Here is a 57,671-nt window from a genome sequence, read left to right as displayed (position 1 = left end):
GCGTCAACGTGCCGGGCATCAGCATGACCGGTCCGCGCCCTGGCGGTTTCGGCACGCTGGCACCGAAGGTGAACTCCATCTGCGCGCCCGGCGACATGATCTGCGACGCACCACGCCAGGCCCTCAATCCGGCCAACGCGCTCGGCAGCCTGGCGGCGCTGATCCGCTCGGCCGGCAACCCGGTGCACGCGCTGTACGCCTCGAATCCGGTGGACAGCGACGGCACAACGGCCACCCAGTGGACGGTCGACTGGGCCGCCGCGCTCATCGAGAACGCACCACATCCGCCACATTCCTGACGGAGTTGTCACAGTCACAGCGGGGGCATGATTGCCATGGTTCATGCCTCGCTGTGACATCCGCACGCCGGATCGCTCGCACGCTGTAAAGTGCGCTGGGAATTGCGCCCGAGTACACACCAGCCAGGAGCGAAGAGTTCATGACCGAAGCTGCCGCACCCGTCGGTGAGTTGACCGCGCTGGGTACGCCGCTGCGTCCGTTCCGCTTCGGAGCGGCCGGAGAGGGCAACAAGCAGGAGGGTGGCGCGCGCAAGTTCGTTCAGACGGCGCAGGAAGCCGAAGAGATGGGTTACGACACCTTCTTCGTTCCTGATCACCTGGGCGATCAGATCGGCCCGATCGCCGCGCTGGGCGCACTCACGCAGGCCACCAGCAAGATCCGCCTCGGCACCTCGGTGCTGGCCAATGGGTTGCGCCATCCGGTCGTGGTCGCCAAGGAGCTGGCCACCCTCGATGTCCTGTCCAAGGGGCGCCTCGAGGTCGGCGTCGGCGCGGGCTGGATCAAGGAAGAGTTCGACAACGCGGGCATCCCGTTCGAGCGTCCCGGCATCCGGCTGGAGAAGCTCGACGAGTCGCTGACCATCCTGGACACGCTGCTGCGCGGCCAGGAGTGCAATTTCGAGGGCAAGCACTACCAGGTGCGTGGCATCAAGGGCACCCCGCGCCCGCGCCAGGGCCCGCGCCCGCCGCTGTGCACCGGTGGCGGCGGTCCGAAGATGCTGGCGCTGGCGGCCAAGCACGCCGATATCGTCTCGGTCGTCCCGCAGACCACCAAGAACGGCAAGGGCCTGCTCTCGGGCATTACGCTCGAGAAGACGATCGAGAAGGTCAACATCGTCAAGGCCGCTGCCGGTGACCGCTTCGCCGACATCGAGCTGAACTGGGCGATCACCGCTATCGTCATCACCGACGACCGGGAGAAGACCGCCGAGATGGCGCTGCGCGCGATCGAACGCGGCCTGCATCCCGACCTCGAAGTCGACGTCGAACTGACCGTCGAGGAGATCCTGAGCTCGCCTTACATCGCGATCGGCACGTTCGAGGAGATCGCCGAACAGGTCAAGCGTGTGCGGCAACTCACTTCGATGTCGTATGTGGGCATCTTCCCCACCCAGATGGACGCTTTCGCGCCTGTCATTCCGCTGCTGCGGGAGGACTGAGCGGGGGTTCTCTGTAACATGACTCTGGTTTGAGAACATCTAGCCGATAGCGGTCACCGCGCAGACCGCTCGAAAATCCGCAGGGTTGTCGACTACGCACGTTCGTGCGAGTGCGATGGCCGGTGGCGATATAGCGAGTCGAGGCCGCAGAGCTTGTCATCGCGTCCTCGCAAGGAGAAGAAGGAATGGAAGAGACTTTCGACGACTACCTGGACGAGACCGGGAACATCATCATTCCCGAGGGTCGGACCCTGGTCGATCACGTCGAGAAGCACACCCGTAACGATGCGAATACGCTCGCGTACCGCTACATCGACTATTCGCGGGAACGTGACGGCGAGGTGCACGAGCTGACCTGGCAGGAGTTCGGAGTTCGGCTGCGCGCGGTGGCCGCTCGCCTGCAACAGGTGACCAACCCGGGCGACCGGGTCGCGATCCTCGCGCCGCAGGGCCTGGACTACGTGATCTCCTTCTTCGCGGCGATCTACGCTGGCACCATCTCGGTGCCGCTGTTCGATCCCGACGAGCCGGGCCACACCGACCGCTTGCACGCCGTCCTCGGCGACTGCGAGCCGTCGGCGATCCTCACCGCGACCTCCTCGGCCGCCGGTGTGCGCCAGTTCTTCCGCTCGCTGCCCGCCGCGCAGCGCCCGCGCATCATCGCCGTCGACGCCATCCCGGACACGCTCGGTGACTCCTGGGTGCGCCCCGACACCGCGGTCGGTGACATCGCCTACCTGCAGTACACCTCGGGTTCCACCCGGGTGCCCGCCGGTGTGGAGATCACGCACCGCGCGGTCGCCACCAACCTGCTGCAGATGATCAAGTCGCTGAACATGAACGAGAACTCGCGTGGTGTCACCTGGCTCCCGCTGTTCCACGACATGGGCCTGCTCACGGTGATCCTGCCCGCGGTCGGCGGCAAGTTCATCACCATCATGTCGCCGAGTGCGTTCGTGCGGCGTCCCTCGCGCTGGATCAACGAGCTGGCCGCGGTCTCCGACGGTGCGGGCACGTTCGCGGCCGCGCCGAACTTCGCGTTCGAGCACGCCGCCGCGCGTGGTGTGCCCAAGGCGGGCGAGTCGCTCGACCTGTCGAATGTGATCGGCCTGATCAACGGGTCCGAGCCGGTGACGGTCTCCTCGATGAAGAAGTTCAACGAGGCATTCGCGCCGTTCGGGCTGCCCAAGACCGCGATCAAGCCGTGCTACGGCATGGCGGAGGCGACGCTGTTCGTCTCGGCTACCCGCGCCGAGGACGAGGCCAAGTACGTCTACGTCGATCGCAACGAACTCAACGCGGGCCGCATGGTGCGCGTCGACCAGTCCGACGAGACCGCCATCGCGCAGGTGTCGTGTGGTTACGTCGGGTTGTCGCAGTGGGCCGCGATCGTGGATCCGGAATCGGCGGACACCGCGCAGGGCCGCGAACTGCCCGACGGCCAGGTCGGCGAGATCTGGCTGCACGGCAACAACATGGGCATCGGTTACTGGGGTCGCCCCGACGAGTCGACCAAGGCGTTCCGTAACAAGGTCACCGAGCCGGTCGCCGGCGGCCACACCGACGGCACCGATCCCGATGCCGACTGGATGCGCACCGGCGACTTCGGTGTGTACTTCGAGGGCGAGCTCTACATCACCGGTCGCGTCAAGGACCTGGTGATCGTCGACGGACGCAACCACTACCCGCAGGACCTGGAGTACTCCGCACAGGAGGCCTCCAAGGCGCTGCGTCCCGGTTTCGTCGCGGCCTTCGCGGTGCCCGCCAATCAGCTGCCCGCCGAGGTCTTCGCCGCCGACAGCCATTCCGGCCTGAAGTTCGACGTCGACGACGCGTCCGAGCAGCTGGTGGTCGTGGCCGAACGTGGCCCCGGCGCCGGTAAGGCCGACCCCGGCCCGATCGCCGACGCGGTGCGTGCCGCGGTGTCGATGCGCCACGGCGTGACCGCTCGTGACATCCTGCTGGTGCCCGCCGGTTCCATCCCGCGAACCTCCAGCGGCAAGATCGCCCGGCGCGCCTGCAAGGCCGCCTACCTCGAGGGAACGCTGCGCGGTGGTTACACCCAGCAGGCTTTCCCCGATGCACCGGAAGAGTAATTGGCTCGACACGGACACGACGCCCGGCATGCGCCTGCATGGCGGGCGTGGAGTTCCACGGCGCGCCCTGCACACAGACAGGTAGCTTGAGGACTGATGGTTCATAACGATGGCTCCCAGAACAGTGATCGTCCCGGGACGACCGCTTCCGGTGACAACGATGGCGCCCAGAATGACGACCGTGCGATGACTCCTTCCGGTGACAACGCGACCCCGCCGACCGGCGGTGAGCTTTCGGTAGCCGAGCTGCGCGAATGGCTGCGCCGCTGGGTCGCCGACGCGACCGGACAGTCTGTCGACGCGATCACCGTCGACCGGCCGATGGAGGAGTTCGGCCTCGCCTCGCGCGACGCCCTCGCCCTCGGTGGTGACATCGAGGACCACACCGGAGTCTCGCTGGCCCCGACGGTGATCTACCAGCATCCGACGATCGCGTCGCTGGCCGAGATCATCGTCAACGGTGAGCCGGAGCCCGAGCCCGAGGACTCCTCGGACTACACCGCCGCGTTCGCGCCGTCCGAGGCGCACGACATCGCGGTAGTCGGTCTGTCCACGCGTCTGCCGGGTGCGGGTACCACGCCCGAGTCGACCTGGGAGTTCATCATCGGACGCGGTGACGCGATCCGTGAGCTGCCCGAAGGTCGCTGGTCGGAGTTCCTGACCGATCCGTCCGTCGCCAAGACCATCGACCAGGCCAACACCCTCGGCGGCTACCTCGACCAAGACGTGGTCAAGGGTTTCGACGCCGAGTTCTTCGCGATGTCGCCGATCGAGGTCGAGCAGGTCGACCCGCAGCAGCGGTTGATGATGGAACTCACCTGGGAGGCGCTCGAGCACGCGCGCATCCCGGCCAGTGACCTCAAGGGTGAGCAGGTCGGCGTGTTCGTCGGCTCGTCCACCAACGATTTCCAGATGATCGCCTCGCTCGGTCTCGGCGACACCGATCCCGACGCGCCTGCCTCGTCCCGGGGATACGCGCTGCTCGGCGGCTCGACTGGTGTCATCGCCAATCGCGTCTCCTACTTCTACGACTTCCGTGGCCCCTCGGTCACCGTCGACACCGCCTGCTCGTCGACCATCGTCGCCGTGCACCAGGCCGTGCGCGCGCTGCGTTCCGGCGAGGCCGAGGTGGCGATCGCCGGTGGCGTGAACATGATCCTGGCTCCGGTCATCACCCTCGGTTTCGACCAGAACGGCGCTGTCGCCAAGGACGGGCACATCAAGGCGTTCTCTTCGGATGCCGATGGCATGGTTCGTTCCGAAGGCGCCGGCATGGTCGTGCTCAAGCGCCTGGCCGACGCCGAGCGCGACGGCGACAACATCATGGGCGTCATCAAGGGCTCCGCGGTGAACTCCGACGGCCGCTCCAATGGCCTGTTCGCACCCAACCCCGAGGCACAGGCCGACGTCCTGCGCGCCGCCTACCGTGACGCGGGCATCGTCCCTTCCACGGTCGACTACATCGAGGCGCACGGCACCGGCACCCCCATCGGCGACCCGATCGAGGCCGAAGCGCTCGGTCGCGTCGTCGGCCGTGGCCGCGATGCCGACAAGCCCGCCCTGCTCGGTTCGGCCAAGTCCAACTTCGGTCACCTCGAATCCGGCGCGGGCGCCGCGAGTCTCGCCAAGGTGCTGATGTCGTTCCAGCACAACGTGATTCCGCCGAGCATCAACTACGCGGGCCCGAGCCCGTACATCCCGTTCGAGCAGGCCAACCTCAAGGTCGTCGACGAGGCGACCGAGTACCCGCGCTACAGCGGCGTCGCTACCGTCGGCATCTCCGGCTTCGGTTTCGGTGGCACCAACGCGCACATGGTGCTGCAGGAGTACGTGCCGACGGCTCCGGTTGTCGAGGACGTGACCGCCGAGCAGGTCGCCGCCGAGGAGATCGAGGGCGAGGAGACCACCGATGTGGTCGCCGAGGCCATCGCGATCACCGAGGCCGCCGTTGAGCCGGTGGAGCCCGTGCTCGAGTGGGACGGCGAGCGCGCTGAACCGCTCCCGGTGATCCTGGCCGTATCCGCCTACCTGCCCTCGCGCCGCAAGCGCGCGGCCGCCGACCTGGCCGAATGGCTGGCGGGTGCGGGCAAGGACGTGCCGCTGGTCGATGTGGCTCGCTCGCTGGCCAAGCGCAGCCACCAGCGTTCGCGCGGTGTGGTGCTGGCCAAGACCCACGACGAGGCCGTCGCCGGTCTGCGCGCCATCGCCGAAGGCAAGCCCGGCGCCGGTGTGTTCACCGCCGATTCCCCGGCCGCCGCCGCGCCGGTGTGGGTGATGTGTGGCTTCGGCGCGCAGCACCGCAAGATGTCCAAGCAGCTCTACAACGAGAACTCGATCTTCCGCGCGACCGTCGACGAGGTCGACGCGCTGGTGCAGGACGAGGCGGGCTACTCGATCCGCGAGATGTTCCTCGACGACGAGCAGGACTACGACGTCGGCACCTGCCAGGTCGGAATCTTCACCACCCAGCTGGGCCTGGCCGCGGTGCTGCGCGCGCACGGCGCGGAACCCGCTGCGGTGGTTGGTCATTCGATGGGTGAGGTCGCGGGTGCGTATATCGCGGGCGGCCTGAGCATCGAGGACGCGGTGCGCGTGATCTGCGCCCGCTCGCGCCTGATGGGCGAGGGCGAGCAGATGCTGAGCGACGACGACGTGCGCAATATGGCACTGGTCGAGCTCAGCGCCCACGATGTCGCCGAACTGCTGCCGCGCTTCCCCGATGTGGAGGTCGGGGTGTACGCCGCACCGACCAACACGGTCATCGGCGGGCCGCGTGAGCAGGTCGAGCAGATCGTCGCCGAGGTGGAAGCTTCGGGTAAGTTCGCCCGCATCCTCCAGACCCGGGGCGCCGGCCATACCTCACAGATGGACCCGCTGCTCGGCGAGTTGGCCGCCGAACTGGCGGGTATCGAGCCGACCGCGCTGCGGACCGGTCTGTACTCCACGGTGCACGAGGGCCTGTTCTTCAAGGCAGGCTCCGAGCCGGTTCACAACGAGCCCTACTGGGTGAAGAACATGCGTGGCTCGGTGTACTTCACCAACGCGATCAAGGCCGCCATCGACTCCGGGCACACCACGTTCCTGGAGCTGGCACCCAATTCCGTTGCGCTGATGCAGGTGCTGGGCACCACGTTCGCGGCGGGCGTGCACGACGCGCAGCTCATCCCGACTTTGAAGCGTAAGGAAGACGAGTCCGCCGGTGTGATCGGCGCGCTCGCCCAGCTCTACGTGCACGGCCACGCCGTGAACCTGAGTTCGCTGCTGCCCGAAGGTGATTACGCCGACGTGCCGCGAACCGCGTTCGTGCGCAAGGAGTACTGGCCCAAGGTGTCGATGTCCTCGGGCGGCGGGAATACCCGTGTGCCCGGCGCGCACGTGGCCATGCCGGACGGCCGTCACGCCTGGGAGATTCAGGCCTCCTCGGTCAGTGACCTGGCCGTGCTGGTGAAAGCCGCTGCCGCACAGGTCCTTTCCGATGTCGCGGTCGCTGTTTCACATCCGCACGCCGCACTGCCCACCGCGGGCACGCTGACCACCACGTTGACGCCGCACCTCGGTGGTGCGTCGGTCCAGGTGCACGCCAAGTCCGGCGCCGCGTTCACCCTGCTGTTCGACGCGGTCGTCACCTCCGGTGCCGCTCTCCCCGAACCCGTTGTCGCCGTGGCGGTTCCGGTCGCCGAAGCCGCGCCGACCGCCGCCGAGATCGCCATCGCCACCGGCGACCGCTGGAGCCCCGACAGCGGCGAGACCATCGAGCAGCGGCTGTGTGTCATCGTCGCCGAATCCATGGGCTACGCCGTCGAGGACCTCCCGATGGAGATCCCGCTGATGGAACTCGGCCTCGACTCGCTGATGGCGATGCGCATCAAGAACCGCGTCGAATACGAATTCGACATCCCGCAGCTGCAGATCTCGGCCGTGCGCGACGCCAGCCTCAACGAGGTGTCGAAGGTGCTGCGCTACGCGATCGAGCATCGCGACGAGGTCGCGGCGATGGCGGAGAAGCAGGCTGCCGCCAAGGCCGCCGGTGAAGATGTCGAGCTGGGTGTCGACGCCAACTTCGTCGAGGCTGCTCGGGCCGCGATCGCCGCGGGTGAGGATCCGTTGGCGGTGGCGAAGCAGGCCGAGGCCGAGCTGTCGTCGGAAGCTGCTGCTGCCGAACCGGTTTCGGATGCCGCGCCGACTGATGCCAGTGCCCCGACCGCTTCTGAAGCGGGTGCTGTCGCCGAGGCCGCGACTGTCGCCGAGGTGGCTGCGTCTGCCAACGACGCTGCCGCCGAAGCAGTTTCGGAGCAGGCTGACATCGACTACTTCGCCGATGCGAGCGCCGATGAGGACAACGTTCCGCCACGTGACGCGGCAGAGCGCCTGACCTACGCCACCTGGGCTGTCGTCACTGGTGCTTCGCCGGGTGGCATCTTCAACACCCTGCCGATTCTCGAGGAGGAAGTCGCCGAGAAGATGGCGGCCCGCCTCACCGAGCGGGTGGGTGCCGAGGTCACCATCGACGACGTGCTCGACTGCGAGACCATCGAGCTGCTCGCCGATATCGTCCGCAACCTGCAGGACAGTGGCGCCGACGTGGAGGGCTTCATCCGTCCGCTGCGTGCCCGTCCCGAGGGCTCCGACACCGTCCCGCTGTTCGTCTTCCATCCGGCCGGTGGCAACACCCTGGTCTACGAGCCGCTGATGAAGCGACTGCCTGCCGACACTCCGGTCTACGGCTTCGAGCGGGTCGAGGGTTCCATCGAGGACCGTGCGCGCGAGTACCTGCCAGAGCTGCGCAAGATCCAGGGCGATGGTCCGTACGTGCTGTACGGCTGGTCGCTGGGTGCTGTGCTGGCTATGCAGGTAGGCCAGTTGCTGCGCGAGGAAGGCGCCGACGTGCGCTATGTCGGTCTCATCGACCTCGCGATGACGGTCGAGGGCGAGGACAACAGCCCCGAGGAGCGTGTGCGTCGCCTGGAGCGGTATCAGGCGTTCGCCAAGAAGACCTACAACGTGCCCACCACGCTCGACCGAGAGCAGCTCGAGGAACTGGCAGCGGTGTCCGACACTGAACAGTTCTCGATGATCAGCGACCTGATCAAGCTCTCGGGCGCGAAGATCCCTGGCGGTGTGCTCGAACATCAGCGCACCTCGTGGCTCGAGAACCGCGCACTGCTGCAGGTGGAGCCCCGCCAGTACGACGGCGATGTGGTGCTCTACCTGGCCGACCGCTACCACGACGGCGCTATCGAGCTCGAGCCTCGCTTCGCCGATCGCAGGCCAAACGGTGGCTGGGACGAGTACGTTCCGAACCTGGAGGTCGTCCACATTCCGGGCGACCACCTACAGATTGTCGACGAACCGCGGATCGGCCAGATCGGTGCCGACCTCGCCGCCAAGCTGGCCGCGATTTCCGCAAAGGGAGAATAAGTAAGTGAGCACGACCGCCGAAAAGCTTGCCGATCTACACGAGCGGCTCGAGCTCGCCAAAGAACCCGCCGGTGAGAAGGGCATCGCCAGGCGGGCGCACAAGGGCATTCCAAGCGCGCGCGACCGGATCAACATGCTGATGGATCCGGGCACCTTCGTCGAGATCGGCGCGCTCGTGCGCACCGCTGGCGACCCCAACGCGCTCTACGGCGATGGTGTCGTGGCTGGGCACGGGTTGGTCGATGGTCGGCCGGTCGCGGTGTTCTCGCACGACCAGACCGTGTACGGCGGTTCGGTCGGCGAGGCGTTCGGCCGCAAGCTGTGTCGGCTGATGCAGTACGCGTCCAAGGTCGGCATCCCGCTGGTCGGCATCAATGATTCCGGTGGCGCGCGCGTGCAGGACGCGATCAGTTCGCTCGCTTGGACCGCGTGGCTGGCTACCAATGTCGAGCCGCTCTCGGGCATGGTGCCGCTCGTCTCGGTGCTGTTCGGTAACTGCGCTGGTGGCGCGGTGTATCAGCCCATCTGCACCGACGTCGTCGTGGCGACCGAGGACACCAAGATGTTCGTCACCGGTCCTAAGATCATCAAACAAGTCACCGGCGAGGATGTCAGCCTCGAGGAGCTGGGCGGCGCCCGCACCCAGGCCGAGAACGGCAACATCCACCATGTCGCCAAGGACGAGGCCGCGGCCTTCCAGTGGGTGCGCGAGTACCTGAGCTATATGCCGTCGAGCTGCCAGGAACTGCCGCCGGTGGTGAACCCCGGTCTCGAGCCGGAGATCACCGACTCCGACCGCGAGCTGAACACGTTCATGCCCGACTCCGACAACGCGGGCTACGACATGTACGACATCCTGCTGCGCATCTTCGACGACGGTGAGTTCAAGGAGATCAGCGCCGAATCCGGCCAGAACATCATCACCGGTTACGCCCGCATCGACGGCCGCACCGTCGGCGTCGTCGCCAACCAGCCGATGTCGGCGGCAGGCGCCCTCGACGCCCGCGCCTCCGACAAGGCCTCGCACTTCGTGCGCCTGTGCGACGCGTTCGAGATCCCGCTGATCTTCGTCGTCGACACCCCCGGCTTCCTGCCCGGCGTCGAGCAGGAGAAAGTCGGCGTCATCAAACGCGGCGGCCGCTTCCTGTTCTCCTACGTCGAGGCCTCGGTCCCCAAGATCACCCTGGTGGTCCGCAAGTCCTACGGCGGCGGCTACGCGGTGATGGGCTCCAAGCAACTCGGCGCCGACATCAACCTCGCCTGGCCCACCGCCCGCATCGCCGTCATGGGCGCGGAAGGCGCGGTCAGCCTCCTCGGCGCCGCCCAGATCGCCGCCGCCCCCGAAGACCAGCGCGCCGCCATCCGCCAAAACCTGATCGATTTCTACAACGCCAACGTCGCCACCCCCTGGGTAGCAGCCGAACGCGGCTTCATCGACGCCATCATCGAACCGGCCACCACCCGCCTCGAACTCCGCCGAGCCCTGAAGTTGCTCCAGGACAAGAAGATCCAGCGCAACCCCCGCAAGCACCACGTGTTGCCGCTTTAACCAGAACCCCGAACGGGCCGCCACGGAAACTTCCGAGGCGGCCCGTTTGCGTATCTGGGGCTCAGCAGGCCCAAACCTGATCGCCGCTGGGTATCGTTGTTGCCATGACCGCAGCGCCTGAGCCGCTCATGACGACCGGGGAGTTCGAAGAACTTGCTCGCGTCGCCGGTCGTGTTTCGGAGGGTGTTCGTCTGGAGTACGTCGACGGGAAGCTGGGGGCGAAGGCAGTGCCGGACGGGGACCATGATTGCGTGCTCGAGTGGCTGATGCGCGTCCTGCTCGTGTTTCGGCCCGAGCTGTGGCTATTCCCCGAACGCGGACTGAAGATCGACTCCTACCGCACCGGCCGAGCGCGCCCTGACGGCACGCTGGCGCCCACCGGAGTTTTCGCGGGCCAGTCGGAGTGGGCCGACCCGGCCCCGGTTCTGATGGTCGTCGAGGTGACCTCCCACGACCAAGACACCGACCGTCGCGACCGCTGCGAAAAGCCCCGCGCCTACGCCCGAACGGGCATCCCGGTCTACCTCTTGATCGACCGAGAGAAAGGCTGCGTCGTGGTCCGCAGCAACCCCGTCGACGGCGACTACGAACGAATCCTGATCCAGCCGTTCGGTACCGAAGTCTCGATACCGGACCCGGTAGGCATCAGCATCGACACCGAGCCACTGAAGGCCTGGGTTTCCTGAGTCAGATCCCGTTGAGGTCGATCGCCACAGGGAAAGGCGCCGACACGTCAACCGTTCCTGTGAACATGTCGCCGGTCCGATACGACCTGGTCGCTGGGTCGAGCCGGTTGTGCCGCGACGGGCAGTTTTCGTCAGAGCGTTTGGGTGACCCACTACCGCCGGTAGTTCGGGTTCGCGTTGTACCCGGCGCCCGCCTGCGGTTGATTCTGAACGTGCGGCGCATAAGCGGGTGCGCCGTATCCGGGAGCTCCCTGCGGCCACTGGCCCTGGGCTTGCGGCGACCCATACGGAGCGGGTGCGGCCTGCTGCCACTGGCCCTGAGTCTGTGGCAGCCCATTAGGGGCGGGCTGTGATCCACCGACCGGCGGGAACCCTTGCGGCGTGGTAGCGGCGCGGCGAGCCCGGCGTGACCGGAGATTGCTGCGCAGCCAGAACGCGGAGCCGACGCTCATCAGCGCGCCGCCGCCGATCAGCATCCACCCGGTGCGCTTGTTCTGGGCTTCCTGCTCGGCGGCGTCGCGCTCCACCGATGAACCCTTGCTGGTCGTCACGCAGGTCTGGCCCGCCGACATGGCCTTGCCGTCGCAGTCGGCACCGCTGTTGAGTGTGGCGATTCCGCCGAAAACGAGGAAGCCACCGAACACTACGCCCAGCACCGAGTAAACGAGATCTTTCACGTATTCCCCCAAGAACTTTGATGAGTCGAGACACCGTACCGCGTGCCCCGTGGTGGGCAAATTGACGGACCCAGACCGATCTGGTCGGGACGGTTCGGGTTTACCTACCTGATCGGAGCACCCAAGGGTGCCGGTGTCGTAACCATCCCTGCCCGCTTCCCCGCACCGAACCCCGATTTGCGTCCTCGGCCAACACAATTGGCCCCACGCCTGTTTCGGCGTGTGGCGATGCTGGACCTGGGCGAAGGTGTGCACTCCCGAACCGACCAGGTGCGTACGTGCGAGGCGTACGACGAAGGTGCTCGCAGGAGGCTGGGTGTCAGGGTTGTTTGTCCCTCGGTCGGGCTCTCCGATAACGACCGACAGGAGCGGCCAGGGGCCCAGGGCACGACACAGGTAGCTCGTCGTCAGGGCGGACTTCACCCCTGGAACGACGAAAGCCCGGCGCAGGGTGCGCCGAGCCGTTGCATGTAGGATTTCACCCTACGGTGCGAACAGCTGTTGTCTGTTTCGTACCTAGGCCGTTCGGTGAGTTGGTAGCTCGCCGGGCGGCCGTTCTTGTTCGTGTGACGCTACACACTGCGGGCCCGCCGAGCAACTGGCGAGTTTTCGCTCCTGCCAGGCACTTCCGTGAAATCACCCATCGCCGCGACCTCTTCGCAGACCCGCAGTGTCAACTTGCTGCAATCCCCGAAGCTCGACGGAGGTTTGCCTGCCTCGGCTGGGATGCAGGCAGACTCCGCTGAGCTGCCCCGCCGGTTACCATCAAGCCCATGAGCATCCCTGGGGGGACGGCCAGTCGTTGACTGTTGTCCCGGACAAAGTTCGTGAAGTCGGCAACTACGTCTACGGCCTGGCGGATACGCTGCGCCAAGCGCTCGACTCGGCTGCCCGCGAGGTCGACGCCTGCGCGGGATCGAGTTGGACCGGCGATTACGCCAACACCTTCGCATCCGGCTGGTCCGAAACCCGAACCGGCGGCAATGCGATCATGACAGCGCTGGTCGAGATGGCCGAAAAGCTCGGCGTCACCGCTGATACCTACACCAACGCGACGAAGCCAACTCCGCCGCGCTCGGTTCGTTCAGCCTCGACCTACCGGGGCTATGAGATGGCATCCGAATTCACCGTCAATCTCGAGCACCTCGAGCAGATCGTCACCAAGCTCGTCGGGTTGTCGGGATTCATCGGCGACCATCTCGACGAAATCGATGACAAAGTGGCCGGCCTGATCGGAACCGGTTGGGAGAGCGTCGCCGCCGATGCGTACCAAGTTGCCCATCAGCAGTGGGCGGTCGGGGCCCGTGAATTCGTGGAAGGTATCCGCGACATGAGCGACGCGGCTAAGGCGGCGCATGGGCGGTACACCAACGCCATCGACGTCAATTACCGTATGCTGCAAGGCGGTTAGTGTGTACGTCGATTGGGTTTCCTACTATGACGCTGCCAAGAAATGCCACGACTTAGCCGACGATCTGCGCGCGGCTGACAAGCCCCTGCACACAGCGGTCAAAGACGTGGGCGCCGGGATGGCGGGAGACGCGCCGGGATGCGTCGAATGGGCGAAAGCCTACGACGGTGTCGCTCAGCGCGCGCTCCAAGCATGCACGAACCTTTCGGATGCTCTTACCAACTTCGGTAATGTCCTCTATGCGTCCGGGTACAACTACGGAACCAGTAATAACAGTGACCCAGCACCGCCGCGGCCAACCGTCGCAGCGATGTCAGAATATAAGGTTACGATTCCGTCGGCGACTACCGGAACGTCCGGAATCGGGGTACGTAAAGACGGTGACGGCCAGTTCTTCGACGACCTACTAAGCGATATCACCAGCGAGTTCAAGAAGCTGCCAAATGCAAACGTCAATGCGCTCGCGAAGGTATCGGAGGCTTGGTCGACATTCGCGTCGAGTGCAGCTCTGTCCGGGGCGAAAGCGCGAATCGCAACCATTTCGTCGATGTTCGACGATATGGATCAGATCAAGAACCGAGAACTGATTCAGCAGCACCTCAACACCATCGGCACCTCGGCCGACGCCATAGTATTGGCTGCTCAGAAGATCGCCGCTCCCGTCGGTGAATTCAACACCGGTATCCACAATGCCAGTCGGCAAATCGATATAGAAATGACCGATCTCAAGATCGAAGCCGGATTCACCATCGGTCTTGCCGCCGTCGGATCCATCTTCTCCCTGGGCGGCTCGGCTGTGGCAGGAGTAGCTAGGGTCGGTGTGCTCGTAGTCAGCGCCATGACGAAAATCCGCAAGGTCCTCAATTCTGCGGACCTTCTGAAGATTCTCGGTTTCGCGGCAGCGTTCGGTGGGGCTGTCGCTGCTATTACTGCCTTCGACGAAGTGCCTGACACCCAAAAGGTGGCCTTAGCGCTCGCTGAGATCATCGCGATGAAGGTGCTAGTCGACGATTCCCAGCGCTACCAGAATCTTCCCGTCGCACCAGCGATTCCCCTGGGAGGGCTTACCGACCTAGCCGAGGAGTACATTCGCGACAAACATGTCGAAGGCGGTGCGACGGCTGCGGCAGACCCGGACAAGAGTACATTTGATAAGGACGTAGACTTGGATGACCTTATCGACCTGGGGGAGGATGAGACGGCGAGGGGGCCAAACAAATATGGCAACTATGAACGGGATATCGATGCCGGCGAAAACGTAGGACAGTCGGGTGGAAATCCGACAAGTCGCTACAAGATAATTACTGACAGGTGGGGAACTGTGACAAACATGTTCCCGATTCCGTAGAAGGTGAGTTATGGGTATCTCGATTATCGTTCAGAATCAGATGCATGACCGGGTTGAAATCTATTTCGAGCGGGTGGCGCCCAAGTTGTCGGAGATGGCCCTGGCCGCACCCTCGGGCACTATGCTCGGTGAGATACACGCGTACGCAGATACAATGTTCAACACTTTCCAGTTGAATTTGTTTCTAGATGAACTGTTGGATATGTCATCCGAGGATGAGCTTGAACAAGAGGTCTTCGACACATTGCGTATGGCTGCGGAGAAGGCGATCAGGTGTAATGGATATCTGTGGTTCAGTGGTGACTGATCGACGAAGATCGTCTGACGGCCCGGGCCGCCACCGGATATGACGGTGGCGGCCCGGTGCACTGCGTCGAAAGATTAAGCGACGGTGGCGGATTCGATGATGACGTCGTCGACGGGGACGTCCTGGTGGGGGCCCGCGCTGCCGGTGGTGACGGCGGCGATCTTGTCGACTACCTCGAAGCCGTCGGTGACCTTGCCGAAGACGGCGTAGCCCCAGCCCTGGCCCTGGGGGGCGGAGTGGTTGAGGAAGGCGTTGTCGGAGATGTTGATGAAGAACTGAGCGGTGGCCGAGTGGGGGTCGTTGGTGCGGGCCATCGCGACGGTGTACTTGTCGTTCTTCAGGCCGTTGGTGGCCTCGTTCTGGATCGGCGCCTGAGTCGGCTTCTGCTTCAGGCCGGGCTCGAAGCCGCCGCCCTGCACCATGAAACCGGGGATGACGCGGTGGAACACGGTGCCGGCGTAGTGGCCCGAGTTCACGTAGTTCACGAAGTTGGCGACCGTGTTCGGCGCGGCCTGGTCGTCCAACTCGAGCACGATAGGTCCGTAGTTGGTTTCGATATTCACCTTGGTCATGGAGTCGAGTCTAGGGAGGGCGGGGGCTCAGAAGAGAGCGGGGGTCCGGGCGGGCGCGTCACCTCGTCTTCCCGGTGCGATGCCAGGCTGGATATTCGCGAAAGGCGCACCCTGAATGGATAACCATGCGGATTAATTTCCAAGGGTATTCGGAATAGAATGAACGGCATCGAAGACTATTTCGGACGCACCCCTGACACGACGAAATCCGCGCGCTTCGAACAAGCGCGCGGCCTCGCCGACGGAGTATGCCCCAGAATGTGTGGACCCGCGTGCGTATTGCTACGCACGCGGGTCTTTATTGCATATATTTCACCGAATTCGTAGTGACTTCGTCGCGTTACCCGTCACCCGAATATCTGTCGATGGAATCAGGGGCCGACCGTGATCGGCACCGACGGGGTGCTGGTGTTGGCCACCGAGTAGGTGGCCGTGACAGAGCCCGTGGTGGAGCTGGTCGGGCACCCGAACCCGCCGGTCACCTTGACCGGGGCTGATGCGTTGGTTACCGAGACCTTCGAGGGTGCCCCATTGGTCCACGTGCCCGCGATCGAGGCGGGCGCGGTGGGCGCGACTACGGCAGTGCACGAGGCGAGGCCGCTGGTCTTGATCACCATGCCACCGGTGGGAATCGCCAGGCTACCGGTGATGGTGGGGCCGTTCTGCCCGGTGAGCGCCCAACTGCCGCTGGTGGTGATGGTGGCGCTGACACCCCACATGCTGGTGGTGCAGCCGGAGAAGGTCGGCGCCGCGATCGGCACCGACACCGGCCCGCTCGGATTGGTGTTTCCGGGTGCGGCGGGTACCGATCCGGTCGCGGTGGAGCTGGTACAGGTGACGGTCACGCTGCCCGCCACGAATTTGACCGTGCCCGAATTGGTCGCCGTTACATTCGCACCGGCGGGTGCGACGGTGGTGGATCCGGCGGCCTGCGCCGGTCCAATTCCGAAAGCGACTGCGGCCGCCGCACAACTCAAGGAAGCCATCGTTGCGCGCGCAAACAGCTTTTTATCGAACATTGCGTACTCCTAGGGTGAAACCGACAGACATTCGAAGTGAAGCTGTCGTGTTCAAGAATACAACCGCAATTGTTCGTCGTTGCGATTCTTTCGGCCTGAATATTTCGCAGGAGAAACCTTCGTGATTCCGTCCCGAGCCTGCGTTCTCGCCCTTAAAATACGTGACCGTTACGCCATTTAACAGGTATTACTGGACTTTTTATACAAGTGTATTTTGCACACTGGTATCGTCGAGAAACTCCTGTGCTGATCCGAGATGACTGCCGAGCGCGCCGTTCGCGCCGGATTGATAGCTGATCGGCATGACGCTAAAACGGCACGTTTCCGCCTCACCCGCCGACTGCCGTCAAGACGAGCTGACTCCACACCCCTGATGAAACGCTCGAACTTCGCACCGTCGGCCGGTGCGCGGCCGCTGGTGTGGCGAGCGCCCCCTCACAACCAGGGGCGGACAGATACGATGTCGAACCGTGCCAGACGCCGCAACAGCTGTTCTCACCAAGCCTCCTGCCGAACCGGTGGTCACCGCGAGGGACTTCCGGATCGCGCGATGGATCGCGATGGTCGCCGGGATTCTCGGTGCCCTGTTCGCGGTGGCCACGCCGTTTCTTCCGGTCACGCAGACCACCGCCCAACTGAACTGGCCGCAGAACGGCACGCTCGCGAACGTGGCTGCACCGCTGATGTCGCAGGTGCCGATCGACCTGAATGTGTCGATCCCGTGTAGTGCCGTGTCGTCGCTGCCCGAGCAGGGCGGCATGCTGCTGGCGACCGCGCCCCCGCAGGGCGATCGCGCGGCCTTGGAGGCGCTGTTCGTGCGCGTCTCCGATACCGCGGTCGATGTGGTGGATCGCAATGCGGTGGTCGCCTCGGCGGACCGGTCGGCGATGGACGGGTGTTCGGCGATCGTCATCAGTTCCGACCAGAACCGCACCACCGCGGCGTTCGCGGGGCTGACCAAGCAGGTCGAGCGGCCGATCGCCGGACAGCCTGGTGCGGTGGAAACCGTGCAGGTGCCGGTGCAGGGGCAGCTCCCCGGTGACCTGCGGCCGCAGATCGTGGGCGTGTTCACCGATCTCGAAGGCGCGGTGCCGCCGGGCCTTTCGCTGACCTCGACGATCGACACCCGATTCTCGTCGAGCCCGTCGCTGATCAAGCTGGTCGCGATCATCGCGGCCGTGCTGTGCACGCTGCTGGCGCTCGCCGCGCTCGGCCGCCTCGACGGCAGTGACGGGCGCGGCCACCGCCGCTTCCTGCCGCGCAACTGGCTCAAGCCCACCTGGGCCGACGGCGCGGTGATCGGCACGCTGCTGGTCTGGCATTTCGTCGGCGCCAACACCTCCGACGACGGCTACATCCTGTCGATGGTGCGCGTGGCCCCCGACGCGGGTTATATGGCCAACTACTTCCGCTGGTACGGCGTCCCCGAGGCGCCATTCGGCTGGTATTACTACGTCATCCAGGTGTTCGCCGAGATCTCCACGGCCAGCCCGTGGGTGCGCGTGCCTGCGCTGATCTGCGCGATCCTGTGCTGGATGGTGATCAGCCGTGAGGTGGTGCCTCGCCTCGGCAACGCGGTGAAGCGCTCGCAGGTGGCGCTGTGGACCGGTGGCCTGGTGTTCCTGGCGTTCTGGCTGCCGTTCGACAACGGCCTGCGCTCGGAGCCGATCGTCGCCCTCGGCGCGCTGCTCACCTGGGTTTCCATCGAACGCGCCATCGCCACCGGCCGCCTGCTGCCCGCGGGCATCGCGGTGCTGATCGCGGCCTTCACCCTCGCCGCCGCGCCCACCGGCTTGATGTGTGTGGCCGCGCTGCTGGCCGGTATCCGGCCGCTGGTGCGGATCATCGTGCGCCGTCATCGCGAGTTCGGCACGGTCGCGCTGCTCGCGCCGATCGCTTCGGCGGGCATGCTCGTGCTCACGGTCGTCTACGGCGACCAGACCTTCGCGGGTATTCAGGAAGCCAACCGGGTCCGTCAGGCCACCGGCCCGAACCTGGCCTGGTACGAGGACTACCTGCGCTACTACTACATGTTCGTCGAGACCGTCGACGGCTCGCTGGCTCGCCGTTTCGCCTTCCTGGTGATGCTGCTGTGCCTGTTCACGACGCTGCTGGTACTGCTGCGCCGCCGTCAGGTGCCGGGGATCGCATCGGGTCCGACCTGGCGGCTGATGGGGATCGTCTTCGGCACGATCTTCTTCATGATGTTCAACCCCACCAAGTGGACCCACCACTTCGGTGCCTACGCGGGCATCGCGGGTGGGCTCGCGGCGGTGACCGCGGTGGCCGTGTCGCAGAGCGCGCTGCGTTCACGCAAGAACCGGGCGATCTTCCTGGCCGGATTGATGTTCGTGCTGGCGTTGTCGTTCTCCGGCATCAACGGCTACTGGTACGTGTCCAGCTACGGCGTGCCGTGGTTCGACAAGACCATCTCGGTGAGCGGCATCAACTCCAACACCGTGATGCTGATCCTGTTCGGCGTGGCGTTGGCCCTGGTCGGCTGGTACGCGCTGCGCGAAGATTACGTGAAGCCGGTGCCGTCGGTGAAGACCAAGCGCGGCAACAGGATTCGCAAGTTCGCCGCCATCCCGCTGACCATCGTGGTCGGTCTGATGGTGCTGTTCGAAGTGCTCTCGCTGGTCAAAGGCGCGACGCAGCAGTACCCCGGCTACTCGCTCGGCCGCTCCAACATCGACGCGCTGAGCGACAACTCGTGTGGCCTGGCCAACGACGTGCTGGTCGAATCCGACCCGAACGGTGGCAGGCTCGACCCGATCGTCGACCCGGCCCGCCCGTTCACCGACCCCAACGACCCACTGGCCGGCTCCGGCTCGGTCGGGTTCACCCCCAACGGCGTGCCGGGCGATCTGTCGGCCGACGCGGTCGAGGTGAAGCCGGGCACCGGTAACACCAGCAACCAGTCGGTCGGCGCGGCCTTCGCCGAAGGCGAGAGCGCGGGCACCGGCGGTGGTGAGGGCGCACTCGGCGTCAACGGTTCGACCGTGGCGCTGCCGTTCGGTCTCGACCCGGCCCAGACCCCGATTCTCGGCTCCTACCAGGAGGGCATGCAGCAGCCCGCCCACCTGGAATCGGCCTGGTACGGCCTGCCCGCCCGCTCCGACGACTCGCCACTGGTCGTGATCAGCGCGGCCGGACGCATCGCCTCCAAGGACGACTCCGGCTCCGACAAGTACGGTCAGGCGCTGTTCGTCGAATACGGCACCCGCAACCCCGACGGCAGCGTCACCACGCTCGGCGCCTACCAGCCGCGCGATATCGGCCCCGCGCCGTCGTGGCGCAACCTGCGCGTGCCGCTGGCCGACCTCCCGGCCGAGGTGAACGCCGTGCGCGTGCTGGCGAACGACCCGATCCTGATCGGCGATCAGTGGCTGGCGTTCACCCCGCCGCGGGTGCCCAAGCTGCAGAGCTTGGACACGTTCATCGGCCGTGACCAGCCGGTGCTGCTGGACTGGGCCGTCGGCCTGCAGTTCCCGTGCCAGCGTCCGTTCGCGCACAAGAACGGCGTGGCCGAGGTGCCGAACTACCGGATCCTGCCGGACCGTCCGCTGGCGATCTCGTCGACCGATACCTGGCAGGCGCAGGAGTTCGGTGGTCCGCTCGGCATGACCCAGATGCTGGCGAGCCGGGTCACCATCCCGACCTACCTGAAGGACGACTGGGCCCGCGACTGGGGCTCGCTGGAGCGCTACGACCAGTACGCGCAGGCCACCCCCGCCAAGCTCGAGACCGGCACCGCGCCGCGTAACGGGCTGTGGACCCCGGGCCCGCTGCGGGTGTTCTGACCTCGGCCGGACAGTAAAAGGCGCGGATCACATTGTGTGGTCCGCGCCTTTTCGGTCGGATGGGGGACAGGAGTCAGACGTTGAGCATGCGACGGTTCAGGTCGCGACGTAATACCTCTTGTGAAGGCAGTCTTTCCAGTACCCGCATTACGGCCGGTCGTAGTTCTTGTTTCTCGTCGTTGCTGAGCAACTCGACGAGATCTCGTAGATCCATGTCATCGAAGGCTCCTGTCATACCCACCAGCGTACGTGCTCAAACGTGCAGGCACAGGACCTTTACGCTGACATTTACAGTTGCTTCACCTTATCGAAACCCTAACGGGCACTGAGCGTTTCGTATGCGACATGCGCCAGTGCCTGGTCACTGCCCTTGCGCTGCCAGTGTCTGTAACGCACGTCACTGTGCCCGAATTGCCGGTTCCTTCGCTCGACCTGACTGCTCGATCACCGTCACCTCGATCTCGGCGGGCGGAGCGGGCTGATACGGCGTGAACCGCTCCAGCGAGCCCCAGTCACGGCCGAGATCATGGTCGAGATAGGTGGGCACAGTCTCGGCCTTCAGTAGCAGATTTGTCCACCCGAGCGGGCCACCGCCGATATCGTCCTGCCAGGCGTTGGACGCGTCCGAACCGACCCGGTCGGGCAGAATCCGCCACTGCGGGGCCTCCGCGACGCCGTCGTGATGCTCGAACGGGCGCTGGCAGGGGAACGCCAGGCCGACGTGCCAGTCGAGCAGCACCGGAGCGGTCCGGCCGACCACCGAGTCCAGGGTGGCCAGTTTCGGCAGGCGCGGCGGGGTAACCGCGAGCCACTGCTTGCCGGTGATGTCGTTGTCGGCGGCGACCAGGCGCACCGCGTTCACGCCGACGGGCAACTGATCGATCGGCACGCGCAGGTTGCGCCACGACGGGGCGGGCCCGATATCCATCGGCGCGACCGAGCCGGTCGTCTCGACGGAACCGTCGGCGGCGCGGGTGCCGTATTCCAGGCGCAGATCCTGGCCGTAGTGCACGACGCCGTCGGTGTCGACGTAGCGGATCCGCCCGGCCGCGGTGACAACGAGAGCCTGGTAGGCGGGATCGTCGCGCACGCTGTCGTTGAGGTCGACGCGATACCACTGTGAGGTCAGCTTCGCCTGCTGCTGGACCCCGTCCTGGAAGGAGCCGAGGACCGGGGTGCGGGCGGGGTCGAGGCCGAAGGGGAGGGCGACGGTGCTGCCGTTGATGCCGGGTTCGGCGCTGGTGCCACCGCCGGTGCCCGCACCGGTGGTCTTGGTGGTCTTGTTGGCGGAATCGGTGTCGACGGAGTTGGCGCCGCCGACCACGGTTTCGTCGGCATCGGCGGTGAGGTCGTCGGCTACACCGTCCGGGGTGAAGCCGGTGGATTCGGCGTTCAGGCCGTCGGCAGGGTCGCCGGTGTAGGGGGTGAGCAGCGAATCGGCCGTATTCGATTCCACCAGTACGTCATTGGCGAGGCCGCAGGTATTGCCTTGCAGCGAATTGATATTCGACTTCGCGATGGAGTAGGCGGGGTACTGGGTGATGGCGCCCTTGGCCATCGACGCCACCTCGAACAGGACGAGTAGTGCCGCCGCGATGGTCAGTGGCATGGTCGCGAAGCGGTCGAAACGCCCTGTGTCGGAGGGGGTTCGGTAGTGGGCGCGCAGGTGGAAATACAGCGCGACGAGCAGGGCGAGGATGCTGAGGCCGAGGAACAGGGTCGAAACGCCCTTGCCCGCCACCATCGGCGCCTTGTCCCAGAACGGCACACCGTAGCTGGACACGTACCACCAGCCATTGGAGCCGGTGAAGGTCATCGCGAGCAGGAACAGAACGGCCGCCGCGAACAGCGAGCGATTGCGTGGAGCGCGAATTCCGTTGGTACCAACGGCCACCGCGGCCAAGGCCGCCAGCGAACCCGCCAGGCCCGCGTAGACACCGAAGTGGTGGGTCCACTTGGTCGGCGTCCACATCATCAGCAGGAGCGCGGCGAAGACGATGCCGAGGATGCGCACCGAGGGACCGCGTGAGGTGCCGGGGATACGGCCCTTGCGCAGGACTTGCAGGATGCAGACGAGCAGGCACAGCAGCATCACCAGGACGCCGAATCGGCGGGCCAGCGAGCCGTCGGGGGAGAGCATGAACAGCGAGTCCCAGCGGGTGCGTTCGTCGAACCAGGCGACGTTCGGGCCGACGAGCGTGCGGACTCGGGTGGCTTCCATGACGGTGGCCAGCGTCTGATCGGCGAACACGATGATGAGCACCAGCGTGCCCGCCGCGACACCGGGGGCAAGCAGTGCCGCGTACCGGAAGATCTTGGTGCCCAGCGAAAGTCGATCCGCCGTGCCTTCCGTCTTGTTCGTGTCGCCCGTCTTCGCGGCGCTGGTCGCATCGCTCGACGGTTGGTCATCCGCGGCGTCGAACTCGCTGTCGGCGGCGATTCGGCGCGGGCGCAGACCCTGTGCTCGTTTGATGATGACCTGCATGACCGGCCGGGTGCCCGCGATCAGCGCGGCGATACAGATCAGGCCGGTCGGGCCTGCCGCCAGCGAGAACGCGGCGACCAGGATCGCCAAGGCGGCGGGCAGCAGTCGTGCGGTGGCGATGGCGCGTTCGATGAGGCACCAGGTGAGCAGCGCGCCGGCCGCGATCAGCGGTTCGGGGCGAAGGCCGTTGTCGTAGGGGAGCCAGAAGGCCAGGAACACCAGGCCGGCCGTCCACAGCGCCACCTTGTCGCGGCGCACGCGAGCACCCAAGCGGGGCAGCACTTCCCGGCTGATCACCGCCCAGCAGACCAGTCCGGCAGCGAGCGCGGGCAGCCGCATCCACGGGCTGGCGTCGGAGATCTTCGTCATCCAGGCGAGCAGTTCGTAGGACCAGCCGAACGGTGCCTCCGGCACGCCGAACCAGCGGTAGTAATTGGCCATGTAGCCCGACGGGCCCGACGCGCGCGCCATATTGAGGATGTAGCCGTCGTCGGAGGTGTTGGCGCCGATCACATGCCAGCCGAGCAGCGTCACGACCACCACGACGTCCGTCGGGGTGATCCGCCACCAGTGCCGGGGCAGGAAGCGGCGGGCACGTCGGCCGTCGGCGGTGTCGAGCAGGTGCAGCGCGATCAGCGCGAGGAGGGTGAAGACTCCAGCCCCGATCATCGCCACCAGTTTCAGCGTCGTCGGCGTCGAGGTGAAGCGGGAGTCGATATCGGCGTGCAGTCGGGCGCCGGTGAGGGCCGCCGCGTCGAGGTCGGTGTAGACGCCGACGATCTGGGGGCGTTTGTCGACGGTGACGGTGTTGCGGAACGGGGTGCCGTCCTGGCGCGCCGCCCCGACGAACTCGACGGTCGTCGCCTCGATGGTCGAGACGATACTGATGTGCTCACACCCGCCGATCTCCGCGATCGGCGCCGACAGCATCGGCACATCGCGCGCCTGCACCCCCACCACGCCGTCGCGCACGGTGACGCTCAGCCCGCGGTCGGCTTTGCCGGAGGCGGCCGGAATCGTCGTCAACAGCGTGGTCGTTGTCGGGTTCTCCGCGCCGGGACCGGGCAGCCCACTCAGCATCGTGCACGGCAGCCGCGCATCGAGGCGCTGGGGCACATACGACACCAGCGGTGCCTCGACGCTGGTCGCGCCCGCTTGCGGCCAATCCAGGCTCGCGCGGTCCTGGCGCACCGGCAACAGCGGTGTGAGCAGGGCAAGCACGAACCCGAGCAGCCCACAGACAAGGGCGATCAGGCGGTATCGGGTGAACGCTCGTTCAGATCGGTCCGGTCGCACGGGGACTGATGCTAGCCATCGAACCTGTGCGCCGGTCGGCGCCGCTCCTAATGGCACAGGCGACGGGCGTTCCTCAGCTGCGAATGGGCTGGAGCTGAGGCGTAGGCGTTCCTCGGCTGCCCATGGCCGGAGCGAAGGCGAAGGTGCGCCTCAGCCGGTGCGGCGGGCGGCCCAGTCGAGCTGGGATCGGGCCCAATCGGGGATCTCGGAGTCGAGGCGCGGGAAGGCGGCGAATTCGGCGACGAGGTCGTCGGCCGAGACCTCCGGCATCCAGTCCGCGACGGCGACGGTGGAGTAGTTGGTCTTGTACCGGGTGGGGCCCGCGATGAAGATCTCGGCGCTGAGCCAGGCACCGGTGTCCGGGTCGTAGGACATCCGCTTGTGATCGGTGAGGTACTCGAGCACCTCGATGGGCGGCATCAGGTTGGTGACCGTTCCGTCGCGCTCTTTGATCTGCACCCCGGCGACGGCCTGCTCGCCGACTTGCAGTGACCACAGGAGTGCGAATTTCTGGCCCGGCGCGAGCAGGGCGATGGTGGCGTCGATGACCACCCGCTCGATCTCGCCGAGCGATCCGAGCTGTTCGCGTGTGGCGCGCGGCTCGCGTGGCGCTCGCTGCGGGCGCGGCTCGCGCGGCCCCGGGTCACGAGTCTGACTCTGCGCGCGTGCGGTCAAAAGATCGATCCGCTCCGATCGGCTGAGCGTCATAGCTATACCTCTGCATCCCTACCGATCAGCGCTACCAAAACTGATTTCGGTCGGCCGAACTTCCAACATTTCGCAGCGTACTCGCCCCGCGACACCGACCGCGCGGTTTGTTGACACTGACCGGACATATTGTGGTCTATCGCTGTCCCGCACACCAGTGGCTACCGGGTGTCAATCGACACACGTGCCAGTTACGCCGCCGACGCGCGCAGCGCGAACCAGCCGTCGCGTGGGTCGGCGAAGCCGTGATAAACCAACGGTATGCGCTGGTCGATCTCGAAATACCGATAGACGGCCTGCATCGCCTGACGGATCGAATACGCCTGGAAATCGTCGATACGACGCACGCCGATGCGACGCTCGGGCAGCATCGCCAGCCGGGTCAGTTCGGCCGGATCGTCCACGTCGAGCCCCCACGGCGCGGATTCTTCGATGAGATGGTCGTGCAGCACCGCCCGCGCGACCGGCGGATCGTGGCGCGGCCCCGAGAACGCGACCTGCTGCGCGCGAGCGAGCCCACGCGTGTCCAGCGGCGTGCGCACGGCCTGGATCAGGTCGATCAGCTCCGCGTCCGGTGTGGGTTGGGGTATTCGCCCGGCGACGGGCGCCTGTTCGAGCAGGTGCATCATCTGCCCGCCAAGAACCAGCGGTTCGGGTACCAGGAAAACGCTGATGCTCGGGCAGGAGCAGTTCAGGCCGGTGAGGCACACCCTCGTGTGCAACGGATCGGACATACGTCCTCCTCCGGTAGCGGGTCGCCGGGACCCGTGACGTGCAGGATCTGATTCCTACGCCAGCCGCCGGGGGTTGTGTGATCCGCCGGCGGCGACCGTGCCGCACCCGTCAGTGTAGTGCCGTATCGCGAGATGAACACCTGGTTCGGCACGGATCGGACACGATCCGCGCCACGTCATGGGAACGCAGACGGGGCACGACGTGTTGAGCCGGGAGAAGACGGAGGCTTTCCCACGGCCACCGACGATGGTTCGTGATAGCCGCTGTCAGCGGCGCACTGTGATCAGAGTGAAGGGGCCGATTTCGGTGCGGGTGAAGGTGGGGTCGGTGAAGAGGGATTTGGGGAAGGACACCGTGTAGCGCTTGACGTTCGGGTCGTTGGGGTAGACGTCTTCGGCCAGGCGGAGGGTGTAGTTGTCGCCGTCGTTGCGGAAGAGGAAGGCGTCGGGGGCCCGCCAGGGGGACTTCGACAGGGCTTCGACGAGGGCGGGGGAGTTGGGGAGCTTGCTCCACTCGGCGATGGTGGCGGCGCGGGCCTTGAAGTCGGCCAGGGGGTTCGCGTAATGGGAGGTGAGGGCTTGGAAGCCCCAGTAGGGGTAGAAGGCCAGGAAGGTGGTGTCGGCGGTGAGGACGACGGATTCGTCTCGGGGGCGGCCGGTTTGGTCCAGGATGGCATCGTCGACCGCGTGGTAGTACGCGACAGCGGAGGGCTTGCGTTTGTCGGCGCGTTCCCCGAAGGTGCCGTCGGCGTTGGGTACGTCGGTGGGCACGGTGTCGGTGTAGGCGGTGTCGATCTCGTGGGTGAGCACGGTGGGGATCGTCTGGGCGAAGGCCATGGCGCCGAGGACGGCGATCGCGGCGGCCGCGGTGCGCAGCGGGGCGGGCTCGTTCACAGCCTGGTAGACGGCCTTCGCACCTTCGACGAAGCCGAAAACGCCTGCGGCGGCGAGCAATGCGAGCAGGACCGGCTCCAGCCGGAAGGACAGAAGAGTGGTGCCCGCCGCGGTCGCCGTCATCGAGAGCAGTGTCCACAGGTAGATCGACACGACGCCGATACCCAATGCTTGTGCGCGCCTTGATGACCCGGCGCGAACCACGAGCCACAGCACGCCGATCATGCACAGGGCTCCGCGCAGGGAGAACTCCAGCATCGGGAACGCCAGCTGTGCACCGGACTCCGGCAGATAGTGGAAAGCGCTGCCGGAGGGGATTCTCGCGCCCGACAGCATCTTCAGCAGAAACGGCGTCCACACCACCAGTGCGAGCACGATGGCGATACCGCCGATAGCCACCAGTCTCGTCAGCGGTGCGATTGCGGCCCGCCATGCCGGCGGCCCAGCGGCCCGCTGAGTGTAGGCAGCGAAACCCGCCGCGACGATCGCCATCAACACCACGGTGAACGCCGCAATCCCCAGGTACAACGTGTAAAAACACGCGGCCACCCCGAGGAACACCCCGGTACCGAGCACCGCGCCCCAGCCACCGGACCGCCGATGCAACGCACCCCACGCCAACACGAGCACCGGCGGAATGAACACCACGAGCACCGCGCCATAGGCTTCCGGCGACGCATAGGCCAACGTCATCGCCGTCACCGCGGCCGCCGCGCCCACCGCCATATCGGCCCGCACCAACTGCATCCACAACACCAGCGCCACCGCGGCGGCAATGGCGAGCAGCCCGATCGCGTACGGCTTGAACACTTCCCAGCCGTCCATCCCGAGCACGTTCCCCACGCGCCCGCCGATCCAGAACCACCCGGCCGGATAGAACGGCGGCAGATCCACATAGGTCATATCGCGCAGCGCGGCGCTGTCGGTGAGCCGGGTCAGATATTCGGTCCGGAATTCCTGATCCACGGAGACACCGAACAGATACAGCTTCGTCGCTGCCAGCGGCATCCCGAGCGTGACCGTGACAAAACTCGAAATCCCCACCCAGGACAGTAGTTTCGCCACCAGCGGCCACTTCCGCAGCCGGATCAGCAGCACCGAGACCACCAGCAGCGCGATCGAAGCGACCTGTCCCACCGTGGTCAGCGCCCGAGTCACATTGGAGGAGTTGAACGCAGGCCACTGCACCGCCGAGAACGCGAACAGCCCCACCGCGGCGACAACGAGCGCCACCACCGCGGCGGCGGCCCCTTCGCCGACCCCGGTCCAGATCCTGCGCCCCGCCCGCACCTCGTCATTGGTCGTCATCGGCGCGCAATCCTCCGGCTCCACTGTGCTCCACGGTCCGAGCCAGCCTAGTGGAGCCGCAAAGCAGAACTGCCGCACCATCCGGGGATGATGCGGCAGTCCTGAACGCAGTCGATCAGATCGGGAGCTTGCGGAAGATCGGGCGCGGCACGTGGCGCAGGGCCGACATCAGGAAGCGGGCCTCGCCCGGGGCCCAGACGATCTCGGTGCCCTTCTCCGAGGCGGTGACGGCGAGCTTGGCGACGTCTTCCGGGTCGACGGTGAGCGGGGCTTCCTTGGCGCCGGTGGCTTCCCAGTGGGCCTTGGTCGCGGACGTGCGGACCTGCATCGGACGGATCACGGTCACGCGCGGGCCGAACGGGCGCAGCGCTTCGCCGAGACCGAGGTAGAAGCCGTCAAGGCCGGCCTTGGTGGAGCCGTAGACGAAGTTGGAGCGGCGAACGCGCTCACCGGCCACCGAGGACATCACGATGAACCGGCCATGGCCCTGGGTCTTGAACTTGTCGCCCACCAGCACACCCACCGACACACCGGCGGTGTAGTTGATGCCGACGGTCATGACCGCCTTGCGCTGGTTCTGCCACAGCTCCTCAGCATCGCCGAGCACCCCGAACGCCACGATCGCGACGTCGACGTCACCGGCGGCGAACGCCGAATCGACGACCTTCGGGTGCGAGTCGGTGTCGAGCGCGTCGAAGTCGATGACGTCGACCTGGGTCGCGCCGGCGGCCTTCACCTGGGTGACGGCGTTCTCGAGCAGGGGATCGCCGGGCAGGTTCGCCAGGATCACTCGTGCCGGGCTCTTGGCCAGGTACTCGGCGACGATCGCGAGACCGATCTCGGAGGTGCCACCGAAGAGCAGGATGGTCTGCGGGTTGCCAACTGCGTTGATCACTGGAGCTCCAGCCTCCTGGCCATATCGGACATGAACACGCCATTCGGGTCGACGCTGCGGCGGACCTTGATCCACTCGTCGATCCGCGGGTACATCTTGTGGAACGTCTCGGCGGAAGTGCGCGAGTCCTTGGCGGTGTAGAGCCGTCCGCCGAACTCCATCACGCGCCGGTCCAGGTCGGTGACCAGCTCGTTGAGGCCGCGACGGATCGGGAAGTCGACGCAGATGTTCCAGCCGGGCATCGGGAAGCTCAGCGGCGCCGCGTTGCCCTCGCCGAACAGCTTGAACACGTTGAGCGCCGAGATGTGCCCGGACGCCTGGATGTCGATGATGATCCGCTTGAACTCTTCGACGGCCTCGGTCGGCACCACGAACTGGTACTGCAGGAAACCGGCGGGTCCATAGGCCCGGTTCCACTCCGAGATCATGTCGAGCGGGTGGTAGAACTGCGTCAGATTCTGGATCTTGCCGGTGTAGGTGCCGCCCATGGCGTAGTACGCCTCGCCGACCGCGCCGAGCGAGAGCCGGTTGGCCGACCAGCTGGGGAAGATGTTCGGCACCGTCAGCAGCTGCGGCGCGTCGAACTTCAGCGGATTCTTCTGCAGCTTCTTCGGCAGTTCGTCGACCTTGGCAAGGCGGCCGCGAGTCAGGCAGGAGCGACCCAATTTGGGCAGCGGGTTCATCACGTCGAACCACGCGCTCGAGTAGGTGTAGTTCGCCTCGCTGCCGTCGCTGTGGACCGCGATGGTCTCGTCCAGCGTGGAGGTCTTCACACCGTCGTTGAGGAAGTACGCGGTCTCCGTCGGCGCCATCTCGATGGTGGCGCGCAGGATGATGCCGGTCAGGCCGTTGCCGCCGACAGTCGCCCAGAACAGCTCGGCGTCGGAGCTCGGCGAGATCGTGCGCACCGAACCGTCGGCGGTGAGCAGATCGATCGAGCGGACGTGGTTGCCGAAGCTGCCTTCGCTGTGGTGGTTCTTGCCGTGGATATCGGAGGCGATGGCGCCGCCGATGGTCACCTGGCGAGTACCGGGTAGCACGGGAACCCACAGGCCGAACGGCAGCGCGGCCTTCATCAGCTGGTCCAGGCTCACCCCGCCGTCCACCTCGACCATGCGCGAATCGCGGTCGATGCGGTGGATGCGGTTGAGCGCGGGCATGTCGATCACGAGCCCGCCCGCGTTCTGGGCGTGATCGCCGTACGAGCGGCCGAGGCCGCGCGCGATCACGCCGCGTCGCAGATGCGCCGGCTTGGAGTCGTTGTCCTGCGCCACCATGCTCACGGCCTTGGCGATCAGTTCCGGATCGCTGGTCGAGAGCACTTCGGCGGAGGTGGGTGCGGTGCGACCCCAACCGGTGAGCTTGCGGGTGCGCGTAGGGAGCGCGAACGCGTCATCGTTGGTGGTCGAAATGTTCTCAGACATCGGCTAAGAGGCTACATGCATGGCGGGTATACGTGGCAGGACAGTGCGCCGGTCTCGTACGCTTCTCACGTGCAAGCCCAACCGCATCTGCCGCTCCCCGCCGAAATTCCCCTGGTCGACGAGCCCGGCGGGACCGAAGTCGACCTCAAGACGCAGATCGTGCGGTTCACGCTGACCGGTGGTTTGTCGGCTGTTGTCGACTTCGGTCTGCTCGCCCTGCTGTCGAACGTGCTCGGGTTGCCGGAGATTCTCGCCAAGGCGATCAGCTTCATCGCGGGCACGACCACCGCGTATCTGATCAATCGGCGCTGGACGTTCAACGCCGAGCCGAGCAGGGCACGGTTCCTCGCGGTGGTCGCGCTGTACGCGGTGACCTTCGCCGTGCAGGTCGGGATCTACGCGGTGATGTACTTCGCGCTCGCCGACGAGTGGTGGCGCCAGCCGCTGGCGTTCGTCGTCGCGCAGGGCACCGCAACCGTCATCAACTTCGTGGTGCAGCGTGTGGTGATCTTCAAGATCAAATAGGTCAGCCTGCTTTGGCCTCGACGTGCTGTCGGCCTGCCTTGACGCCGAAGTAGTCGCCACCCTTGGCGCGCATGTTGTCGGTGCCCCATTCGCGCTGATCCCGCGCGACCGGCACCATCTGCGGAATGTGCTTGCGGCAATGGATATAGGCCTCTTCGACATCGACGACGACCCACACCTGCGAGGATTTTCCCCGCTCGGCCGTTGGCAGGTCGGTGACGGTGTCGCGCAGCTCGCTGTCGGCGACCATGCGGGCTTTTCCGTTGATGTGCAGGCCGATGAGGTCGCGAACGAAGTCGATCATCAGGATCCCGACGTGCGGGTTCTCGAGGATATTGCCCAGACTGGCCATTACCCCGTTACCTCGGTACTCGGGGTACGCAATCGTGCGATCGTCGATCACGTGCAGAAATCCGGGGGTTCCGGCCCGGAAGCTGGAGTCACATTCGCCGTGCGAATCGGAGGTGGCGATGAAGGCCATGTCCATGCGGGCGACGAAATCGACCATCGTGGGGTTCAGGTAGTCGATCACCTGGTCGTCGTAGAAGCGCTCGGCTCTGTCCGAGGTGCCCAACGTGTCCTGTAGCTCGTGTTCTCCGTCGCTGCCGACGAAATTTTCGGGCATCGGGCCCCCTCTGCTAGCCGTACCGGTTGATGCGGGCTTCTAGACGAAACCCCCGCTGTGACCGCAATCTCACTCAGTCTAGGGGACTCTTACTGACAGCGTGGCGTGTCCATTGTTGCGAATGGGATGAAAGCCGAGTTTGCGCAACGGTTTCCAGGTCAGGACCGATCAGACCGGACCTACCGTCACCGGTACGCCGTTGAACACGGCGGTGCCGCAGACCTCGTCGACCACCGAATCATCGGTCAGCACATTGGCATTCACTCCGGCGTGCGCCAGCGCGACCGACTGGGTGGTGCTCGCGCCGTGGCCCCAGCCGTGCGGCAGGCTCACCACACCGGGCATGATCGTCGGCGTCAGTTCGACCGGCACCGTCAACGAGCCCGCCGCCGAGGTGATCTCGGCTTGGTCGCCGAGACCGAGGCGGGTCGCGTCGTCGGGGTGGATCTGCAGCGTGCATCGGTTGGAGCCGCCGACAAGGCCCGCGATGTTGTGCATCCAGCTGTTGTTGGAGCGCAGCTGACGTCGTCCGATCAGCACCATCGCAGGCTTGGCGCTCGCCAGTCCGGTGCGCAGGCGGGTGACGTCGGCCAGCAGTTGCGGCGGTGCCAGCTCCACCCTTTTCGACGCGGTGCGCAGGACACCGGGCAGTCGGGGACGCAGTGGGCCGAGGTCGATGCCGTGCGGGTTGTCCATGAGGGTTTTCAGGCTCAGTTCGCCGCCGTTCCACGCACCGTACGGGCCCAGTTTGAGCATCAGGTCGAGGCGCTGTTCGGTGGTGTCCGTGCCGGTCAGCTCATCGCGGCGGTCGCTCATGTCGGCCTTGTGCAGGGTGCCGGCGATGACGAGTTCGTCGACCATCGCGATCGGGCTGGCCGCGCCCGTCCCGGCGTGCGGTTGACCACTCACCGCGGCCGCGAGGCGGGCCACCACGGCCGATTCCGATGGCCGCTCGCCCAGCGGGACCAGCGGCGGCGAGTACCGCGCGTAGTTGCGCACGGCGAACTGCAGCAGCGCGAAATCGAAGTGCGGTGACTGCACCGAGCGCGGCGGCGGCAGAATCACGTTCGCGTGCCTGGTGGTCTCGTTGACGTACCTGTCCACACTGACCATGAACTCGAGCCCAGCGAAGCCCTTGTCCAGTCGCGCACCGCTCGGCGCGGAGAGCACGGGGTTGCCCGCCACCGTCACCAGCGCCTTGATCTGCCCCTCACCTGGGGTTTCGATCTCGTCGGCGAGGGTGGCGACGGGCAGTTCGCCCATGGACTCGGGAAGTTCCCGCACCCGGCTGGTCCAGCGGCCGAGCCGGAAGGGCTTGCTGCGCTGCACCCCGCCTGCCGCCGCGTCGGCGAACATGGCACCGCCGGGGGAGTCGAGGTTGCCGGTGAGGGCGTTGACGGCGTCGACCAGCCACTGGGTGAGCGTGCCGAACTCGGCGGTGCAGGTGCCGATCCGCGCGTAGACGGCCGACGTGGGCGCGGCGGCGAGTTCGCGGGCCAGTGTGCGGATGGTGTCGGCGGGAATACCGGTGCGCTCGGCCACCGCCTCGGGCGGGAAGTCGATGGCGGCCGCGCGCAGTTCGTCGAGCCCGGCGACGTCGACGCGCACGTCCGTCAGACCTTCGTCGAACAGCGTGTGCACCACCCCGAACAGCAGATAGGCGTCGGCGCCCGGCCGGATGAACAGGTGCTGGTCGGCCAGCGCGGCGGTTCTGGTCTCGCGCGGATCGACCACGACCAGCTTGCCCCCGCGAGCCCGCAGAGCCTTCAACCGGCCGGGGAAGTCCGGCGCGGTGCACAGCGACCCGTTGGATTCGAGCGGATTGGCGCCGAGCATCAGCAGGAAATCGGTGCGGTCGAGGTCGGGAACCGGGACCGTCAGCGGGTCGCCGAACATGAGCCCGGCCGCGACCTGCTTCGGCATCTGATCGGCGGAGCTCGCGGTGTAGATGTGGCGGGTGCTCAGCGCGCGGATCAGGACGGGCAGATAGAGCGCGCCCGCGACGGTGTGTGCGTTGGGATTGCCCAGGTACACGGCCGCCGAGCCACGGGGGATCTCGGCGAACGCGGACGCGATCAGGTCGAACGCCTCGTCCCAGCCCGCGGCGCGGAACCCGTCACCGTCGCGGATCAGCGGGGTGGTGACGAGGTCGGGATCGTCGTCGAGCTTGCCGAAGCTGGCGCCCTTCGGGCACAGGAAGCCCTTACTGAACGGGTCGTCGCGATCACCGCGCACCGACAGCACCCGGTCGGCGTCGTCGAGGGTGACCGTGAGACCGCAGACGGCCTCACACAGCGGGCAGGTCCGTAAAGCGGACCGATGAGACAGCGAACCTGGAGCCATATCTCATGCTTACGCCCACCGGGCCGGGCGATGGCCGGAAACGCCGAAAACCCGCGAGCTGCGACGTCGGGGAGGCGTCGCGGATCGCGGGTGTCGGCTGGTTCAGGTCAGCTGGCCAGGGTCAGCGCGGCGCGCTTGCCGGTCTTCTGCTTGCGTGCCATCGCCGAGCGCACGGCCGCACCGAGAGCGACGACCGGCGGGATCCAGCGAGCCTCGGTGGGAGCGACGCCCCAGGCGGCGCTGCCCGCGGCCAGCTGGGTCGGCGGCAGCGGGATGCTGGCACCGTCGGTGTACACGATGATGCCGGCCTCACGCATGGCCTCGATCGCCATGGCGGCCTTGCGGACGCCGGTGACCAGGTGGATCTCGCGACGCTCCTGGCCCGGGATCTCGATCACGGGGCCGGACAGGTTGTTGGCGCGCAGGAAGCGACGGACCGTACCAGCGATCTCGCCGGTGATCTCGATGGCCGAGACGTCGTCGTCGGTGATCAAGCACAGGCCGTTGGTTGTTTCGGCAACCGTCCATCCACGCGCGGCGTACTCCTGCGCGGCGGCACCTTTGTCGGCGGCCGTAGTGGTGGTCGGAAACGTCGTGCGCACTGTGTTCTCCATTCCCCGAAGAGCTCTGTTCCTGCGTTCATGGGGCGTATCGGTGCGGGGTGGCCGACTCGTTACGCCGTTCTCGAAAAATATTCGAGAGTGTCTGATTCGTCTCAGTCCAGGAACCGTCGCTATCACGGGTAAGGTGCCGCCCAGGTTGGCGACGGGGTGCGAAAGCGGGCAGGATTTGGGACATGACCGAAGCGCCGGGCACCCCTGAGCCGAATGACGAGGACGCCGAGGAATTCGACGCCGAATCACGCTGGCTCTCTTGGAAACAGGCAGGCGGGACGCGGTCGGGTCGAGCAGCTGAAGGTTCCCACCAAGCGGACCTGGCGCGCGACGCGGGGTTCGAAGAGCCGTTCCGCAGTACCGGTTCCGCCAAACAGTGGGCCGCCGAGGCGGCCCGGTCCCTGCTCGATATCCAGTTCCGCAGGCCCGCGACCAGGACATTGCTGCCGCTGGCCTACGTTTTGAGCGTCGCTTCCTTCGGCGTCGGCCTGCCGATCGCGTTCACGGTGCTGATGTGGAAGGCCTCCGCCGTCCTCGGCGTGCTCGCCGCGCTGGTGGCCGTCCCGCTGGGCCTCACCATCGCCGCCGCAGTCCGGCTGATGCTCGAATTCGCCGACAACACCGCCCGGTTGGCCGGTCGCGTGGAACACATCAGTGAACTGGCAGATGGCCTGTTCCAGGCCCTGTCCGATGTCGCCGAGCCGGTGAACCAACTCTCCGAAGACGTTCGAGCGGTGCAGTTCTGGCGGTTCCGCAAGAAAAAATAGGTCTTGCGCAGTGTCCGATTCATTGTGAAACAATCCGTACGCAGATCCGACGAGATGTCGGCTGCGTAGGGCGGTCTCCGAAAGTTCTGTCCGGAGACCGGAGTTCGGATACAGGGGGGAAGTATGGCTTCACCACAGGGCGTCACGGGTTCCACGATGCCGCGCAGGCAGCTGGGCAGGCACTTGCGTGACCTGCGCAATCGTGCGCGGATGACAACGAGAACCGCGGCGGCGCAACTGGAGTGGTCGGAAGCGAAGATCTGGCGGATCGAAACGGGGCAGACGTCGTTGCGCAGCCTCGACGTCGAGGCCATGTGCAAGGTGTACGGCGCGCCGGCCGACCTGGTCGAACCGCTGGCCGCCTTGGCTCGCGAAACCAAAGCCAGGGGTTGGTGGACGAGCTACGGCGACGTGATCGCGGAGGGATTCGAGGTCTACATCGGTCTCGAGGAAGCCGCGTCGGGGCTCTCGCTCTACGCGGACGGCGTGGTCCCGGCACTGTTGCAGACCGCCGACTACGCGAAGGCGCTGCTCGAGCGGACGATTCCCGACCTGACCGAGGCAGGGCTCGAGCGCAGGTTGCGGGTATTGGCGGCCAGACAGGCCCTGGTCACCAGGGCCGACACCCCGTTGCGGCTGGACGTGGTGCTGGCCGAGTCGGTGCTCACCCGGTGCATCGGTGACGACCGTGTGCGCGCGGGCCAGCTCGCGCGATTACGGGAGCTGGCCGAGCGTGAAACGGTGCGTATCCAGGTGGTTCCCGGCGATTGCGGCTATCACGCCGGTCTCGAATCGGGCCGGTTCGTGATCCTGGATTTCGGGGTCGACGATTCGGTGGATCGACCGGAGCCGCCAGTGGTCTACGTGGAAACCCTCGCGGGCAGCAGTTATCTGGACAAACCGGTCGAATTCGACCGCTACCGCGGCGCTTTCGCCGATATCACCACGGCGGCTACGGGCACGTTGTAGGGCTGTCCCACGAACCGGCGAGCACCGAACGGTGGGTGGGCAGGGCTCGGTCGTAGACCTCCCTGCCCTTGTCGGTGAGCTGGACGAAGATGGCGCGACGGTCGAGATCGCACATGCTGCGTTCGACCAGGCCGTCGCGTTCCAGCCGGGCCACGGCGCGCGACAGCGCGCTCTGGCTCAGGTAGATGTCTTGGGCGAGCTCTGTCATGCGGTACTTCTGACACGCCGCGTCGACCAGTCGGTCCAGCGTTTCGAATTCGCTGAGGCCGATCTCGTGGTCCCTGTGGAGCGCCTTCTCCAGCGCGCAACTCACCGCGGCATGCCTGCCGAGTAGTTCACGCCACTGACCGACCAGCTCGGTGGGCGCTTCATTGCGCCGAGCTGACGTTACGGCCGGGTTCATGGCCCCCATCGTAGTGGTTGCCCCATGTTCATGCAACGGCATTTTATGTGTTGGCAATTAATGCGTGCGCATGTAATGTCCTCCGCATGACTTCGCCAGCAACGCTTTCGGCCGCAGATCAGGCGACCGATCCCACCAGGTGGCCCCTCCGGCTCTGGGGCATGCTGATCACTCTGTGCATCGTCCTTTTCCTCGACGGCCTCGACGTTTCGATGATCGGCGTCGCGCTGCCGTCCATCGGCGCCGAACTCGATCTGTCCACCTCCACCCTGCAGTGGCTCGTCAGCGGCTACATCCTCGGTTACGGCGGCCTGCTGCTGCTGGGCGGACGCACCGCCGACCTGCTCGGACGCCGCAAGGTCTTCCTCATCGCACTCGCGGTGTTCGCCGTCGCCTCACTGGTCGGCGGCTTGGTGAGCGATCCCGCCCTGCTGATCGCCACCCGTTTCATCAAGGGCTTGGCCGCCGCGTTCACCGCGCCGACCGGTCTGTCGATCATCACCACCACCTTCGCCGAAGGAAAAGCGCGCAACAAGGCGCTGTCGATCTACACCGTCTTCGGCGCGGGCGGCTACTCCATGGGCCTGCTGTTCGGTGGCCTGATGACCGGCGTCGGCTGGCGCTGGACCTTCCTGCTGCCCGTCCCGATCGCCGTCGCCGCCCTGATCGCCGCGTTCGCGCTGGTGCCCAAGGACGGTAAGGCGGAAGACGGCGGACACGATCTACTCGGCGCGCTCTTGTCGACGGCAGGCATGTTGTTGCTGGTCTACACCGTGGTCACCGCGCCGGAAGTCGGTTGGGCCTCGGGCCGCACCATCGGTTCGTTCGTCGCCGTGATCGCGCTTTTCGCCGCGTTCGTCATCACCGAGCAGCGCGTGAAGCACCCGCTGGTTCGCCTCGGCATCCTGCGTAAGGCCTCGCTCGTGCGGGCCAGCCTGGCCATCGTCGCGGTCGCCGGTTCGTACTTCTCCTGGCAGTTCATCGTGACCCTGTACATGCAGGACACCCTGGAATGGTCGGCGCTGAAGCTGGCGATGGCGCTGCTCCCGGTTGGCATCATGGTTGTCGGGTCCGCGTTCTTCTCGGAGAAGCTGATCGACCGTTTCGGCACCGGGCCGGTCATCGCGGTCACCCTGAGCGTGATGGCCATCGGCTACCTGCTGTTCCTGCGGCTCGACACCGCGCCCGGCTACTTCACCATGCTGCTGCCCGCCATCTTGCTGATCGGCATCGGCTGGGTCGGGTTCCCGGCCATCAATGTGCAGGCCACCAGCGGTATCGACGACGACGAGCAGGGTCTGGCGGCAGGTGTGCTGCAAACCTCGATGCAGGTCGGCGCGGCCATCGTGCTCGCGGTGACCACCGCCATCGTCACCTCCGGTGGGCACGCTGCGGGCGCCACCCCGCAGCAGATGCTCGACACCTACCGGCCGGGCCTCGAGTTCGCGGCGGGCGTCACCATCGTCGGCGCACTGGTCGCGCTCACGGTGTTCCTGCCCCGGTTCCGCAAGCAGGCCGAGGACACACCGGTCGTCGAGGCGAAGGTTCTCGAACCGGTCGCCTGATCGGATAACGCGCAACGGCACCACCTCACCTAGGTGGTGCCGTTACGCGTTTCACGTGAATCAAGCAGAAAACTTGGGCGCTGCTTCATCTTTCGCCGAGCGAACGTAGGTCAGCGGGCGACCGTCGCGGCCCTCGGTCGGCCATGCGATACCGAGGCGCGGATCGAAAGCGTCCATGTCCCTGTCGAATTCGGGGGAGTACTCCAGCGAGCACAGGTAGGTCACCGTGGAACGGTTCTCCAGCGAGAGGATGGCGTGGCCGAGGCCCTCGGACAGGAACACCGAGCGGCGCGAGACGTCATCGAGCAGCACGCTGTCCCATCGGCCGTAGGTGGGCGAGCCGGGCCGCAGGTCGACCACCACGTCGAGGAACGCACCGCGCACACAGGTCACATACTTGGCCTGACCGGGCGGATCGTCGGTGTAGTGGATCCCGCGCAGTACACCCGCCGCCGAGACCGAGGTGTTCACCTGGTGCAGCTCGAACGGGCGCCCGGTGGCCTTCTCGAACTCCGAGGCCTTGAACGACTCACAGAACATCCCGCGGTCGTCGCCGAGCAGGCGCGGCGTCACCACCCAGGCGCCGGGGATCGCCAGTTCACGAAACTCCATGCGTTACCAGTCTTTTCCGCGGTCGATCAGGTCGAGCAGGTAGCGGCCGTAGCCCGAGCGCACCATCGGTTCGGCGAGCTTGCACAGCTGTTCGTCGGAGATCAGCCCGCGTCGCCACGCCACTTCCTCCGGCACGCCGATCTTGAGGCCCTGACGTTCCTCGATGGTGCGCACGTAATTGGCGGCATCGAGCAGGGAGTCGAAGGTGCCGGTGTCGAGCCAGGCGGTGCCGCGGGCCAGCACGTCGACGCTGAGCCGGTTCTGCTCGAGGTAGGCGCGGTTGATGTCGGTGATCTCGTACTCCCCGCGTGCCGACGGGCGCAGCTCGCGGGCGATCTCGACCACGTCGTTGTCATAGAAGTAGAGACCGGGGATGGCGTAGTTCGAGCGCGGGACCTTCGGCTTCTCCTCGATGGAGACCGCGCGGCCCTGATCGAACTCCACCACGCCGTAGGCGGTCGGGTCCTTCACCCAGTAGGCGAATACCGCGCCGCCGTCGATGTCGTGGAAGCGTTCCAGGCTGGCGCCGAGACCGGGCCCGTGGAAGATGTTGTCACCGAGGACCAGCGCCGCCGGTTCGGAGCCGATGTGGTCGGCCCCGAGGACGAAGGCACGCGCGAGGCCGTCGGGTTCTGGCTGCACCACATAGCTGATCGCGACGCCGAACTGGCTGCCGTCGCCCAGCAGCCGGGAAAACGCGTCGGCGTCCTCCGGCGTGGTGATCACCAGAATGTCGTCGATCCCTGCCAGCATGAGGGTGGACAGCGGGTAGTAGACCATGGGTTTGTCGTAGACCGGGACGAGCTGCTTGCTCACCCCGCGCGTGATCGGGTGCAACCGTGAGCCGGTGCCGCCCGCCAAGATGATTCCGCGCATAGGTGGCAAGTCTGCCAGTCCCGTCCTCCGTGGAGACGGGGAGGTTCCGACACGTCGACGAATTGGTCACGAACGTTTCGTGACCTGGCGTGTCGGGCGATAACTGGTACAGACGTGGCGTTCATCTGATTATGTGAGCGTCGATGTGTGAAACATCACTGAGTTAGATGTCAGCGCCGACATCCGATCCGGGGGTTTACGCCTGGTCAGGGGTCGACGCGCCAGCTGTGAGGTAGGTGCGCGATGGTAACCACGAAGATCACCGGCGTGATGGGTGGGCTTGCGCCCGTGGCACCGATCAGCACCTCGAGTGGGCCGGAACCGAGCATCGTCGTCAACTCCGGCCGGACCAGCACCTCCTCGCGAGTCCTGATGGGCGCCTGCCTCGGCCTGATCGGACCGCTGCTGCGCACCGTGCCCATCAACCGGGCCACCATTCCGGTCGGCGCCGCCGCGGTCGACCTGCTCTCGCGGCTGCGGCCCGAACCGCACGGCATCGAACGCGAGCAGATCCAGCTCGGCGGGTTCCGGATGGAGATGGTGCGGCCCGCGGGCGGCTCACGCGCGCTGCGCCACGGCGCGGTGCTGTACATGCACGGCGGCGGATTCGCGGTCTGCGGGTTGCAGACCCACCGCGCGGTCGTGGCGGGGCTGGCCAGGCGCACCGGGCTGCCTGTCCTCAATGTCGAATACCGGCAGCTGCCCGGTGAATCGATCGACACCTCGATCGACGACTGTGTGCTCGCCTACCGCTGGCTGCTGCGTCACGGCGCCGATCCGTCACGCATTGTGTTCGCCGGAGATTCGGCCGGTGGGTTCCTGACCTTCGCGACCGCGCTGCGGGCTCGGGACATCGGGCTGCCGCTGCCCGCCGCCCTCGTCGGGCTGAGTCCGCTGCTCGATCTGGATTACCGGGCGAAGCAGGGGTATGTGAACGTCAGCCGGGATGCCTATATCCCGCTTTCTGGTCTGGAGGCGGTCGTGCGGCTCGGCGCCGAGCACGACGGTCCGCTCGATCCCGCGCTGTCGCCGGTGAATGCCGATCTGGCCGGGCTGCCGCCGGTCCTGCTCATCGCGGCCGAGGACGAACTGCTGCGCTACGACTGTGAACTGATGGTCCATCGGCTCACCGCGGCCGGCGTGCCCAACACTCTGGAGCTGTGGCGTGGGCAGGTGCACGCGTTCATGAGCATCCTGCCGAGCATGCCGGAGAGCCGGTCGGCGCTGGGCCGGGTGGCGAAGTTCGTGCGCGCCGCGGTGGAACCGGCCCAGCGCGCGCGGACGGCATAGACCACCGAACCGGCTCGGACGGTCCTGATCGCGATCGGCCGGACGAGCCGACTCGGGCCGGGGGGCCTGCGGTGTCGTAGGCCCCTGGGCCCCTGGTCGGGAAACGCCGAAGCGGCCCCGCTCGGATTACTCCGGGTGGGGCCGCTTCCTGCTGTCCTACGTGCCGAGAGCCTTACTTCTTGGCCGGGGGAACGAAGGGGGAGTTGATGATCCCGAAGTAGTTGACGACCTCGACAATCGCGACCGGGACGGTGATCGCGATGGTGCCGACAATGCCGAGGAAGGACGCACCCGCGGCAGCGCCGACGATGCAGCCGACGACCGGACCGGCACCGAGCAGGAAGGCAACCGGAGCCGAAGCCGCAGTGCCGAGAGCAGCGCCGCCGACGCAGCCGATGAGGCCGCCGATGACGGTGGTGGTCAGACCGGCCACGGTGGCGGCCAGACCGATGTTGTCCTTCATGCGGGAGTAGGCGGCCTTCTCGCGCTCGTACTCGTTCTTGAACTCGGCCTGGCCCTCGAAGGGCAGGGCAACCGGCTTGTAGACGGCGTGCTGCTCGTCGAGCTGCGGGGTCAGCGTCACGGTGCGGGCATCAGCGACCTGCGCGGCAACCGGGAACTCGTGGTCGAAAACCTGCGCGGCGAGCGGAATGCCTGCCATCACGGTGCCGTCGTTCGCCTTGACCGTCAGCTTGCCGTTCTCGGCGACGAGCGAACCGGAATCGGCGGTGAGCTTGACCGTGCCTGCCTTGTCGTCGATCTCGTAGGACAGGTTGACGGGCAGCGGAGCGGCGGCGGCCGGCTCGGCGTGGGCGGTGCCGGCGGCAACGCCCATGGCAGCGATCAGCAGCGCCGAAGTGGCGGCGAATTTCCTCATCAGCATTTTCGGTGAACCTCAAAGTTGGAGCGTGCGGAGGGGACTCGTAGATCAAAAGCGCTCGCAGCTAACCGGAGGTGAACCTGCTGTGACTGTTAGTTCAAGTTATGTTCACCATTGATACCCCGATGTCAGTGCGCCGATAGAAACCTGAGTGTTGAGCGGGGTTTTTCTCAGGAAAAACAACCCCGACTCTTAACCTACCCCGGGGTAGTGTGACGTAGATCACGGCATAAATATATGCCGCGTCACAAGTCGGAGTCGTTCTGACAACGCATAACGGTGGCGCTTCGGTCCCGAAGGCCTGCGGAATGCACGTATCGTTGACCGAGTGCGAGTGCTCGTAACCGGCGGGGCCGGGTTCATCGGTGCAAATTTCGTCCAGCAGACCGTGGCCACGCGCCCGGATGTCCAAGTGACCGTGCTCGACGCGCTCACTTACGCGGGCAACCGGGCGTCGCTGGACCCGGTCGCGGACCGGATCGAATTCGTGCACGGCGATATCGCCGATCTCGATCTGGTCGACAGCCTGGTCAGCGGGGTGGACGCGGTCGTGCATTTCGCGGCCGAATCCCACAATGACAACTCCCTGGCCGAGCCATGGCCGTTCGTGCAGACCAACATCATCGGCACCTACTCGCTGCTGCAAGCCGTGCGCCGCCACGATGTGCGCTACCACCACGTCTCCACCGACGAGGTGTACGGCGACCTCACCCCCGACGAGCCGGGTTTCACCGAATCCACCGCTTACAACCCGTCGAGCCCGTATTCGGCGACCAAAGCGGGCAGCGACATGCTGGTCCGCGCCTGGACCAGGTCTTTCGGTGTCCGCGCCACCCTGTCGAACTGCTCCAACAACTACGGCCCGTACCAGCACGTGGAGAAATTCATCCCCCGCCAGATCACCAATCTGATCGACGGTGTGCGCCCGCGTCTGTACGGCGCCGGTCATCAGGTGCGCGACTGGATTCACGTCGACGACCACAATCGCGCGGTCTGGAACATTCTCGAGCGCGGCCGCACGGGCCAGACTTATCTCATCGGCGCCCAGGGCGAACTCGATAATCTGACCGTCGTCCAGCTCATCCTGCAAGCGTTCGATCGCGAGCCCACCGACTTCGATCACGTGACGGACCGCCCCGGCCACGACCAGCGCTACGCCATCGACGCGAGCCTGCTGCGCGAGGAACTCGGCTGGTCACCGCGCTACGCGGACTTCCGGGCCGGCCTGGCCGACACCGTCGCTTGGTACCGCGACAACGAGAGCTGGTGGCGACCGAAAAAGGCCGATACCGAACGCGCTTACGCGGCCGCGGGCGAAAAGACGCTGTAATCCCCGCCGTCGTCTGGGGAATTATCCCCAGACGACGGTGTAATACGTTGCGGCAGTGGCGATCAACGCGAAGGTCGATGCGCAAGTGACAGTGATCGCCGTCCCTCGGGTCGGAATTACGCCCTCGGAGTTCGTCAGCCGCAGCGGCACGATCCGGGCGAGCACGGCCAGCCCCATGATCGCCAGCGGCACGAAATACCGGCCCTGCACACCGTCGATGAGATAGAAATCGACCGGCGTGAACGACATGTACAGCGTCACGTAGATCATCGCCACACTCGCGAGCACCGTCAGCGTCACGATCAGTATCCGACGGAAAGTGGCTGTGGCAGTACTCATTCGGTCGATGATGCCGAAACTCACCGCGAAGGCGAGCAGGCACGCCAGCATCGAGATCGCGGGCACGTCCACATACGCGAAACCGAGTTCACCGAAGAACTGGTTGAACCAGCGATGATCGCGCAGCGCGATGCTCTCGCCGAAGACGTGCACGAATTGCACGGGATCGCTGAGGATTCCCTTCAGCTGATCGCCGGGGCGCACCTGGCCCCACTGATGCGGCGGGCGCATCAGGCCCATGCCCTCGCCGGTCGGCGCCGCGATCTTCGTCCAAGCGAGAAAAAGTACTCCACCCGTCACCGCGAATGCCCACGGGACGAATTTCAGTTTCCCGGCGAAACCGAGGCGGTCGGCGGGCACCACCACAACGAGCATCGCCAGCAGCACATAGGTCGGCTTACTCAGCGGCAGCGCGATCGTGGCGGCGAGCAGCGCGGCGGTTTCCACCGGGCGCAATCGATCACCGACGAACAGTGCTTTCAGCAGCAGCGCCGAGACCATGATGGCGAGTGCGTTGGTGAGTGTGTCCGCGGTGACGGTGCCCGCCTGGAACAGCGCGATCGGCAGCACCGCGACGGTGAATACCAGCCACTGGCTACGCCGCTCGCGCAGCGCGTAGAGCCCGAATCCGACAACCGCCAGATAGGCCACCAGCCCGGCGAACCGGGACAGCAGATACATGCCACCGACGTTGAGGCCGAGCGCCTCGCCCAGCCGAATGCCAACGGCCGCAGGCACATACGGCACCGGCGAGTAGGCGGCCGTGTTGGTGAACCACATCTGCCGCGTCGCCGAGGTGATCTCGGCCGAGCCGAGCCGGTCGTAGGCACCGGGGTCGGCCACCATCGCGTCGGGCTCGTCGGGGTTGTCGTTGTAGTCGCGGAACGCGTAGCCCATCAGCGCGTCGACGCTGACCGGAATCTGCCCGCCGTAGGCCACACCACGATCGTCGACGATGCGCTGCGGGAACACTCCGCCGTGCGCGACCTGGTAGGCGCGGCCGAACTGGGTGATCTCGTCGTGGCCCCAGAAGGCGGGGGTGAGCACGGCGAATACGGCACCGAACACGGTCGCGACCATCGCGAACGCCACCGTCGCGGCGCCGAAGCGCCGGGTCAGCGCGCGCACCGGCGCCAGCGCCCGATCTTTACGCGCGGGGGTTTTACTGAGCTCGACAGTCGTCTCCGGCTCAGTAGTGGTGGTCACCGACGCTCTCCGGCCGCGACGTCCTCGCTCACCCCGGCGGCCGTGTAACGCAGGTAGACCAGCCGCGCCGTCTCATGGCGCGAGCGGCGGATGCCGTCGAGAATCACGCCCGCGGTCCAGGCGAGGCTGCCGAGCAGCAGCAGCGTGAAGGCCAGGAACAGCGTCGGGAACCGCGGCACCTCGTGGGTGTTGTAGAACTCGATCACGATCGGCACGGTGAGGATGACCGAGATCAGCCAGGACAGGGTGCCGAACAGGCCGTAGAACGCGACGGGGCGTTCGTGGCGGGCCAGGCCGAGGATCAGTGCGAGGATCTTGGTGCCGTCGCGGTAGGTGCGCAGTTTGGATTCGCTGCCCGCGGGGCGGTCGCGGAACCCGACCTGTACCGAGGTCCGCGGCACGCGCAGGTGCAGCGAATGCACGGTCAGTTCGGTCTCGATCTCGAATTCCCGCGACACGGCGGGGAAGCTCTTCACGAACCGGCGCGAGAACACCCGGAACCCGCTCAACATGTCTTCGACGTTCTCGCCGAAGACCTTGCCGACCACGCCGTTGAGCACCTTGTTGCCGGTCTCGTGACCGCTGCGGTAGGCGCTGGCATCGGCGTCGTCCTGCTTGCGCACGCCGAGAATGTGGTCGTAGGGGCCTTCGAGCAGCGTCTTGATCATCAGCGGAGCGGCCGACGCCTCGTAGGTGTCGTCGCCGTCGATCATCAGATAGACATCGGCTTCGATATCGGCGAAGGCGCGGCGCACCACATTGCCCTTGCCCTTGGTGTTCTCGTAGCGCACGATCGCCCCGGCCTCGCGGGCACATTCGGCGGTGCGGTCGGTGCTCAGATTGTCGTAGACATAGACGACGATCCCCGGCACGGCGGCTTTGAGGTCGGCGACGACCTTGGCGACCGCGGCCTCTTCATTGTGGCAGGGGACCACGGCGGCAATGCGAAGCTCGGTGGAGTCCACCCGGGTCAATCCTCGGAGTTAGGCAGCAGTGGGACACCGGGAGGCTACAGGATTATCGCCGGGCTGGTGCCCGGGTGTCCGCGGCCCTGAGGGGCCGCTGGTTAGCCACCGTCGCTTGCTCCTGCGGCACCTACGCAACGGTGTCTAACCGGCGAACCGGCCACTGCGTGGCCGACCCTCCCTGAGGGTCGGGGTGGTGGTTGGCTACCGTCAGGGCGTGTCGCAATCAGTTGAACCGCCTGCTGTGCCCTTGGTGTCCAGGGTGGTGGCGGGGTTGCGGCAAGGTGCGGCCTTCCTGGTTGTCGGGGCGATCGGGTTTCTCGTCGATGCCGGGACTTACAACCTGCTGGTGTTCTGGGGCGGTGGATTCGGCTTCTCCGAAGGTGTGCTCTATCACTCCCCGCTGGCCGCCAAGATCATCGCGATCGTGGTGGCGACGGTGGTTACCTACTTCGGGAACAAGTGGTGGACCTACTCCCATCGCAAGTCCGACAGCCCCGGTCGGGAATATCTTCTGTACGCGATAGTCAATGTGGCAGCGATCCTCCTGCAACTCGGCTGCCTCGGGTTTTCCCGTTATGTGCTCGATCTGTCGTCACCGCTGGCGGACAACATTTCCGCCACCGTTATCGGCCAGACCATGGCGGTCGTATTCCGCTATTGGGCCTACAGCAAATTCGTTTTCACCGGCTCATCGGCAAGCGATGAGCAACACGCGCGGAGTGCGGCAACACCTCACTGAGGACGCGAGGGTGTCGCGCGATTGATATCCTCGCCCCGCCCGCCGCGACGCGCACTTTTCCGTGACTCCCTGCGCCGGCGCAGTCGATACCGAGAATTTCGAGGACTTCATGGAGCAGTCGGCTACCAAAGCCGTGACCGAATCGAACGATCGGCGCGAGGCCGCGCCCGCATCGCTGCGGGGTGAACACTCAGCGCCCGAGCGGCTCGTGCTGGCCCGAGGCATCTTCACCGGGCCGTCGGCGCGGGTGAGCGACGACCTCTACGCCGTCGTCAAGGGGGGTGCCGCGGTCCGTGAGCGGCACTCGCTGCACCTGCCCAAGGGTGCGACCGCGCACACCAACACCTACTTCGGCCGGCTCGCCGCCAGTTACTGGCAGCGCTGGACCACCGTCACCGAGGTGTCGGTCGGCGCTCAGCTCGCGGTCGGCGGGAAAGCCAATGTGCGGCTGGTCGCTTCCGATATCGCCGGGCACCGCCGGATCATCGCCTCGCTGGTGGCGACCAGCAGCGGGTATGTCTCGCTCACCGCACCGCTGGATCAGTATGTCGACGGTGGCGCGCTGTGGCTCGAGTTCGATGCCGTCGGGGGCGAACTCGCGATCACCGAGCTCGCCTGGACCGCGCAGGCGCCCGAGAAGGTGCGCCCGGTCGCCATCGCGATCTGCACCTTCAACCGGGCCGAGGACTGCGCGCACACCGTCGCCGCGCTGGCGTCGGACGCGACCGTCCTGGCCGCGATCGATGCGGTGTACGTCGTCGACCAGGGCACCGACCTGGTCGAGGACCGTCCGCTGTTCCAGCAGGTCCGTCCCGATTTCGGCGACAAGCTGCGCTACATCCGCCAGCCCAACCTCGGCGGCGCGGGCGGCTTCACCCGTGGCCTGTACGAGGTGTCGGCGGCCAACGAGCACGCCGACGTCATCCTGATGGACGATGACATCCTCTGCGAGCCCGAGACCGTCCTGCGCCTGCAGGCGTTCGCCAACCTCACCGTCGAACCGACCCTGGTCGGCGCGCAGATGCTGTTCCTCCTCAACCCCGACTACCTCAATGTCGGCGCGGAGGAGGTGCACCTGCACGAGCTCAAGCACGGCCAGAAGGTGCCCAAGGCGCTGCGCAACACCTCCATGCTCAAGAAGAACCAGGAGCGCCGGGTCGACGCGGGCTACAACGCCTGGTGGACCTGCCTGATCCCGGCCGAGGTGGTCGCCAAGATCGGCCTGCCGGTGCCGATCTTCTTCCAGTGGGATGACGTCGAGTACGGCATCCGGGCGCGCGAGCACGGTTTCGTCACCGTCACGCTGCCCAACGCCGCCGTCTGGCACGCCGACTTCTACTGGAAGGACTACGACGACTGGGCGCGCTATTTCTCCACCCGTAACTCGCTCATCGTCGGCGCCCTGCACACCGATCTCGACGGCAAGGCGATCACGCGCGAGTTCTTCCGCTACATCGCCGAGCACCTCGTCGGCATGCAGTACGGCCTTGTGCACACCACCTTGCAGGGCATCGAGGACTTCATGAAGGGCCCGAAGGCGTTGCGCGACGGCGGTATCGACGCGCTGGCCGCCGCCCGCAGCACCCGCAACGACTACCCCGAAACCATCAAGCACCCCGCGGCAACCCCGCCGGTGAACTCCGCCGACATCTCCGTGCGCCGGGCCAGCGGCGAACCGAGCCGCGCCAACCTGGTGCTGATCAAGCGCGCGATCACCCAGTGGACCGGCCGCACCCAGCCCGGCCTCATCGGGGTCACCCGCGAGGACGCGCACTGGTGGCACATCGGCCTGTTCGACCACGTGGTGGTCACCGATGCTTCCCAGTCCGGCGTGCGAGTACGTCGTCGGGACAAGGCCCGTGCTCGTGCGCTGCTGATTCGCGCCTACCGCACGCTGCGCAAACTCCGCAAGGAACTGCCCGCGTTGCAGGCCGAATACCGCAGTGCCGTACCGGAACTCACGAGTCGAGAGAACTGGGCGCGCCTGTACGGGATCGACCCGAGCTGACCCGTTTCGTCCGAGATCATCAGGCACTGACGCAGTTCGGCCCTCGGCCGTTGTTCGCGTGAGTGCCTGATGATCGACTGTCCGGGTTCAGCGGCGGCCCCGTTCGTGGTAGTTCCGCCGCTGCTGTTTGCTGATATCGCGCCAGACGCGTTCGCGTTCGGCGGCCAGGCGTTTGTCGGTGCGGGCGGCCATCCACTCGTTTTCCTTGGCCAGCTTGCGATAGCTGGTCAGCCTGCGTTCGGTGATGGTGCCGTCGGCGAGGGCGGCCTGGACCGCGCAGCCGGGTTCGGTCTCGTGGGCGCAGTCGGCGAAACGGCAATCAGCGGCGAGGGATTCGATGTCGCTGAAGGTCTTGCCGATGCCGTCGGCGGCGTCGTAGAGGCCGATCCCGCGCAGGCCGGGGGTGTCGATGAGGGTGCCGCCGCCGGGGAGCGGCCGCAGTTCACGATGCACGGTGGTGTGCCGACCCTTGCCGTCCACCGCGCGAACGGCATTGGTGGCGAACACTTCTGCGCCGAGTAGTGCGTTGGCGAGGGTGGACTTGCCCGCCCCGGAAGGTCCGATCAGGGCGACCGTGCCGTCGAGCACGGCGGTGAGAACCTCGAGACCGACCGCGGCGGCGGCACTCACGGCGACAACCGTTGCGCCGGGCGCGACCGCACGCACTTCGTCGAGCGGAAGATAGTCCGCCGCATCGGCTTTCGTCAGCACCACAACGGGTTGAGCGTTGCTCTCCCACGCCAGCGCGAGCATCCGCTCGATCCGCCCCAGGTCGACATCGCCGTCGGCAGCCGAACAAATCAGCACGGTATCCACATTGGTGGCCAGCACCTGAGCCACCGAGCGCCCGGACACCGACGATCGCATGATCGCCGAGCGCCGGGGGAGCAGTTGCCGCACAGTACCTTCGGCATCGAGCCCGACCCAGTCGCCGGTACACAGTCCGGTGATGTCGCGCGGGCAGGAGGCTCGCGCAGGCCCGCTCGGCGTGACCACATCGCATTCGCTGCGGTCCATCCGAACGATGCGGGCAGGTGCGAGATCGCCGAGCAGCGGCAGATATTCAGCAGCTACGGCTTCGGTCCAGCCGTAAGGGACAAGCAGGTCGTAGTCGACCATGATGGGGAATCCTTCGTCGGGTGCCGAACCCGGACGACGGATTCAGCGAGCAGAGGTGATGTCCGGAGCAACCTGGGCAGGCGCACAATCACGCCGCCCGGCCACGGCAATCCACACGCGTGTACTCACGGACATCCACCTCCTCTCCAACGTTCGAACGCCAACTCTGCCCCACCACACCAACGCCCAGCAACCCATTTTCCGTGTGCTGTCCGGCGACGGCACTCCTGTCCCGTACTCAGGGGTTACGGCACGAAGACTTCGGTCGACTGGGGGATGTTGGGCTTGTCGGTGCGGACCGTGACCTGGACCCGACCGGGGCCGGTGTTCGCGATCACGTCCTGGACCGGGTAGGTGCTGGTGCTGGTGGCCGGGATGAAGCGGGTCACCGAGCCGGTGGCGCCGCTGTCCAGGTTCTTCCAGTCGATGACAACGTTCACATCGCACGCCAGTACGGTGGGTGCCCAGTTGCCGAGTGGGGAGAAGCCCTGCGAGACGCGCAGGGCGATGCTGTGGGTGGCGCCGGGGGCCACGCTCGGGGAATTGAGCGGTCCGTCGAACGCGGTGCCCGCCACGTTCAGGATGCCGACGCAGATGCCGTTGCCCAGGGTCGCCACCGGCGCGGTCCTGACTTCGTTCATCACGCAGGAGCGCGGGCCGACGTTGGACCAGCCGAGCTGGCAGGTGTCGTCCGCCTGAGCGGTGCCGGGTGCGGCGAGACAGAGCGCGGCGCCGGCGAGCACGGTCGCCGCGGCGGATGCGAAATTCTTTGCGAAGGTCACGTTTCGCATCGTAAGACCGAACGGCCGATTGCTGCCATAGGGAACTACCCCCTATTTTCGGGGGCTAGTCCGGCTTGCCGAAGTGTTCGTTGCGGCCCAGTGAGCGCAACCGGAACCATTCCTTGAGCCCGGCCGGGTCGCGTCGGGTCACCAGGAAGAACCAGGAGAATCGAATCCACTCCTGCGGCAAGAGCTTGCGCATACCGGGCTGCGACATCAGGTAACCGCGGTTGCGGTAGGTGAAGTAGCGCTTCACCGGGTCGTCCGGGTACTGGGTGTGCATCCGCCCGCCCAGGATCGGCTTGAATTCCTCGGCGCCGTTGGGATGCAGGTAGGCGGTTTGCAGACAGGTGCCGAACGGCAGCCCGGAGCGGACCAGGCGGCGGTGCACCTCCACCTCGTCACCACGCACGAACAGCCGCAGGTCGGGCACACCGATCAGATCCACGGCCTTCGCCGAGATCAGCGCACCGTTGAACAGCGAGGCGATGCCGGGCAGGAAGTCCTCGTCACCGAGCTCCGAACGCAGTCGCCGCCACACCACACCGCGGCGCAGCGGGAACGCGAGACGGTCCGGTTCATCGATATCGCAGACCACCGGCGACACCTCGACCAGGTTGTGTCTGCGCGCGCAATCGATCAGTGTCGCAAGCACTTCGGGCCCGTCGGGGCGACCGTCGTCATCGGCCAGCCACACCCAATCCGCGCCCTGGGTGAGCGCGTGCAGCATGCCGAGCGCGAAACCGCCCGCGCCGCCGAGGTTGTGGCGTGAACCCAGGTAGGTGGCCTCGATCGGCTGCTGTGCGACCAGCTCGGCCACCGCGTCCTCGTTGGCGTTGTCGACGACGATCAGATGGTCGACCGGACGTGACTGCGAGGCAAGCACTTTCAGCGATTCGGCGAGCAGCTCGCGGCGCTTGTGCGTGACGACCACCGCGATGATCCGCGCGGTGGGGCCGGTCTCGGTCGTGATGTCGGCGGGTTCGGCGCCGGCGGGCAGCTCCGCGTCGTCGGCCAGCACCACGGCCTCCGCGGGCAGCACGGCGGCAGGTTCGACGGGTGCCGGAGTCGCCTCTAGTCGGTCGGTCATGCTGAACCCACCCGGCACGGCAGCCGGGGCAGCCTCGTCACGTTGACCGCTCATACCTGATTCTGCTCCAGCTTCTTCTCGCCCGCCGCGTCGACAGCGCTCTCGGTTTCCAGATCGCGCAGCACCTGTGCCACGTGATTACCCGCCTCGGGCCCTTCATACGCTCGCACAACGTCCTCGATCCCGCCTTGTTCGCGGATCTGACCGTGGTCGATCCACATCGCGGTATCGCAGAGCTGGGCGAGGAATTCATTGGAATGGCTGGCGAACACCAGGATGCCCGACCGCGCGACCAGCGACTGCAGCCGCGTGCGGGCCTTCTTCATGAACTCCGCGTCGACCGCGCCGATGCCCTCGTCGAGCAGCAGGATCTCGGGGTCGATCGAGGTCACCACGCCCATCGCCAGCCGCACCCGCATGCCCGTCGAGTAGGTGCGCAGCGGCATCGACAGGTATTCGCCCAGTTCGGTGAAGTCGGCGATCTCGTCGATCTTGGCCATCATCTGCTTGCGTGTCTGCCCGAGGAACAGGCCGCGGATGATGATGTTCTCGTAGCCGGAGATCTCCGGGTCCATGCCGACGCCGAGGTCGAACACCGGGGCCACCCGGCCGCGGATGCGCGCACTGCCGCGCGAGGGTTCGTAGATGCCCGACAGCAGGCGAAGCAGCGTCGACTTGCCCGCGCCGTTGTGCCCGACCAGGCCGACCCGGTCGCCCTCTTTGAGCGACAGGTTGATGTCGCGCAGCGCCTCGACCACCACCACATCGGAGCTGTTGCGCCCGATCGCGCCGCCCGCCTTGCCGAGGAACGCCTTCTTCAGCGATCGCGACTTGGCGTCGAAGATCGGAAACTCGACCCATGCCTCATGGGTTTCGATACTCACACGGCTCATCGAGAACTGCTCCTAAACCCAGTACGGGACGCGGGCACGGTACTGCTTGAGCGCCAGGATCGCGACGGCCCAGCCGACCACCGTGATCGCACCGACGATCGCCCAGTGATGCCACTCCGACGGCTCGCCGAGCAGGGGAGCGCGCACGATCTCCAGGTAGTGGAAGGTGGGCACGATCTCGATCAGCTTGGCCCGCTCGCTCATGCCGCCGACCGAGTTCTCCAGCGCCTTCGTCGACCACATCACCGGGGTCAGCACGAACAGCATCAGCGTCATCGAGCCCAGGATCGGGGCGATATCGCGGTAGCGGGTGGAGAAGATGCCGAACACGATCGTCACCCACATGGCATTGAGGAAAAGCAGCAGGATCGCGGGGATCACCAGCAGGAACGAGAAGTCCAGGTTGCGCCAGATCGAGAACGCGATCAACAACACCGCGTAGATCGCCGCATTGTGGATGAAGAACAGGAACTGGCGCCAGACCAGGCGATATACGTGGACGCTCAGCGCCGAGGGCAACTGTTTGATCAGTCCCTCATTGGCGATGAACACATCGGAGCCCTCGAGAATCGAGGCTTGGATGACGTTCCACACGATCAGACCGACGGTCACGTACGGCAGGTATTCGCTGATCGGCTGATTCAGCAACGTCGAATACAGCAGGCCCATCGCCAGCGCTTGCAAACCGGTCGCGATGGTGATCCAGAACGGACCGAGCACCGAACGCCGGTAGCGCTGCTTGATGTCCTGCCAGCCCAGCGACAACCACAGCTCGCGCTGATGTAGACCGTCGCGCATGTCCTTGAACGCACGCCCGAACGTCTGCGAATCCGACACCATCGGCGTCTTCACCAGCAGTGGCGCGTCGGCAGTGTGCTCGGCAGCGGCAGCTTCGGCGAGCTCTGTCTCGGTCGGAGTCTGTTCGGAATGCACGGGGCTCTCTTCGGTACGCACGTCACCCTCATCGGAGACCGAATCAGGACGAGCGGCAGCGGCGGGCACGGTCCCCGACCTTACAGGGTTGGTTGTCGACGGGCGCCGGTAGATCTACAGGTATTGACCGCCGCCCACATGGCCGCCTGCCTTGGAGTCGGCCGCGTGCATTCCCGGCGGCAGCGCACCCTGGCGCATCTGCTCGAGCTGGGCGCGGGCGGCCATCTGCTGGGCGAACAGCGCGGTCTGGATGCCGTGGAACAGGCCCTCCAGCCAGCCGACGAGCTGAGCCTGGGCGATGCGCAGTTCCGCGTCCGATGGCACCGAGTCGTCGGTGAAGGGGAGGGTGAGGCGTTCGAGTTCCTCGCGCAGTTCCGGGGCGAGGCCCTGTTCGAGCTCGCGGACCGAGGACTTGTGGATCTCCTTGAGGCGCGTGCGGCTGGCGTCGTCCAGCGGTGCGGCGCGAACCTCCTCGAGTAGCTGCTTGATCATCGTGCCGATGCGCATCACCTTGGCGGGCTGCTCGACCATGTCGGTGAGCGACTCGGCCGATTCGCTCGCGGCCTTCTCGTCGTCGGGCACGACCTGTCCGTTGAACGCGGACGCGCTGTCGGCGTCGGCGGGCACGGTCAGTGGACGGCCGTCGGGACCGATCACGACGATGGATTCGGGGACATCCTCCGAGTGCGTCATATCCCCATCATTGCGTGTGTGTCGGGTTCGCGCTAAAACCCCTACGCGGTTACACCGACAGGCCCCCAGCCCTTAAAGTGACCACCATGACTTATGACGTCGCGAGGGTTCGGGGCCTGATACCGTCCCTGGGCGACGGCTGGATCCATCTGGACCCGCAGGCGGGGATGCTGGTTCCCGATTCGGTATCGCGTGCCGTCTCAACGGGTTTCCGTAACTCCTCGTTTTCCCATATCGGCCGCCACGGTGCGGCATCGCGCAGCGGCGCGATCCTCGACGCCGCCAGGGAAGCGGTCGCCGATCTGGTCGGTGGAGATCCGGCCGGCGTCGTGCTCGGTCCCGATCGCGCGGTACTGCTGGCCTGGCTGGCCGAATCGCTGAGCTCACGCCTCGGGCTCGGTACCGGCATCGTGCTCTCCCGCCTGGACGACGAGGCCAACGTGGCCCCGTGGCTGCGCATCGCCAACCGGTACGGCGCGCATGTGCGCTGGGCCGAGGTGGAGATCGAGACCTGTGAGATGCCGTCGTGGCAGTTCGAGGAGCTGATCGGCCCCACCGCGCGCCTGGTCGCGCTCACCGCGGCATCGCCGATCGTCGGTTCGGCGCCCGGTGTCCGGGTGGCGGCCGATCGGGTGCACGACGTGGGCGGATTGCTGGTGGCCGACGCGTTCGGCGCGGCACCGTACGCGCTGATCGACATCGACGAACTCAATGCCGACGTGGTCGCGCTGAGCGCACCGTCGTGGGGTGGGCCGCAGGTGGGCGCGCTGGTTTTCCGCGACCCCGCGTTCCTCGACCGCATCCCCTCGATGTCGCTCAACCCCTATGCCAAGGGTGCTGAACGCCTCGAAGTGGGCGGGCATCAGTACGCGCTGCTCGCCGGGCTCACCGAGTCGATCGACTTCCTCGCCGGACTCGACGAACGCGCCACCGGCACCCGCCGCGAACGCCTCGAGATGTCGATCACCTCGCTGCAGGACTATCACGACCAGCTCTTCGACCACCTCATGCAGGTGCTGGAGAAGGTCGACAACCTCACCGTGATCGGCCGCGCCTCCACCCGCATCCCGACGGTCAGTTTCACGATGGCCGGGATGCAGGCGGAGAAGGTGGCGGCCAAGCTGGCCGATGCCAGGATCGGCACGGTCAGCGGGGTACACGGCGGGAGTCGACTGCTCGACGCGCTCGGTGTGAACGACGAGGGCGGTGCCGTCACGATCGGCCTCGCGCCCTACACGACCCGCTACGAGATCGACCAGCTCGGCCGGGCGCTCAGCGCGCTGGAGTAGTCGGTCAGCACGACATCGGCCCGACCACGTCGACGATCCCGTCGGCAGTGGCGTGTCAGTCGCGAACCCGCAGGATCACCTTGCCGAAGGTCGTCGACTCGTCGAGCATCTCGTGCGCGCGGGCGGCCTCGGTAATCGGTAGTTCGGTGGAGATCACCGGAACGATCTCGCCCGCCTCGATCCGCGGCCACACCTGGGCGCGAACCGCGGCGATGACCTCGGCCTTGCTGCCAGGTCCAAGCGCTGGGCGGCTGCGCACGTTGGTCGCCTGGATTGTGCCCCATTTGCGCAGCAGCGCAGCGATATTCAGCGTCCCGGCGACGCCGCCCTGCATCCCGATCACCACCAGCTGCCCGAACGGCGCCAGCGCCTCCACATTCCGCTCCAGATACTTCGCGCCCATATTGTCGAGAATCACGTCGGCACCGCCCTGGTCCGCGAGCACCGCGACGAAGTCCTCGGTCCGATAGTTGATCAGGATCTCCGCCCCCAGTTCGGCGCACTTGGCCAGCTTCTCGTCCGACCCCGCCGTCACCGCGACCCGCGCCCCGAGCCCTCGCGCCACCTGGATCGCGTGCGTCCCGATCCCGCCACCGCCACCATGAATCAACACCAGCTGCTCCGATCGCAACCCGGCCGTCATCACCAGGTTCGACCACACCGTCGCCGCCACCTCCGGCAATCCCGCGGCCGCGACAGCATCCATCTCGTCCGGAATCGGCAACAGCTGCGCGGCAGGCACCGCCACGAACTGCGCATATCCACCCCCCGCCAGCAACGCACACACCCGATCCCCGACCTGCCAGTCCTCAACCCCCGCGCCCAACTTCACAATTGTCCCCGAACACTCCAACCCCAGAATCGAACTGGCATCGGCAGGCGGCGGATAGAACCCCATCCGCTGCATCACATCGGCCCGATTAACTCCCGCCGCAACAACTTCCACAAGCACCTCACCAGGCCCCGGCTCCGGATCGACCGCCACGGTCCACTCCATAACCTCCGGCCCACCGAACCCATTCAGTTGAATCGCATACATGGTGGTTATCCTCCACCCGCACGCGCCGGGCAACCAGAACCCACGCCGCCACCGATCAGCGGATCAGCTACGATCCAGGGCAGGGAGACGTGGCAGAGCGGCCGAATGCACTCGCCTTGAAAGCGAGCATGGGTAACACCATCGGGGGTTCAAATCCCTCCGTCTCCGCAGTTCCGCTGTTCCGCCTCTCCGCGTATTCAGGCCAGACCTAGGTGCGTGGGGAGGTGGGGACGCGGCTGGGGGTTTTGCCGGTGGGCGAATTTGCTGTGGTCGGTGAGTTACCCATGTTCTTGCGTGATCAGGCTGGACGTTTGGAAGGCCACGATCTCTTCGGCGCGGGTGCTCACCCACTTCAATAGACCATGTAGCTCTTCGGCTGCCTCGTGGCCTATCGGCGTCAGTGCGTAGGAAACACGTGGTGGCACAGTGGGTTCGACGGTGCGCTCGGCCAAGCCGTATTCGGTGAAGGTGCGCAGGTTCTGCGACAGCATCTTTTCGCTGATGCCACCGATTCGGTCGCGTAGGACGTGATATCGCATCGGGCCGTCGCGTAGCGCCGCGAGGATCAGGACGCCCCAGCGGCTGGTGACCTTGCCGAGGATGGTGTGGGCCGGGCAGTCCTTGTCGAATACGTCACGTTGCCCGAGTGTGGACCGGTCGCTCTCCGGGACTCCTACCGCCATGCCCGGAGCTTACCTATCAGTAGGTCCTTTCCAGAAGTAAGTCCCCTTCGTACGGTTGGCCCATGGTGGATACCAGCAAGGTTCTGGTGATCGGGGCGACCGGTCACGTCGGAGGTCAGGTGGCGGCGCAGCTCGCCGCGGGCGGGACACGGGTGCGGGCGTTGGCTCGTGATCCGCGCGCGGCGTCGCTACCGCTGGATGTCGAGGTTGTGCACGGGGATCTGACCGCACCTGACACCCTCGACAGCGCACTCGATGGCGTCGATGCGGTCTATCTGACCTGGCCGATGTTGTCGGCGGAGATCGCGGAGTCGGTAGTCGCTCGTATCGCCGCATACGCGCGCCGCATCGTCCTGCTCTCCTCCGGGGCGGTCCGTGACGATCTGGAAGAACAGGACCACCCGATCGGCCGGGCACATGCCCTCATCGAGAAGCCGATCACCGAATCCACGCTCGAATGGACCTTCCTGCGCCCCAGCGGTTTCGCCACGAACACCTTGGAGTGGGCACCGCAGATCCGCACCGGCGATGTGGTGCGCGGCGCGTATGGAGCAGCGTCGATGACGCTGCTGCACGAGGCCGATATCGCCGCGGTCGCCGTACGCGCACTGACCACCGATGGGCACGCAGGCGCGCGGTACGCCCTGACCGGCCCGGCCCCGCTGAGCCGGATCGACCAGGTCGAAGCCATCGGCGCCGCACTCGGGCGCACGCTGATCTGGGAGGAGGTGAGCCCCGAGGCGGCGGTGGAGCACATGGGTTGGCTCCCACCCGATATCGCGCGCGTAGTGCTGAGCGGGCTTGCCGGCCTCGTCGATGTACCCGGCTCCGCGACCTCAACGGTGCACGATGTCACCGGGTCACCGGCCCGCGACTACCGCCGGTGGGCGGCCGACCACGTCGCCGATTTCAGCTGACTACCCTTCGTCCCACGCCTGGATCGACGTCTGGTCGACGATGCGGCCGTCGCGCAAGTTGGCCATCGAGTGAGCCAGGACGCGG

General features: G+C 66.2%; 49 protein-coding genes and 1 tRNA gene (2 of these 50 running past the window's edge). 22 read left to right on the top strand and 28 right to left on the bottom strand.

Annotated features, from left to right (window positions below):
- From ACFWO8_RS09385 to ACFWO8_RS09360, 6 genes are all read left to right on the top strand, one after another.
- Window positions 1–299: the 3' portion of a cutinase family protein gene (locus ACFWO8_RS09385; RefSeq protein ID WP_378948150.1), read on the top strand. Its footprint begins 694 nt before the window's first position; only the last 299 of its 993 coding nucleotides appear in the window; its start codon lies off the left edge, out of view; its stop codon occupies window positions 297–299.
- A 140-nt stretch (window positions 300–439) separates the two neighbouring features.
- A complete protein-coding gene (locus ACFWO8_RS09380) occupies window positions 440–1,459 on the top strand; it encodes an LLM class F420-dependent oxidoreductase (RefSeq protein WP_056822285.1) in 1,020 nt (339 codons plus the stop codon).
- Between the two features lie 185 nt (window positions 1,460–1,644).
- Entirely contained in the window at window positions 1,645–3,555 is a 1,911-nt protein-coding gene (gene fadD32 / locus ACFWO8_RS09375) for a long-chain-fatty-acid--AMP ligase FadD32 (protein ID WP_378946763.1), read from the top strand.
- A 186-nt stretch (window positions 3,556–3,741) separates the two neighbouring features.
- Window positions 3,742–8,973 carry a polyketide synthase Pks13 gene (pks13, locus tag ACFWO8_RS09370; protein ID WP_378946760.1) on the top strand — a complete coding sequence of 1,744 codons (5,232 nt, stop codon included), beginning with the start codon at window positions 3,742–3,744 and terminating at the stop codon, window positions 8,971–8,973.
- Window positions 8,974–8,977: 4 nt separating this feature from the next.
- Entirely contained in the window at window positions 8,978–10,522 is a 1,545-nt protein-coding gene (locus tag ACFWO8_RS09365) for an acyl-CoA carboxylase subunit beta (protein WP_378946755.1), read from the top strand.
- Between the two features lie 104 nt (window positions 10,523–10,626).
- The gene (locus ACFWO8_RS09360) at window positions 10,627–11,208 is read left to right on the top strand and encodes a Uma2 family endonuclease (protein WP_378946752.1); all 582 of its coding nucleotides are present in this window, start codon (window positions 10,627–10,629) and stop codon (window positions 11,206–11,208) included.
- Between the two features lie 152 nt (window positions 11,209–11,360).
- On the opposite strand, the gene ACFWO8_RS09355 is transcribed toward ACFWO8_RS09360, so the two are convergent.
- On the bottom strand, window positions 11,361–11,885 hold the full coding sequence (locus ACFWO8_RS09355; RefSeq protein WP_378946745.1) for a hypothetical protein: 525 nt from the start codon (window positions 11,883–11,885) through the stop codon (window positions 11,361–11,363).
- 802 nt (window positions 11,886–12,687) lie between these two features.
- On the opposite strand from ACFWO8_RS09355, the gene ACFWO8_RS09350 reads away from it, so the two are divergent.
- The 3 genes from ACFWO8_RS09350 to ACFWO8_RS09340 are packed head-to-tail and all read left to right on the top strand — an operon-like array spanning window position 12,688 to window position 14,951.
- A complete protein-coding gene (locus ACFWO8_RS09350) occupies window positions 12,688–13,296 on the top strand; it encodes a WXG100 family type VII secretion target (RefSeq protein ID WP_378946742.1) in 609 nt (202 codons plus the stop codon).
- Window position 13,297: 1 nt separating this feature from the next.
- Entirely contained in the window at window positions 13,298–14,644 is a 1,347-nt protein-coding gene (locus tag ACFWO8_RS09345; RefSeq protein ID WP_378946739.1) for a hypothetical protein, read from the top strand.
- A gap of 10 nt (window positions 14,645–14,654) precedes the next feature.
- Window positions 14,655–14,951 (top strand): hypothetical protein, encoded by a 297-nt coding sequence (locus tag ACFWO8_RS09340; protein WP_378946736.1) that lies wholly within the window; start codon window positions 14,655–14,657, stop codon window positions 14,949–14,951.
- A 74-nt stretch (window positions 14,952–15,025) separates the two neighbouring features.
- Here the strand turns inward: ACFWO8_RS09340 and ACFWO8_RS09335 are convergent, their stop codons facing one another.
- Both ACFWO8_RS09335 and ACFWO8_RS09330 read right to left on the bottom strand, forming a co-directional pair.
- Window positions 15,026–15,523: a peptidylprolyl isomerase gene (locus tag ACFWO8_RS09335; RefSeq protein ID WP_378946733.1), complete on the bottom strand. Its 498-nt coding sequence runs from the start codon at window positions 15,521–15,523 to the stop codon at window positions 15,026–15,028.
- A gap of 371 nt (window positions 15,524–15,894) precedes the next feature.
- A complete protein-coding gene (locus ACFWO8_RS09330; RefSeq protein ID WP_378946730.1) occupies window positions 15,895–16,242 on the bottom strand; it encodes a hypothetical protein in 348 nt (115 codons plus the stop codon).
- Between ACFWO8_RS09330 and ACFWO8_RS09325 the strand changes: the two genes are divergently transcribed.
- Window positions 16,241–16,555: a hypothetical protein gene (locus tag ACFWO8_RS09325; protein ID WP_378946727.1), complete on the top strand. Its 315-nt coding sequence runs from the start codon at window positions 16,241–16,243 to the stop codon at window positions 16,553–16,555. The genes ACFWO8_RS09330 and ACFWO8_RS09325 overlap by 2 nt on opposite strands.
- A gap of 457 nt (window positions 16,556–17,012) precedes the next feature.
- Complete coding sequence (locus tag ACFWO8_RS09320; protein ID WP_378946723.1) at window positions 17,013–20,345, top strand: arabinosyltransferase domain-containing protein; 3,333 nt, start codon at window positions 17,013–17,015, stop codon at window positions 20,343–20,345.
- A 73-nt stretch (window positions 20,346–20,418) separates the two neighbouring features.
- Here the strand turns inward: ACFWO8_RS09320 and ACFWO8_RS09315 are convergent, their stop codons facing one another.
- The 7 genes from ACFWO8_RS09315 to ACFWO8_RS09285 all read right to left on the bottom strand — a co-directional run bounded on the left by ACFWO8_RS09315 (window position 20,419) and on the right by ACFWO8_RS09285 (window position 30,089).
- On the bottom strand, window positions 20,419–20,580 hold the full coding sequence (locus ACFWO8_RS09315) for a hypothetical protein (protein WP_156677619.1): 162 nt from the start codon (window positions 20,578–20,580) through the stop codon (window positions 20,419–20,421).
- Between the two features lie 162 nt (window positions 20,581–20,742).
- Window positions 20,743–24,126 (bottom strand): arabinosyltransferase domain-containing protein, encoded by a 3,384-nt coding sequence (locus ACFWO8_RS09310; protein WP_378946718.1) that lies wholly within the window; start codon window positions 24,124–24,126, stop codon window positions 20,743–20,745.
- Between the two features lie 150 nt (window positions 24,127–24,276).
- On the bottom strand, window positions 24,277–24,834 hold the full coding sequence (locus tag ACFWO8_RS09305; protein ID WP_378946715.1) for a hypothetical protein: 558 nt from the start codon (window positions 24,832–24,834) through the stop codon (window positions 24,277–24,279).
- A gap of 191 nt (window positions 24,835–25,025) precedes the next feature.
- Window positions 25,026–25,568 (bottom strand): hypothetical protein, encoded by a 543-nt coding sequence (locus ACFWO8_RS09300; RefSeq protein WP_378946712.1) that lies wholly within the window; start codon window positions 25,566–25,568, stop codon window positions 25,026–25,028.
- Between the two features lie 267 nt (window positions 25,569–25,835).
- Window positions 25,836–27,770, bottom strand: coding sequence for a galactan 5-O-arabinofuranosyltransferase (locus tag ACFWO8_RS09295; protein ID WP_378946709.1), 1,935 nt, complete (start codon window positions 27,768–27,770; stop codon window positions 25,836–25,838).
- 115 nt (window positions 27,771–27,885) lie between these two features.
- A complete protein-coding gene (locus ACFWO8_RS09290; protein ID WP_378946706.1) occupies window positions 27,886–28,665 on the bottom strand; it encodes a decaprenylphospho-beta-D-erythro-pentofuranosid-2-ulose 2-reductase in 780 nt (259 codons plus the stop codon).
- On the bottom strand, window positions 28,662–30,089 hold the full coding sequence (locus ACFWO8_RS09285) for an FAD-binding protein (protein ID WP_378946702.1): 1,428 nt from the start codon (window positions 30,087–30,089) through the stop codon (window positions 28,662–28,664). Before ACFWO8_RS09285 ends, ACFWO8_RS09290 begins: the two co-directional genes overlap by 4 nt.
- 69 nt (window positions 30,090–30,158) lie before the next feature.
- Here ACFWO8_RS09285 and ACFWO8_RS09280 point away from each other — a divergent pair, with 69 nt between their 5' ends.
- On the top strand, window positions 30,159–30,614 hold the full coding sequence (locus ACFWO8_RS09280) for a GtrA family protein (RefSeq protein ID WP_378946696.1): 456 nt from the start codon (window positions 30,159–30,161) through the stop codon (window positions 30,612–30,614).
- Window position 30,615: 1 nt separating this feature from the next.
- Here the strand turns inward: ACFWO8_RS09280 and ACFWO8_RS09275 are convergent, their stop codons facing one another.
- The 3 genes from ACFWO8_RS09275 to ACFWO8_RS09265 form a co-directional block, all read right to left on the bottom strand.
- Window positions 30,616–31,239 carry a pyridoxamine 5'-phosphate oxidase family protein gene (locus ACFWO8_RS09275; protein WP_378946693.1) on the bottom strand — a complete coding sequence of 208 codons (624 nt, stop codon included), beginning with the start codon at window positions 31,237–31,239 and terminating at the stop codon, window positions 30,616–30,618.
- Between the two features lie 168 nt (window positions 31,240–31,407).
- Window positions 31,408–33,582: a molybdopterin oxidoreductase family protein gene (locus tag ACFWO8_RS09270; RefSeq protein ID WP_378946690.1), complete on the bottom strand. Its 2,175-nt coding sequence runs from the start codon at window positions 33,580–33,582 to the stop codon at window positions 31,408–31,410.
- A 107-nt stretch (window positions 33,583–33,689) separates the two neighbouring features.
- Window positions 33,690–34,184: a hypothetical protein gene (locus ACFWO8_RS09265; RefSeq protein ID WP_378946687.1), complete on the bottom strand. Its 495-nt coding sequence runs from the start codon at window positions 34,182–34,184 to the stop codon at window positions 33,690–33,692.
- Window positions 34,185–34,378: 194 nt separating this feature from the next.
- Here ACFWO8_RS09265 and ACFWO8_RS09260 point away from each other — a divergent pair, with 194 nt between their 5' ends.
- Both ACFWO8_RS09260 and ACFWO8_RS09255 read left to right on the top strand, forming a co-directional pair.
- Window positions 34,379–34,963, top strand: coding sequence for a DUF4282 domain-containing protein (locus ACFWO8_RS09260; RefSeq protein WP_378946684.1), 585 nt, complete (start codon window positions 34,379–34,381; stop codon window positions 34,961–34,963).
- Between the two features lie 123 nt (window positions 34,964–35,086).
- Window positions 35,087–35,932 carry a helix-turn-helix domain-containing protein gene (locus ACFWO8_RS09255; RefSeq protein ID WP_378946679.1) on the top strand — a complete coding sequence of 282 codons (846 nt, stop codon included), beginning with the start codon at window positions 35,087–35,089 and terminating at the stop codon, window positions 35,930–35,932.
- Here ACFWO8_RS09255 and ACFWO8_RS09250 read toward each other — a convergent pair.
- Window positions 35,916–36,335 carry a MarR family winged helix-turn-helix transcriptional regulator gene (locus ACFWO8_RS09250; protein WP_378946676.1) on the bottom strand — a complete coding sequence of 140 codons (420 nt, stop codon included), beginning with the start codon at window positions 36,333–36,335 and terminating at the stop codon, window positions 35,916–35,918. The genes ACFWO8_RS09255 and ACFWO8_RS09250 overlap by 17 nt on opposite strands.
- An 86-nt stretch (window positions 36,336–36,421) precedes the next feature.
- On the opposite strand from ACFWO8_RS09250, the gene ACFWO8_RS09245 reads away from it, so the two are divergent.
- Window positions 36,422–37,900 (top strand): MFS transporter, encoded by a 1,479-nt coding sequence (locus tag ACFWO8_RS09245; RefSeq protein WP_378946671.1) that lies wholly within the window; start codon window positions 36,422–36,424, stop codon window positions 37,898–37,900.
- A gap of 60 nt (window positions 37,901–37,960) precedes the next feature.
- On the opposite strand, the gene ACFWO8_RS09240 is transcribed toward ACFWO8_RS09245, so the two are convergent.
- The gene (locus tag ACFWO8_RS09240) at window positions 37,961–38,512 is read right to left on the bottom strand and encodes a dTDP-4-dehydrorhamnose 3,5-epimerase family protein (RefSeq protein WP_378946668.1); all 552 of its coding nucleotides are present in this window, start codon (window positions 38,510–38,512) and stop codon (window positions 37,961–37,963) included.
- A gap of 3 nt (window positions 38,513–38,515) precedes the next feature.
- Window positions 38,516–39,388, bottom strand: coding sequence for a glucose-1-phosphate thymidylyltransferase RfbA (rfbA, locus tag ACFWO8_RS09235; RefSeq protein ID WP_378946665.1), 873 nt, complete (start codon window positions 39,386–39,388; stop codon window positions 38,516–38,518).
- A gap of 243 nt (window positions 39,389–39,631) precedes the next feature.
- Here rfbA and ACFWO8_RS09230 point away from each other — a divergent pair, with 243 nt between their 5' ends.
- On the top strand, window positions 39,632–40,678 hold the full coding sequence (locus tag ACFWO8_RS09230) for an alpha/beta hydrolase (protein WP_378946662.1): 1,047 nt from the start codon (window positions 39,632–39,634) through the stop codon (window positions 40,676–40,678).
- A 172-nt stretch (window positions 40,679–40,850) separates the two neighbouring features.
- Here the strand turns inward: ACFWO8_RS09230 and ACFWO8_RS09225 are convergent, their stop codons facing one another.
- The gene (locus ACFWO8_RS09225; RefSeq protein ID WP_378946659.1) at window positions 40,851–41,555 is read right to left on the bottom strand and encodes a hypothetical protein; all 705 of its coding nucleotides are present in this window, start codon (window positions 41,553–41,555) and stop codon (window positions 40,851–40,853) included.
- A 331-nt stretch (window positions 41,556–41,886) separates the two neighbouring features.
- Here ACFWO8_RS09225 and rfbB point away from each other — a divergent pair, with 331 nt between their 5' ends.
- The gene (rfbB, locus tag ACFWO8_RS09220; RefSeq protein ID WP_378946656.1) at window positions 41,887–42,888 is read left to right on the top strand and encodes a dTDP-glucose 4,6-dehydratase; all 1,002 of its coding nucleotides are present in this window, start codon (window positions 41,887–41,889) and stop codon (window positions 42,886–42,888) included.
- 21 nt (window positions 42,889–42,909) lie between these two features.
- Here the strand turns inward: rfbB and ACFWO8_RS09215 are convergent, their stop codons facing one another.
- Window positions 42,910–44,433, bottom strand: coding sequence for a DUF2142 domain-containing protein (locus ACFWO8_RS09215; RefSeq protein ID WP_378946651.1), 1,524 nt, complete (start codon window positions 44,431–44,433; stop codon window positions 42,910–42,912).
- Window positions 44,430–45,398 carry a glycosyltransferase family 2 protein gene (locus ACFWO8_RS09210; RefSeq protein WP_378946646.1) on the bottom strand — a complete coding sequence of 323 codons (969 nt, stop codon included), beginning with the start codon at window positions 45,396–45,398 and terminating at the stop codon, window positions 44,430–44,432. Before ACFWO8_RS09210 ends, ACFWO8_RS09215 begins: the two co-directional genes overlap by 4 nt.
- 196 nt (window positions 45,399–45,594) lie before the next feature.
- Between ACFWO8_RS09210 and ACFWO8_RS09205 the strand changes: the two genes are divergently transcribed.
- Together ACFWO8_RS09205 and ACFWO8_RS09200 are read left to right on the top strand one after the other, a co-directional pair.
- Window positions 45,595–46,140, top strand: coding sequence for a GtrA family protein (locus ACFWO8_RS09205; protein ID WP_378946643.1), 546 nt, complete (start codon window positions 45,595–45,597; stop codon window positions 46,138–46,140).
- A gap of 109 nt (window positions 46,141–46,249) precedes the next feature.
- A complete protein-coding gene (locus tag ACFWO8_RS09200; protein WP_378946640.1) occupies window positions 46,250–48,148 on the top strand; it encodes a glycosyltransferase in 1,899 nt (632 codons plus the stop codon).
- Between the two features lie 87 nt (window positions 48,149–48,235).
- Here ACFWO8_RS09200 and rsgA read toward each other — a convergent pair whose 3' ends face one another.
- The 6 genes from rsgA to ACFWO8_RS09170 all read right to left on the bottom strand — a co-directional run bounded on the left by rsgA (window position 48,236) and on the right by ACFWO8_RS09170 (window position 53,658).
- Complete coding sequence (gene rsgA, locus ACFWO8_RS09195; protein ID WP_378946636.1) at window positions 48,236–49,267, bottom strand: ribosome small subunit-dependent GTPase A; 1,032 nt, start codon at window positions 49,265–49,267, stop codon at window positions 48,236–48,238.
- A gap of 245 nt (window positions 49,268–49,512) precedes the next feature.
- Complete coding sequence (locus tag ACFWO8_RS09190; protein WP_378946633.1) at window positions 49,513–50,049, bottom strand: hypothetical protein; 537 nt, start codon at window positions 50,047–50,049, stop codon at window positions 49,513–49,515.
- A gap of 64 nt (window positions 50,050–50,113) precedes the next feature.
- Window positions 50,114–51,193, bottom strand: a complete 1,080-nt coding sequence (locus tag ACFWO8_RS09185) for a glycosyltransferase (RefSeq protein ID WP_378946630.1) — start codon at window positions 51,191–51,193, stop codon at window positions 50,114–50,116.
- The gene (locus ACFWO8_RS09180) at window positions 51,190–52,032 is read right to left on the bottom strand and encodes an ABC transporter ATP-binding protein (RefSeq protein ID WP_378946625.1); all 843 of its coding nucleotides are present in this window, start codon (window positions 52,030–52,032) and stop codon (window positions 51,190–51,192) included. Before ACFWO8_RS09180 ends, ACFWO8_RS09185 begins: the two co-directional genes overlap by 4 nt.
- Before the next feature lie 12 nt (window positions 52,033–52,044).
- Entirely contained in the window at window positions 52,045–52,872 is an 828-nt protein-coding gene (locus ACFWO8_RS09175; RefSeq protein ID WP_378948147.1) for an ABC transporter permease, read from the bottom strand.
- A 207-nt stretch (window positions 52,873–53,079) separates the two neighbouring features.
- The gene (locus tag ACFWO8_RS09170; RefSeq protein WP_378915090.1) at window positions 53,080–53,658 is read right to left on the bottom strand and encodes a bacterial proteasome activator family protein; all 579 of its coding nucleotides are present in this window, start codon (window positions 53,656–53,658) and stop codon (window positions 53,080–53,082) included.
- Between the two features lie 86 nt (window positions 53,659–53,744).
- Here ACFWO8_RS09170 and ACFWO8_RS09165 point away from each other — a divergent pair, with 86 nt between their 5' ends.
- On the top strand, window positions 53,745–54,947 hold the full coding sequence (locus tag ACFWO8_RS09165; RefSeq protein WP_378946622.1) for a cysteine desulfurase-like protein: 1,203 nt from the start codon (window positions 53,745–53,747) through the stop codon (window positions 54,945–54,947).
- A gap of 55 nt (window positions 54,948–55,002) precedes the next feature.
- On the opposite strand, the gene ACFWO8_RS09160 is transcribed toward ACFWO8_RS09165, so the two are convergent.
- Complete coding sequence (locus ACFWO8_RS09160) at window positions 55,003–55,986, bottom strand: NAD(P)H-quinone oxidoreductase (protein WP_378946619.1); 984 nt, start codon at window positions 55,984–55,986, stop codon at window positions 55,003–55,005.
- A gap of 83 nt (window positions 55,987–56,069) precedes the next feature.
- Between ACFWO8_RS09160 and ACFWO8_RS09155 the strand changes: the two genes are divergently transcribed.
- A tRNA-Ser gene (locus ACFWO8_RS09155) sits at window positions 56,070–56,154 on the top strand.
- Between the two features lie 110 nt (window positions 56,155–56,264).
- Here ACFWO8_RS09155 and ACFWO8_RS09150 read toward each other — a convergent pair.
- Window positions 56,265–56,669, bottom strand: a complete 405-nt coding sequence (locus ACFWO8_RS09150; RefSeq protein WP_378946616.1) for a winged helix-turn-helix transcriptional regulator — start codon at window positions 56,667–56,669, stop codon at window positions 56,265–56,267.
- 62 nt (window positions 56,670–56,731) lie between these two features.
- On the opposite strand from ACFWO8_RS09150, the gene ACFWO8_RS09145 reads away from it, so the two are divergent.
- Entirely contained in the window at window positions 56,732–57,586 is an 855-nt protein-coding gene (locus tag ACFWO8_RS09145; protein ID WP_378946613.1) for an SDR family oxidoreductase, read from the top strand.
- On the opposite strand, the gene ACFWO8_RS09140 is transcribed toward ACFWO8_RS09145, so the two are convergent.
- A protein-coding gene (locus ACFWO8_RS09140; protein WP_378915131.1) for a nuclear transport factor 2 family protein crosses the window boundary here: on the bottom strand, window positions 57,587–57,671 show its final stretch. Its footprint extends 284 nt past the window's final position; only the last 85 of its 369 coding nucleotides appear in the window; the start codon falls outside the window, past its right edge — the gene reads right to left on this strand; the stop codon is at window positions 57,587–57,589.

The sequence above is a fragment of the Nocardia sp. NPDC058480 genome, from assembly GCF_042720495.1.
Taxonomy (GTDB): Bacteria; Actinomycetota; Actinomycetes; order Mycobacteriales; family Mycobacteriaceae; genus Nocardia.
Note: the sequence above shows the minus strand (reverse complement) of the source record. Positions and strands in the feature narration are given on the sequence as shown.

Bases quoted from the DNA above. Each gene is read 5' to 3' on its own strand.
- ACFWO8_RS09380 (WP_056822285.1), top strand. From the start codon at position 440: ATGACCGAAGCTGCCGCACCCGTCGGTGAGTTGACCGCGCTGGGTACG.
- fadD32 (WP_378946763.1), top strand. From the start codon at position 1,645: ATGGAAGAGACTTTCGACGACTACCTGGACGAGACCGGGAACATCATC.
- pks13 (WP_378946760.1), top strand. From the start codon at position 3,742: ATGACTCCTTCCGGTGACAACGCGACCCCGCCGACCGGCGGTGAGCTT.
- ACFWO8_RS09360 (WP_378946752.1), top strand. From the start codon at position 10,627: ATGACCGCAGCGCCTGAGCCGCTCATGACGACCGGGGAGTTCGAAGAA.
- ACFWO8_RS09340 (WP_378946736.1), top strand. From the start codon at position 14,655: ATGGGTATCTCGATTATCGTTCAGAATCAGATGCATGACCGGGTTGAA.
- ACFWO8_RS09335 (WP_378946733.1), bottom strand. From the start codon at position 15,523: ATGACCAAGGTGAATATCGAAACCAACTACGGACCTATCGTGCTCGAG.
- ACFWO8_RS09325 (WP_378946727.1), top strand. From the start codon at position 16,241: ATGCTGGTGGTGCAGCCGGAGAAGGTCGGCGCCGCGATCGGCACCGAC.
- ACFWO8_RS09330 (WP_378946730.1), bottom strand. From the start codon at position 16,242: ATGTGGGGTGTCAGCGCCACCATCACCACCAGCGGCAGTTGGGCGCTC.
- ACFWO8_RS09315 (WP_156677619.1), bottom strand. From the start codon at position 20,580: ATGACAGGAGCCTTCGATGACATGGATCTACGAGATCTCGTCGAGTTG.
- ACFWO8_RS09305 (WP_378946715.1), bottom strand. From the start codon at position 24,834: ATGACGCTCAGCCGATCGGAGCGGATCGATCTTTTGACCGCACGCGCG.
- ACFWO8_RS09300 (WP_378946712.1), bottom strand. From the start codon at position 25,568: ATGTCCGATCCGTTGCACACGAGGGTGTGCCTCACCGGCCTGAACTGC.
- ACFWO8_RS09295 (WP_378946709.1), bottom strand. From the start codon at position 27,770: ATGACGACCAATGACGAGGTGCGGGCGGGGCGCAGGATCTGGACCGGG.
- ACFWO8_RS09285 (WP_378946702.1), bottom strand. From the start codon at position 30,089: ATGTCTGAGAACATTTCGACCACCAACGATGACGCGTTCGCGCTCCCT.
- ACFWO8_RS09275 (WP_378946693.1), bottom strand. From the start codon at position 31,239: ATGCCCGAAAATTTCGTCGGCAGCGACGGAGAACACGAGCTACAGGAC.
- ACFWO8_RS09270 (WP_378946690.1), bottom strand. From the start codon at position 33,582: ATGGCTCCAGGTTCGCTGTCTCATCGGTCCGCTTTACGGACCTGCCCG.
- ACFWO8_RS09260 (WP_378946684.1), top strand. From the start codon at position 34,379: ATGACCGAAGCGCCGGGCACCCCTGAGCCGAATGACGAGGACGCCGAG.
- ACFWO8_RS09255 (WP_378946679.1), top strand. From the start codon at position 35,087: ATGGCTTCACCACAGGGCGTCACGGGTTCCACGATGCCGCGCAGGCAG.
- ACFWO8_RS09250 (WP_378946676.1), bottom strand. From the start codon at position 36,335: ATGAACCCGGCCGTAACGTCAGCTCGGCGCAATGAAGCGCCCACCGAG.
- ACFWO8_RS09245 (WP_378946671.1), top strand. From the start codon at position 36,422: ATGACTTCGCCAGCAACGCTTTCGGCCGCAGATCAGGCGACCGATCCC.
- ACFWO8_RS09240 (WP_378946668.1), bottom strand. From the start codon at position 38,512: ATGGAGTTTCGTGAACTGGCGATCCCCGGCGCCTGGGTGGTGACGCCG.
- rfbA (WP_378946665.1), bottom strand. From the start codon at position 39,388: ATGCGCGGAATCATCTTGGCGGGCGGCACCGGCTCACGGTTGCACCCG.
- ACFWO8_RS09230 (WP_378946662.1), top strand. From the start codon at position 39,632: ATGGTAACCACGAAGATCACCGGCGTGATGGGTGGGCTTGCGCCCGTG.
- ACFWO8_RS09225 (WP_378946659.1), bottom strand. From the start codon at position 41,555: ATGAGGAAATTCGCCGCCACTTCGGCGCTGCTGATCGCTGCCATGGGC.
- ACFWO8_RS09200 (WP_378946640.1), top strand. From the start codon at position 46,250: ATGGAGCAGTCGGCTACCAAAGCCGTGACCGAATCGAACGATCGGCGC.
- rsgA (WP_378946636.1), bottom strand. From the start codon at position 49,267: ATGGTCGACTACGACCTGCTTGTCCCTTACGGCTGGACCGAAGCCGTA.
- ACFWO8_RS09185 (WP_378946630.1), bottom strand. From the start codon at position 51,193: ATGAGCGGTCAACGTGACGAGGCTGCCCCGGCTGCCGTGCCGGGTGGG.
- ACFWO8_RS09180 (WP_378946625.1), bottom strand. From the start codon at position 52,032: ATGAGCCGTGTGAGTATCGAAACCCATGAGGCATGGGTCGAGTTTCCG.
- ACFWO8_RS09175 (WP_378948147.1), bottom strand. From the start codon at position 52,872: ATGGTGTCGGATTCGCAGACGTTCGGGCGTGCGTTCAAGGACATGCGC.
- ACFWO8_RS09170 (WP_378915090.1), bottom strand. From the start codon at position 53,658: ATGACGCACTCGGAGGATGTCCCCGAATCCATCGTCGTGATCGGTCCC.
- ACFWO8_RS09165 (WP_378946622.1), top strand. From the start codon at position 53,745: ATGACTTATGACGTCGCGAGGGTTCGGGGCCTGATACCGTCCCTGGGC.
- ACFWO8_RS09160 (WP_378946619.1), bottom strand. From the start codon at position 55,986: ATGTATGCGATTCAACTGAATGGGTTCGGTGGGCCGGAGGTTATGGAG.
- ACFWO8_RS09150 (WP_378946616.1), bottom strand. From the start codon at position 56,669: ATGGCGGTAGGAGTCCCGGAGAGCGACCGGTCCACACTCGGGCAACGT.
- ACFWO8_RS09145 (WP_378946613.1), top strand. From the start codon at position 56,732: ATGGTGGATACCAGCAAGGTTCTGGTGATCGGGGCGACCGGTCACGTC.